Below are 56,345 nucleotides of genomic sequence, written 5' to 3' on the forward strand. Positions count from 1 at the left end.
CCAAAAGTCAGCCTTGAATCTGATTTGCCTCGCGATGGGAATCCCAAGCCGTTAAATTGTCACTACAGCCTAGCCGAATTTTTCCCTCAGCCATTGCTTCGGCAGCGCCGGCACGAAATTGCCGTCGCGCCCCGTCATATCCTCATTGGCGACCAATGCGTTGAGGATCGCCTCCTCGACGCCTTGCACGACCGCGTCGAAGAACGGGTCGATGTCGACGTCCGGGATGAATTCCGCGTGGCCGATGCTGCCCGAGACGCCGAGCGCCGCCTGAGGATTGGCGGTCGAAAAAGCCAGAAAGATGTCGCCCGAACTGTGGTAGCCATAGCCGCCGGTCATGGCGATGCCCAGCGGCACGCGCCGGGCGAGCCGCTTCATCTGATGCGGCAGGAACGGCGCGTCGGTGGCGACGACAGCGATGATCGAGCCCTTTTCGGCGCGCGGCGCTCCCTCGCGGATGGCCGGCTCGACCAGGTCAGCGCCGACTCGCTTGCCGCGAATGGTGAAATTATGCCGCTTGCCGAAATTCGCCTGCACGAACACGCCGAGCGTATAGCGCCTGTCCTGCCATCTCACGAGGCGGGAGGCTGTGCCGGACCCGGCCTTGAAGCCGAAGGCGATCATGCCGGTGCCGCCGCCGACACTGCCTTCCTCGATGGCGCCGCCCGCGGCGCTGTCCAACGCCGCCGTGACATGCTCGACGCTAACATGATGGCCGTTGATGTCGTTGAGGAAGCCGTCATAGGTCTCGGCCGCCACCGGCAGGCCCCAGCCCATGTCAAGCGCGGCCGGCAGCACCTTGTGCATCCAGCGCAGCGTGGCGTCACGCGCGACGCCGCAGGAATGCGTGTTGGTGACGGTGACCGGGAAGTTGAACGCGCCGGTCTCCTCGATGATATGCGTTCCCGTCAGCTCGCCATTGCCGTTCTGGCTGAACACGCCTGCGAACACCGGCGTCGCGAGCTCTTGAACCGGTCTTGGCAGGATCGCGGTGATGCCGGTGCGCACGGGGCCGTTGCCAACCCGAAGCGGCCCGTCGCCTGAAATCAGCGTCGTGTAGCCCACCGACACGCCTGGAACGTCGGTGATGGCGTTGAAACGGCCCGGCGTCCCGTCCAGCGCGCTGCCGAAGGCGCGCAGGCGCGGCTTGCCGGACGGCGTGCGAAGATGCGGATCGTGGCTGCTCATCTCAGAACAACGAGCCCTGATTGCCGGGCTCCTTGGCCTTGGCGGGCGATTTCGCGGCCAGCTTCGGTCGCGCGCCGCCGCTGGTGGCAATGGCCTCGGCGGTGCCGTCGGCGAATTCAAGCTGCAGCGCCGCGCCCGGCGCCAGGTCCTCAACCCGCTTGATCACCGAACCGTCGGCATCCTTGACCAGCGCGAAGCCGCGCGCCAGCACGGCTTTGTGCGACAGCGTCGAAAGCAGCCGGTCGGCCTGGGTCAGCGCCGCGCGCAGCCGGTCCAGCCGCCGCGCCGTTGCCTGATCCTGGCGGCGCGTCAGCGCGGCCAGCGTATCGGCCTGCTGCTTCTGGCGCCGCGCGATCGGCGCCGGCGATAGCCTTGCCGCCGTGCGTTTGAAGCGTGCGCGCCTCTCGCGCACGATGGCGAAGAAGGCGGCGCGGGCACGCGCGATATCGCGACCGGTCAGCGTGCGTGCTTCGTTGAGGCGCCGCGACAGGGTCGCCGGCGTCAGCCTTTGTCGCTCCAGCGTTGCCCGCTTGCGCTCGATATTCACCGTCAGTCCGCGCCCGAGCCGGCTGGTCGCATCGTCGAAACGGCGCCGCGGCAAGGCCAGCAACTGGTCGGGCGAGGGCAGCGCCCGCGCCGCGGCGCGCACCGCCTGGCGCTTGCGCTCCAGATGCCGCGAGGCACAGGCGTTGAGTCGCGCGCCGAGGCTGGCAAGCGTCGCTTCCAGATCCGCCCTGACCGGCACGGCGATCTCGGCCGCACCCGTCGGCGTCGGTGCGCGCATGTCGGCAACGAAGTCGATCAGAGTCGTATCGGTCTCGTGCCCGACGGCGGAGATCACGGGAATCCCGGACGCCGCGACGGCGCGCGCCAGCCCTTCGTCGTTGAAGCCCCAGAGATCTTCCAGGCTGCCACCGCCGCGCGCCACGATCAGGAGATCGGGCTGGCGGATGGGTCCATCCCAGGTCAATGCGTTGAAACCATTGACGGCCGCGGTCACTTCCCGGGCCGTCGTGTCGCCCTGGACTCTCACCGGCCAGACCAGCACATGCAGAGGAAACCGGTCCTTGATGCGATGGATGATGTCGCGGATCACCGAGCCGGTCGGCGAGGTGACGACGCCGATCACGCGTGGCATGAACGGCAGCCGCCGCTTGCGGCCGGCATCGAACAGGCCCTCGGCCTGCAGCCGGCGCTTGCGCTCCTCGAGCAGCGCCATCAGCGCGCCGGCGCCGGCCGGTTCCAGATTGTCGATGACGATCTGGTAGTTGGATTTGCCGGGGTAGGTCGTCAGCTTGCCGCTGGCGATCACCTCCATGCCTTCCTCGGGGCGGAATTTCAGACGTGCCATGGTGGTCTTCCAGACCACGGCATCGATCCGCGCCCGGTCGTCCTTCAACGCGAAGTAGGCGTGGCCGGACGAATGCGGGCCGCGATAGCCGGAAATCTCGCCACGAACCCGCACATTGCCGAAGGCGTCCTCGACAGTGCGCTTCAGCGCGCCGGAAATCTCGCTCACCGTGTATTCGGTGGCGTTGCTGCGTGATTCGGTTGCTGTTTCACTCATCTGGCGATTGGGGAGCGCTTATCGGCCGGCGTCAAGCCGGGACAAACCTCGCTAATATTATAACGTGATTTTAAGCCCGATTTGCTTTGACTGGCGACACGAGAGCCGGCCAGGGACGCGATGAGCGCACGCCACAACAGCAGCCCGTTGACGCACCAGGTCACGCTGACCGTGCTGACGCTTGCCGCTTTCGCCTTGGCCATGGTCGTTGGCTTCGGCTTCTATGCCGCAGCCCAGGCCGACCAGGCTTCGCTCGAACGGCAGAAGATTTTCATCGCCGATGGCCTGAAGGACCAGATTGCCGCGGTTCAGCGCGAGCAGGAAAGCGTGACGGTCTGGGATGATTCCGTAACCAATGTGAGGGCGGGCAACCAGGCCTGGATCGAGGAAAACCTCAGCACCTGGATGTACACCTACTACGGCCACAACCGGGTCTACATCCTCGACGCCGCCAACCATGCGGTCCATGCCATGCGGGAGGGCAAGGTCGTAGAGGCTTCAATCTTCGGCGAGGATCAGCCGGAACTGCAGCCGACCATCGAGAAGCTGCGCCACATGTTGGCTGAGCCAGCGAAGGCCGACGCATCCGGCCAGCCGGCCAAGATGGTCGCGCAGGACCTTGTGTCGCTCCAGGGGAAGCCCGCGATCCTGAGCATCATGCCGCTGGTGCCGAGCACGGATCGCGTCACCCAGGTGGCCGGTACGGAATATCTGCATGTCTCGGCCGAGTTCATCAACGATGCCGTCATCGGCAAGATCGCGGCCAAATATCTGCTCGACGGCGCGCGCCTGGTGCCGTTGTCACAGCCGGCTGGTCCGGCCGCCGTCCCGCTGGTCGATTCGCGCGGCGTCATCCTCGGCTATATCGGCTGGGACCAACTGCGGCCCGGCCTTACCTTGGTGCGCAAAATCGCTCCGGCCCTGGCGATTGCACTGCTCTTGGCCGGCAGCGTCCTGGCCTTCTTGCTGCGGCGGCTTCGACGTGCCTCGGCCGCGCTGCAGACCAGCCAGGACGAGGCGCAATATCTCGCCTTCCACGACACGCTCACCGGCCTCCCCAACCGGGCGCTGTTCGAGGATCGCCTGCGGCGCACGCTGCTGTTCGCCAGCCAGGACGGAGCGCGCGTCGCGCTGCTTTACCTTGATCTCGATCGCTTCAAGCATATCAACGACACGCTCGGTCATCCGGCCGGCGACCAGCTCGTGCGCCAGACGGCGGCGCGGCTCAAGCACACGATCCGCGAAGTCGATACCGTCGCCCGGCTCGGCGGCGACGAGTTCGCCATCATCCTGCTCGATGTTCCCGACGTAAGAAGCGCTGAAGACATCGCCGACAGATTGCTCTTGAAGCTGCGCGAGCCGTTCAGGCTGATCGACGATCAGGTCTTCGTCAGCGCGAGCATCGGCATCGCGCTGTCGTCCGGATCGGATACCGACGCGGACGATCTGCTGCGCAAGGCCGACATCGCGCTTTACGAGGCCAAAAAGAACGGCCGTGGCCGTTACCAGCTGTTTGCCGGCGACATGGACGATCTGCTGCTGCGCAAGCGCAAGGTCGAGGCGGAACTGCGCAAGGCGCTGGATGGCGACGGTGGCATAAAGCTCGCCTATCAGCCTGTCTTCGCGATAGACGGCCACCGGATTCTCGGCGCCGAAGCGCTGATCCGCTGGGGGCATGAGGTGCATGGCGCGCTGCCTGCCGGGCAATTCATCGCCATCGCCGAAGAACGCGGGCTGATCGGCGAGCTCGGCAGATGGGCGCTGACCGAGGCCTGCCGCTTCGCGGTTACGACCGAACTGCCCTGGATCGCCGTCAACATCTCGCCCGTGCAGTTGCGCGATGCCGGCTTCGCCGCGCTGGTTGCATCGGTGCTGAGCGAAACCGGGTTGGACCCGGCCCGGCTGCAACTCGAGACCACCGAGGGCGTGCTGCTGGAGCACAACGACACGATTGCCTCCGTCATCGCAACCCTGCGTGAATCCGGCGTCCGCATCGTTCTGGACGATTTCGGCACCGGCTATTCGTCGCTGAGCTATCTGCGCCGTCAGTCGATCGACAAGCTGAAGATCGACCGCTCCTTCGTGCGTCTGCTCGACGAGGACGAAAGTGCCCGCGCAATCGTCAAGTCGCTGATCGAGCTGGCGCTGGCGCTGAGGGTGGAAGTGACCGCCGAAGGCGTCGAGACGGATGGACAGAAGGCCCTGCTGGTCGGCATGGGCTGCCGGCAGTTGCAAGGTTATCTGCTGTCGCCGCCGCTGGAGCCCGGCCAGTTGCTGGCGCTGCCGGGTGTTTCGGAACCCAACCAGGAACGTTCCGCCGTTCGCGCATAGTTTGCTTGACTCAATTCCCGACGGAAGGCCACGGTGAAGACGCCGGGCCTAACCGCGTCACACTTTTCCTGGAATTGCTCCCGCCTTACCAGCCAGGCATGATCTGGTTTGCCTTGACCCGCTTCATCTTGGCGAAGGCGAGCGCGGCGAAGTCGAAGCTTCCGGCCTCTTCGCTGATCGGCACGGAAATATTGTCGAGGCTCTCGGCAATGTGGCGGGCCAAAGCGTCGACGATCTCCGGCTGCGAGGTCTGGCCGCGCATGATGCCGATGCGGCAGTCCGGCAACTGGCCGAAGCCGTCGGCCTCGCCGAGCACGCGCATGCCTGGCCTGAGCGCGCATTCCGGCAGCACCGAGATGGCGAGGCCGGAAAGCACGGCGGCGGTGATGACCGTGGCCGAAAAGCTCGAAAACAGGATGCGGTAGTCGCGCTTTTGCCGGTCGAGCACGTCGACCGCGGCGCGCCGCCAGATGCAGTTCGGCCGGCCGAAAGCCATCGGCAGGATTTCCTGCTCGTGCGTGGCGTGATTGGCCGAGGTCACCCATAAAAGCGGCTCGCGCCGCACCACTTCCGACTGTCCCCGCGTGTCGTTATGCGTCACCAGCGCCAGGTCGAGATTGCCGCGCTTGATGTGTTCGACCAGGCCCGGCGTCGGCTCGCAGACGACGGTCAGCTCGACACGCGGATTGGAGCGCGAGAAGCGCGCCATGATCTCGGGCAGGAAGCGGTCGGCATAGTCGTCCGGCGTGCCGATGCGGATCGTGCCTTCGAGACGCTGGTCGTCGAAGGCGGCCAAGGTCTCGCGGTTGAGGTAGATCAGCCGCCGCGCATAGGAAAGCAGCCGGTCGCCTTCCTCGGTCAGCTTGTTGGTGCGGCCGTCCTTTTCGAACAGCGGCTTGCCGATCCGCTCCTCCAGCCGCCGCATCTGCATCGACACCGCCGACTGTGTCCGGTGCACCTCTTCGGCCGCGCGGGTAAAGCTGCCGGTGTCGGCGATCGAGATGAAGGTTTGCAACTGATCGAGGTCAAGCGGCGCTTTCATCGGTCCAACCTATCATTGATGTTGATGCTACAGATTAAAAACATTCGTTGGATTAATCAATCGCGCGATGGCAAATTGGCATTGTCCACATGAAAGCATGTGAATGGAAACCCGAACGGCGCTTCTCCCAAGGCGCCGATCGCTTGGTTTCGTCCGCTCGACTCCGCAGGAGAGACTGACATGACCACGATTGAATTCGCTTCCGAGACCCCGCGCATCACCACGCGTCCGGCCGTTGCGACGCGCGTGATCAACGTTCTCGCCAACATCTACGTCGCCTGGAAAAATCGCCGCGCCTTCTATCGCCTGGGTGAGATGTCGGACGCCGAGCTTGCCGATATCGGCCTGACCCGCGCCGACCTTCATGTCGCCATCGGCGTGCCGTTCGGCCGCGATCCGACGGTGAAGCTGCGCACCATCGCCAGCGAGCGCGCCGACACGATCGAGGATCTCGCTCGTCAGGTCGCCTGAACGGCCGCGTTCCCAGGATTTGCGGTCGCGTTGAACCTTTTCAAGGCTCGGCGCGACCAAGGTTCATGCAGGCTCCCACACTCCCTGCCGGTTCCCCGCCGGCCCGCCTGCACATTGCCCGGTTCCTCTTCCAGGACCGGGCATTTTTTTCAGGCTGCGCCTCTCTCTGGAAGGTCTTTCAGGGAATTAGGCGAAAGCCAGTTTTCTCGACGGTCTTGGCACTGATCGGCCAAGTTCATGCGCCGCTTCTATCCAAGCCGCGATAGCATCTTGAACATTCGCGATGGCCTCTTCGGGAGTTTCCCCATCGCTCATGCAACCGGGAAGATCCGGAACATAAGCCGAGAACCCGCCACCGTCCTCAATCGAGAGTGGCGCGATGACGACAGGATATTCAAGCTTGTCCGTCATGCTTTTTTGCCTCGTCGATAAATGCCACGAGTTTTCGAATATATACGGGCTTGATCGGGCGTTTGAAAGGCACCGTCAAAATGTCAGCCATTGCTGAGTGGTAGATTTTGTAATGCGATCCCCCCGATCTCGGCGGCACGCATTGAATGCCGGCCTCGTCACAGACTGCCTTAACATCGCGCATCGACCAGTCGCCACGGGGATTGTGGCGCATTTGTTCGAGTTTCTTGCTCACGGTAGGCGCTCTGGAGGTGTTCGATACCTACCGCCGGTCCATGTCGCGCTTGAACTGGTCAAAGATCGTCCCGACGTTCTTTTCATATTCGTCGCGCTGCTGCGCGCCGGTCTCGAACATCTTGCCGAAAATATCGTCGAACGGGTTTCGCGGCCGGCCGCTCGGATTGGTCTGCGGCTGTTGCGGCGCGCTCTGCTGCGGCTGGCGCTGTTGCGGCTGCGGTGACGGCTGCCCGCCGGGCAGGCCGAAACCGCCGCCGCCCTGGCGCAGCATCTCCTCGAAGATCTTGCCCAGCGGGTTGTCGCCATAGGGGCTTTGCGTCTGTTGGGGCTGCGGCTGCTGCGGCCGGCCTTGCGGCTGCTGCGGCGCACCGCCACCAAACATATCCTGCAGCACCTTGCCGAGCGGGTTCTCGCCATAGGGATTGGGCGCCTGCTGGGGCTGGCTTTGCGGCTGCTGAGCGGCGCCGCCGAACATGTCCTGCAGCACCTTGCCGAGAGGATTCTCGCCGTAGGGATTGGGCGCCGGCTGCGGCGCCTGTCGCGTCTGCGGCGCCGGCGCGACGCCGCTCTGCCGCATCATCTGCTCGATGATCTCGCCGAGCGGATTGCCGCTGCCGCCGAAGCCGCCGGCGGCCTGCATCTGGTTGTTGGTCTGCTTGAACAGGCCGCCCATCATCATCGAGGCCATGGCCGGCAGCATCTGCTGCAGCACCTGCTGGCTCAGCCCCGTCGCCTGCGCTGCCTGGACCGCCACCGCGCGCGACAAGTCTTTCGAGCCGAACAGATGGCCGAGAATGCCGTTGCCCTCATCGATGCCTTGCGGCGAAAAGGCCCGGGTAGCGTCCTCGAAATACTTGGCGTGCTGGCCGCTCGCCATCGCCGTCATGAAGGCGCCCATCCCGTAAGGGTCGGCGGTGTTGCGCTGCAGCCCCTGCGAGAAGGCGGGCAAAAGTGCCTGCACCGCTGCCTGGGTCTGCTGCATCGAAAGCCCATATTGCTGGGCCAGCGCCTGCATGCCGGCGCCGTTCTGGGCTTGGGCAAAAATGTCGAACAGGGAAGGCATAAGGTTTCCTCCGACAATATCCTCGTCGGGGAGCAGCCTATTTCCTTTCTATCATGGATTGAAGCAGCTTTTGCTGACCAACCGCCAGGCGGATGCCCGACGGTTAATAGGCGTACTCCATGAACACCGGCTCGATCGAGCCGCCCCAGCGCGTGTGATAGGCCGACAGCATCTCCTCGGCGCTGGTGGTGCCGCGCGCCACGACTTCGTCCAGCGTGTTGAGGAACGAGGTCTCGTCATAGCCGTCGCGGTTCTTCTTTCCACGGTTCTTCAGGCCGGTGCGCGCGATCGCCAGCACGTCGCGGGCGACGTCGCGCAAGGTGGCGTTGCGGAACGGCGCCGCAATGCCTTGCTCCGGCACGGCGTTGCGCATCGCCAGCGCTTCCTTGTAAGTCCAGCTCGAAGTCAGCGCCTCGGCGGCGTCCAGCGCCTGCTCGTCGTAAAGCAGCCCGACCCAGAAGGCGGGCAGGGCGCAGATGCGCCGCCACGGCCCGCCATCGGCGCCGCGCATTTCGAGGAAGCGCTTCAGCCGCACGTCGGGAAACAAGGTCGACAGATGGTTCGCCCAGTCGCCCATCTCCGGCAATCCATCCGGAACTTCGTCGCGCGCGGCACCCGCCATGAACTGGCGGAAGGTGTAGCGCGTCATATCGTGATACTGGCCGTCGCGGATGACGAAATACATCGGCACGTCGAGCGCCCATTCGACATAGTCGGCGAAACCGAAATCGGGCGAGAAACAGAATTCGAGCATGCCGGAGCGCTGGTTGTCGGTGTCGCGCCAGATGTCGCCGCGCCAGCTCTGCAGCCCGTTCGGCCGGCTCTCGGTGAAGGGCGAATTGGCGAACAGCGCCGTCGACAGCGGCTGCAGCTTCAGCGACACCTGCATCTTGCGGCGCATGTCGGCTTCGCTCTCGAAGTCGAGGTTAACCTGGATCGTGCAGGTGCGGTACATCATGTCGAGGCCCTTGGTGCCGACCTTCGGCATGTAGCGCGTCATGATCTCGTAGCGCGACTTCGGCATTTTCGGCGTCTCGGCCAGCGACCATTTCGGGCTGCCGCCGAGGCCGAGGAAGCGGATGCCCATCGGCTCGGCGATCTCGCGCACCTGCGCCAGATGCGCGTTGCCCTCGCGGCAGGTTTGATGGATCGACTCCAGCGGCGCGCCGGAAAGCTCGAACTGGCCGCCCGGCTCCAGCGAGATCGCGCCCTGTCCGGTCGGCTCGACCAGACCGATGATGCGGCCCGCATCCATGATCGGATCCCAGCCGAGCTTTTGCTGCATGCCCTCGAGGATGGCGCGGATGCCACGCTCGCCGCCATAGGGCACCGGCGCGTTGCCGTCGACATAGAAGGGGAATTTCTCGTGCTCGGTGCCGATGCGCCATTTGTCGCGCGGTTTGTTGCCGGCGGCCAGATAGCCGACCAGTTCGTCGATGCCTTCGATGGGCTGGGTGTCGGTCGTGTCGCGCGCCATGAGGCCCCTCCGAGCGCATTGCCCCGGAAATCGGCACCGACTTCCTCAAGGCGTCCTGCACAGAAACGTAAATGTTACAGCGCCCTTCGTGCGTCGAAAAGCATGCGCGGTGCTGCAGAGGCCGGACGGCCGCCGGCGCTAGATGGACGAAATGTTAGCAGCCGATCAAGCAAAAAATCCTGAGCCAGGCCTCAACAGGATTTGATCACCAGTCGCCGATCGTCGCCTGGATCGCGGCAAGTGCGGCCACCGCCGCCGTGTCGGCGCGCAGGATGCGTGGTCCGAGCGGGATGGCGGTGACGAAAGGCAGCGCCCTCAGCATCTTGCGCTCGTCGTCGGAAAATCCGCCTTCCGGACCGACCAGCAGCGCAAGTTTCTTCTCTTTGACCGCCTGCAAGGCCGGCAGCGGGTTGTTGGTCGAGGCATCCTCGTCGCAGAAGATCAGCCGCCGCTCCTTGTCCCAACTGCCCAGCAGCCGTTCCAGCTTCTCCGCCTCGTGCACCTCCGGCACCGCCAGTATGCCGCATTGCTCGGCCGCCTCGACGACATTGGCGCGCAGCCGGTCGATGCCGGGTTTTGCCACCTGCGTATGCTGGGTGATGACGGGCTGCAGCATGCCGGCGCCCATCTCGACCGCCTTCTGCACGAGGTAGTCGAGCCGACCCTGCTTCAGCGGCGCGAAGCAATAGACGAGATCGGGCAGCGGCGGCTGCGGCCGCTGCAACTCCAGCACCTTCAGCCGGACGGCCTTCTTGGACCTGGCGGCGATCGAAGCCGACCATTCGCCATCGCGACCGTTGAAAAGCAGAACCTCCGCACCCTCGCCGAGCCGCAGCACATGCGCGAGATAATGGCTTTGCTGTTGTCCGGCATCGAATTCGAGGCCCGGCCCGAGATCGTCCGGCACGAACAGCCGCTGCATTTTGTAATTGGCGCGCATGGCCCAAGCAGGTTCCGCAAAAGTGTCCAGCGGTTTTGCGATCAGAACCTGCGAAAAACAAGGGAATCTAAGCAGATATTCGTGGGACATCCCACGAATATCTGCTTAGCAATGGGCGAGGCGGTGGCTTCCGTCAAATATCGGCGGTCGGATGCCAGACCGGCGCAAAACCTTGCCGCAGCACCGCAATGCTGGTCGCCGGCGTCAGCCGACGCAGCAACAAGCCGGCTAGGCGATCGAAGCCAACAGGATCGGCGTAGCCTGCGAACGACCATCGAAGCGCTTTGCCCGAACGCAGCGCATAGGCAGTGTCGCCATCCGCGATCATCGCTCCATCAGGCAAGTCGCCAAGCTCGGATATGATCAGGGCAGGAGGCCGTCCGCCTGAAGCCAGCCGCTCCTTGTGCAGCCGCTTGTCGACCATCGGCGCGCGCGGTTCGGCAATGCCGAAGGCCTCACCGAAGCGGCCGACGAAATCGGTTGCTCGCTCGCGCTGGCAGAAGAAGCAGGGCCGGTGGCCGGCGGCGAAAGCCGTCACCTCGTCGAGGAAGAACAACTCGGTCCATCCGGCTTTTCCGCCCATTTGATCAGCGCCTTGCCGGTTGCGGCCCATCGGCTCGCGCCGAACATTGCGGAATTGGCAGACGCAGATGATCCAGGCCGGCAGCGCCCAGCGCTTCTTCAGCAGCGTTTTCGTCTCGGGGTCGTGGATGATGCCGCGATTGCCGGTGAACAGGCCGCGTTCAGGCACGGCGTGGATGGCGCCGAACGGATCGACCCGGTTCTGCAGTGGCATAGTTTTCTCTCCCGCCGCGCATCTTGGCTGAATTGCCGGCCGCATGATATCGCTCGCCCCAGCGTTTTCATGTCAGCAGGTTTTCGATGCGGGTTTTGGTCGTCCAGAATTTCGACAATGAGGGCCTTGGCCAGATCGGCGCGGCCCTTGTGGAAGCCGGCGCCGATATCGACCTGCGTAAGCCTTATCAGGGCGAAACGCTGCCGCAGGACAGCAGCGAGCACGACGCTATGGTCATGCTTGGCGGCGCCCAGAACGCGCTCGACGACGAGAACTGCCCGTATTTTCCCGCATTGCTCGATCTGACGCGCGACTTCGCCGACAAGGATCGCTCGGTGCTCGGCATCTGCCTCGGCAGCCAGCTTCTGGCGCGCGCCTTCGGCGGCACGAACCAGATCGGCGGCGCCACCGAGTTCGGCTGGCACAAAGTGTCGCTGACGCCGGATGCTAAGTCGGATCCGGTGCTGGGCGCCTTGCCCGAAAGCTTCCCCATTTTCGAATGGCATGACGATACGTTCGGCCTGCCGGAAAACGCCGTGCGGCTGGCCGGCAGCGCGGTCGCCGAAAACCAGGCCTTCCGCCTCGGCCGCGCCGCCTATGGCTTCCAGTTCCATTTCGAGGTGGACAGCCCGATGGCGCGCGATTGGAGCACCTGTTTCGCATCGCTCATCGCCGAGCGCCATCCAGATTGGGCCGGCAAGCTCGATGACGAGATAGCGCGCAACGGGCCCGATGCCGACGCCGCCGGCCTGGCGATAGCCCGCGCCTGGGTGGCGACTATCTAGCAGTTCGAACCCATCGCTGAACGAGGCGTGGCATAATTGGCACGGCTCCGCGCTTCCGCCTGGGGATAATACTCTTCTTCCTTGGTTTGTGTCCGGTCGCTCGCCTAAGAGGGCGCGCTTTGTATCGTCGGTGCAACCGCCATGAACCTTTTGTGTGATCCAGCCGACACACCGGCGATACGGAATCTGCTTAGAAGCGTGAAATCGTCGAAACATTGAGACGCATTTTATCGTTTCAACGCATTGGTAACCGCCTCGTGCCCAGATGCAGAAAGCTTAACCAGAGATGACGTCCGTGAAAGCAGCTCTCCTGTCTTTTGTCATGCTGTCTGCCATCGTGCTCTGCGGCCTGGGCATCTATGCCGCCGACGCAGCGACCAACCACCGCGCCGTCGACGGCTATGGCGTCACCGCCTCGCTCGACTGAGCCTCGATAAAATCGCAAGCACGCCCGCGCCGGTATCGCGCCTAAAGCGTGTTGAGATTCAGGTCAGGCCGGCCTCATCTGAATATCAATGCGCCTTAAAGCGCTTTGCCTTGCACGTCGATGATCTGCTTATCGCCGCCATTGACGGCGAGTGCGCTGAGCGTCCCCGATTTCCAGGCGAGCGTGTCGACATTGACCCGGTTGGCCATCACCTCGGCCTCGGGCACCGGTGTATGTCCGTGCACGATCACTTTAGGGTAAAGTCCCGGGTGGTCATGGAAGGCGTCGCGGATCCAGATCAGGTCCTGCCGGCTTTGACTTTCGAGCGGTACGCCGGGGCGGATGCCTGCATGGCAGAAGAAGAAATCGCCGAAGCTGACCGAGAAAGGCAGTGACCCCAGGAAGTCGACATGGCTGGGCGGCACCGCCTTCAGCAAGGCCATGTGCCCTCGCGCGATGGCCTCCGCCTTGCCGAACCAATGCATGTCCCGTGTGAAATCCACGCCATAGGACTGCGCCGTCTGGACACCGCCATAGTTCATGAACAAGCCGTCCGGCTCGGCATTGGCGAGAAAATCGAGCATGCCGACATCGTGGTTGCCGGCGAGCATGATGTTGCGCGGATCGCGCCTTTGCGCCTCGATCAGGAAATCGATGACGCTTTTCGAATCCGGCCCGCGATCGACATAGTCGCCGAGGTGGATGATGCGCCAGTCGGTGGCGGGCGCATATTCCAGCTGGCTCTCGATGCGCCGATGCATGGCGACGAGCAAATCGTGGCGTCCATGCACGTCGCCAATGGCGTAGAGCCGCATGCCGTCAGGCCCGCGCGCATCGAGATAGTGTATGCCGGTCTCGGTCAAGGGAACGTCTTTTCCGTGTCAATTGTCGCGGACAAGCTAGGAACAATCGGTGAACAAGCGCCTAGCGCCGGAGCTAACCTGCCCTGTCCGCGATGAAGCGCCTGCCGCGCCCCCAGACTAGCGCCGGAGCTGATCCTTGCCCATGTCGGTGACGAGGCGCTTGCCGCACAGCGCCATCGTGACATCCATTTCCTTGCGGATGATCTCGAGCGCCTTGGTGACGCCGTCCTTGCCCATCGCGCCGAGGCCATAGAGGAACGGCCTGCCGATATAGGTGCCCTTGGCGCCGAGGCAGAGCGCCTTGAGCACATCCTGGCCCGAGCGGATGCCGCCATCCATATGCACCTCGATCCTGTCGCCGACCGCATCGGCGATTTCTTCCAGCACCGAGATCGACGAAGCCGCCCCGTCGAGCTGCCGCCCGCCATGGTTGGAGACCACGATCGCGTCCGCTCCGGTCTCGGCCGCCATCAGCGCGTCCTCCTTGTCGAGGATGCCCTTCAGGATCAGCTTGCCGCCCCAGCGCTCCTTGATCCAGGCGACGTCTTTCCAGGAAAGCTGCGGATCGAACTGTTCCGTCGTCCATGACGACAGCGATGAGACGTCGCCGACGCCCTTGGCGTGGCCGACGATGTTGCGGAAGGTGCGGCGTTTGGTGCCGGCGATGCCCAGGCACCAGCGCGGCTTCAAGGCAAGGTCGACGATGTTGGCAAGCGTCATCTTGGGCGGCGCCGAAAGCCCGTTGCGGATATCCTTGTGGCGCTGCCCGAGGATCTGCAGGTCGAGCGTCAGCACCAGCGCCGAGCATTTCGCCGCCTTGGCGCGGTCGATGAGGTTGAGCACGAAGTCCTTGTCGCGCAGCACATAGAGTTGGAACCAGAATGGCTTCTTGGTGACGGAGGCGACATCCTCGATCGAGCAGATGCTCATGGTCGACAGCGTGAACGGCACGCCGAACGCTTCTGCCGCCTGCGCCGCCAACATCTCGCCGTCGGCATGCTGCATGCCGGTCAGGCCGGTCGGGGCCAGCGCCACCGGCATCGCCACCTTCTGCCCGATCATGGTCGATTCCAGCGAACGGTTGCTCATGTCGACCAGCACGCGCTGGCGGAACTTGATCTTACCGAAGTCCTCCTCGTTGGCGCGGTAGGTGCTCTCCGTCCAGGCGCCGGAATCGGCATAGTCGAAGAACATCTTCGGCACCCTGCGGCGCGCCAGGTCCTTGAGGTCGGCGATGGTGAGGATTTCGCTCATGATGGGTCCCCGCTAGGAACGTTTGCGTGTGGGTTCGATATCGCCGGCTTCCGCGCGTTGTCTGAGGCGCAACCTCGATACCCGCTGCCAGTCGCCGCTGCGCTCGGCTTCCGCCATCGAGCGCTCGACATAGGTGATGTGATCCATCGCCGCCTTGCGCGCCGCGATCGGATCGCCGGCCTTGATCGCGGTGTGGATCGCCCGGTGCTGCGCAAGCAGCGCTTCGCGCGCGCCGGGCACGCTGAACACCAGCAGACGGTTCTGGAAAACACCTTCCGACAGCAGCCGGTAGCAGGAGCGCAATGTGTGCAGCAAAATGATGTTGTGCGCGCATTCGCATACCGCGTGGTGGAACTCGACGTCGATTTCCGCTTCGTCGTCGAAATCGCCAGTCCGGTGCGCCTCATCCATGCGCGCCATGATTCGATCGAGCAGCGCCAGATCCTCCGGCGTCGCGCGCCTGGCTGCATATTCGGCTGCCACCGCCTCGATCTCGCGCCGGTATTCGAGATAATCGGTCACTGCCTTGCGATGCGTTGAGATCAGGTCCGTCACCGGCTTGGTGAAGAGCTGGCCGATGACGTCGGCGACATGCGTGCCGCCGCCTGGCCTGGTCGTCAGCAGCCCGCGCCCTTCCAGCGCCTTCAGCGCATCGCGCAGGATCGGCCGCGACACGTCGAACTGGCGCGCCAGTTCGCGTTCGCCGGGCAGCCGGTCGCCGGTGCGCAGCACGCCTTCGAGGATCAGGCTCTCGATCTGCTGCACCACCTCGTCGGCGGTGCGCGAATGCTCGATCCTGGAGAAAATATCGCTCAACGGAGGCGCCTGGGGAATGGAACGGATACCATCCAGATTAAAGCGTCGGTCGGCAACTGGTCAAATTATTTATCCAATTTGATCTGCCTGGTCGCATCGCCCGCCCCGCGCTGCCAACCTCCGCTACGGATATTTGCTGTTTACGCGATACGCCGATTGCCGCAAGACGACTTGGTTGCACGAAAGGTCGAGAACAGGGGGACCAGCCGTGTCGGACGAGACGTCCAACCTCGAATTCCAGCCGCGCACGCAGGGCAGCGTGATGGGCTTTCCGGCGCATGAGGGACGGCCCGGCGCACTGGGCGAGGTTCATGCCCGGCCGCATCCGCTGGTCGACAAGCCGCGGGTGCTGATCCAGCTGTCCTTCATGACCGAGGGCGGTTCGGCCGTCGATCACGCCGTGCTCTCGGAGCTGTCGCGCCGCCTCGGCATCGCGGCACCCGAGCGCCATGCCCGCCACCACGCCATGAAATGGGGCAAGGGCACGCTGCGCTGGGAACGGCATACGGAATTCTCGACCTATCTCTGGGAAGGGCCGTTGGCGGAGAACGGCCGGGGGCAGGAGGATTCGCCCTTCGGCAACGGCTTCTCGCCACCAGGCACGGTGATTTCCGGCATCCGCCTCGAAATCCGCAAATGGACGCAAGTGAGCGAAAAGCTGATCGCCGGCTTCGACCCGACCAGCCTGTGCTATTCGCTGGTCGAGCGGGGTGCCGCCGCCATCATCACCGATTTCCGCCAGGACGGCGACGGCCTCACCCGCATCCTGGTGCTCGACCGCGGCCTGACGCCGGCCAGCACCGGCGCCTTGTCGCAGCGGCTGATCGACATCGAAACCTATCGGACGCTGGCCATGCTGGGCCTGCCGCTGGCACTCACGTTGTCGGGCCGCGCCCGCCGCATCGAGGACCGGCTGGCGACGACGACGCTGGAAATGAAGGCGGTCGAAACCCGCGACAGCCAGACCTTGCTTGCCGACCTCACCGAACTCGCCGCTGAGCTCGAGGCCGACGCCGCGTCCAGCCTTTACCGTTTCGGCGCCAGCCGCGCCTATGACGGCATCGTCACCGAAAGGCTGGAGGCGCTGGATGAGGAGTCGGTGCAAGGTTTTGACACCTGGGCGGGATTCTTGCTGCGGCGCATGGCGCCGGCGATGCGCACCTGCCGTTCGGTCGAGGAGCGCCAGGCCAACCTCTCGCGAAAACTCACCCGCGCCACCACGCTTTTGCGCACCTGGGTCGATGTCGACGTCGAGAAGCAGAACCGCGACCTGCTGGCCTCGATGAACAACCGCGCCCGGCTGCAACTGCGCCTGCAGCAGACCGTCGAAGGCCTGTCCGTCGCCGCCGTCTCCTATTATGTCGTCGGCCTCATCGGCTACGTCGCCAAGGGCGCCTCGGTCTTCGGCCATGCTTTCGCGCCCGAAGTCGTCACCGCCGCATCGGTGCCGGTCGCCATCCTGCTCGTCTGGTGGGGCGTGCGCCGCGTGCGCAAGATGCATTCCGAGCCGGCGAAACATCCTGGCGAGTAGCAGGCGAACATCCTCATTTGCGTGTCTACCCGCAGCGGCAGATTGCCGCTGCGGAAGCTAGGCGATGCGCCCGCGGCCCGATGCGACCAAAGCAGCGTTTGCAACAAAACTGTCAGGCTGGTAAAAGATTTTGACCAGTCAAGCGAGATGACCGATGTCCGGCCTAGCCATGCCCAAGCCAGATGCCGAGACTATGCGCCGCCGCGCCGAGATCGTCGCAGACATGCGCATCATCGTGCCGGGCGAGGGCGTCGTCGACGCGGCCAACGAAATGCGCGCCTTCGAAAGCGACGGCCTCACCGCTTACCGGCAATTGCCGCTGGTCGTGGTGCTGCCGGAGACCGTCGCCCAGGTCTCGCGCGTTCTGAAATACTGCAACGAGCGCAACATCCGCGTCGTGCCGCGCGGTTCCGGCACCTCGCTGTCCGGCGGCGCGCTACCGCTCGAGGACGCGGTGCTTCTGGTGATGAGCCGCTTCAATCGCATCCTGGCGATCGACTATCCCAACCGCGTCGTCGTCGCCCAGCCCGGCGTCACCAATCTCGGCATCACCATCGCCGTCGAGCAGGAGGGCTTTTATTACGCCCCCGATCCATCCTCCCAGATCGCCTGCTCGATCGGCGGCAATGTCGCGGAGAATTCCGGCGGCGTGCACTGCCTGAAATACGGCCTCACCGCCAACAATGTGCTGGGCATCGAGATGGTGCTGATGAACGGCGAGGTGGTGCGGCTCGGCGGCGGCCATCTCGACCAGGAGGGTTATGACCTGCTCGGCGTCATGACCGGCTCCGAAGGCCTGCTCGCCGTCGTCACCGAGGTGACGGTGCGCATCCTGAAGAAGCCCGAGACGGCGCGCGCGCTGCTCATCGGCTTTCCGACCAGCGAAGAGGGCGGCCAATGCGTCGCCGACATCATCGGCGCCGGCATCATCCCCGGCGGCATGGAAATGATGGACCGCCCGGCGATCCATGCGGCCGAAGATTTCGTCCATGCCGGCTATCCATTGGACGTCGAGGCGCTACTCATCGTCGAGCTCGACGGCCCGGGCGTCGAGGTCGACCACCTGATCGGTCTTGTCGAGGCGATCGCCTACAGGAACGGCTCGACCACCTGCCGAATCTCGCAGTCGGAACAGGAGCGGCTGAGTTTCTGGGCCGGCCGCAAGGCCGCCTTCCCGGCGGTCGGCCGCATCTCGCCCGACTATTACTGCATGGACGGCACCATCCCGCGCAAGGAACTGCCGCGCGTGCTCGCCGGCATGCGCGACCTGTCCCAGAAATACGGCCTCGGCGTCGCCAATGTCTTCCACGCCGGCGACGGCAATTTGCACCCGCTGATCCTCTACGATGCCAACGTGCCGGGCGAACTGGACAAGGCCGAGAGCTTCGGCGCCGACATTTTGCGGCTCTGTGTCCAGGTCGGCGGCGTGCTGACCGGCGAGCACGGCGTCGGCGTCGAAAAGCGCGACCTGATGCCGGAAATGTTCAACCAGATCGACCTCGACCAGCAGATGCGCGTCAAATGCGCCTTCGATCCCAAGCACCTGCTCAACCCGGGAAAAGTGTTTCCGCAGCTGCGGCGGTGTGCGGAGCTGGGAAGGATGCATGTGCATCGGGGAGAGGTGGCGTTCCGGGATATTCGGGGGTTTGGATGGCGGCCCGGGACCAAAGTCCCCCGCCCCCGCAAGGGGGGGGAGAGGTGGCCCGGGCGAAGCCCGAGACGGAGAGGGGGACGCCCTCTCAGCCAAGCCGCCGGTCGCCCGAAAAGATCGCTCGTGCGCGCGAGCTGCGCCACGGTGACAATCAGGCGGAAGCAACCCTCTGGAACGAACTGAAGGCGAAGAGGCTGGGCGGATACAAATTCCTTCGCCAAATGCCCATCGGTCCATACTTCGCGGATTTCGCCTGCAGGAACCAAAAGCTGATCGTGGAGCTGGATGGCAGCCAGCACGCTGAAAGCAGCTATGACAGGCGACGTGATGAGTTCATGCGAGGCGAAGGTTTCTCGGTTTTGCGGTTCTGGAATTTTGATGCGTTGAAGAGCACGAGGAGTGTTTGCGAAACGATCCTTGCAGCGTTGGAAGGACGGCTTGCTGAAGACGTGGTTGCTGGCGACCTCAGGTTCGTTTTCGCAGCCAAGAAGACGGGAGACCGCGTTCTATGAAAGCCCCCTCTCCGTCTCGGGCTTCGCCCGAGCCACCTCTCCCCCGCTTTGCGGGGGCGAGGAACCCAAGCTTTTCAATGTCGCGACGTCGGCGGTTGGCGTTTCCTCGCCCGCATGAAATGGGGGAGAGGTGTCCGCGTAGCGGACGGAGAGGGGGTAGCGCTGCCGTATGCGATTGCCCCGGCCTTGCGGGGGCGCGGAAAGGCGCGCGCCCATGACCACCTTCGCCCCCACCACCTCGGCCGAAACCGTCTCCACCGTCCAATGGGCGGCGGCCGAGGAAACGCCGCTCGACATCCTCGGGCACGGCTCCAAGCGCGGCATCGGCCGTCCGCTGCAGACCGAACACACACTCGACCTGTCCAAGCTCACCGGCGTCACCCTCTACGAACCCGCCGAACTGGTTATCTCTGCCAAGGCCGGCACGCCGCTGGCCGAGCTCGAAAAACTGCTCGCCGAAAACGGCCAGCAATTCGCCTTCGAGCCGATGGACTACGCCCCGCTGCTTGGTGGTGAGCCGGGCCAAGGGAGCAAGAACGGAACCATCGGCGGCGTGCTCGCAGCGAACCTGTCCGGTCCCCGCCGTCTCAAGGCTGGCGCCGCGCGCGACCACATCCTTGGCGTCGCCGCCGTCTCCGGCCGCGGCGAGGCCTTCAAGTCGGGCGGCCGTGTGGTGAAGAACGTCACCGGCTACGATCTCTCCAAGCTGATGGCGAACAGCTGGGGCACGCTGGCCGTGCTCACCGACGTCACCTTCAAAGTCCTGCCAGCGGCGGAGACGGAGGTGACGCTCGCCATCCGCGGCCTGCTCGACGATGCCGCCGTCGCCGCCATGGCGCTGGCGCTCGGCTCGAGCGCCGAAGTGTCGAGCGCGGCGCATCTGCCTGAACGCATCGCCGCGCGCGTCGCGGGCGGCAAGCATGGCAGCGATGCAGCAACGTTGCTGCGTGTCGAGGGATTTGGGCCTTCGGTCGTCTATCGTATCGAGGCGCTGCGAAAGCTGCTTGGCAAGGCCGGTCCCCTGGAAGAGATCGCCGGCGAAGCCTCGAAGACGATCTGGCGCGATATCCGCGACTGCAGTCCCTTCGCCGATGGCGGCGCGCGGCCGGTCTGGCGGGTTTCGATGGCGCCGTCGCAGGCGCATCACATGGTGATGGCGCTGCGCATGCAGGCGGCGGTCGATGCCTTCTACGATTGGCAGGGCGGCCTGGTGTGGCTGTCGATGCGCGAGGACGAGCCCGAGGCCGAGCTGCTGCGCGGATTGATCCGCAAACATGGCGGCGGCCACGCGACGCTGGTGCGCGCGTCCGCCCCGCATCGCGCGGCGCTGCCGGTGTTCGAGCCGCAGCCGCCGCATCTGGCCGCGCTGTCGGCGCGGCTCAAGGCCGAGTTCGATCCGAAGAATATCCTCAATCCCGGCCGCATGGCTTAGGACACCGGCAAATGCAGACCAATTTCTCCCTTGCCCAGCTCGCCGATCCGCATGTCGCGGAATCGGAGAAGATCCTGCGCAAATGCGTGCATTGCGGCTTCTGTACCGCCACCTGCCCGACCTACGTCACTTTAGGCAACGAGCTCGATTCCCCGCGCGGCCGCATCTACCTCATCAAGGATATGCTGGAGAACGGCAGGCCGGCCGATAAGGAGATCGTCACCCATATCGACCGCTGCCTGTCCTGCCTGGCCTGCATGACGATATGCCCCTCGGGCGTGAACTATATGCATCTGGTCGACCATGCCCGTGCCCATATCCAGGAGACCTACAAGCGGCCGCTGCTCGACCGGCTGATGCGCGCCATGCTGGCTTTCGTCCTGCCTTATCCCGGCCGCTTCCGCGCCGCGCTGAAGCTGGCCGGGTTCGGCCGTCCGTTCATCGGCCTCTTCGAAAAATTACCCGCACTGAAGCCGGTCGCCGCCATGCTGAAGCTCGCGCCTGCGTCGATCCCACCGGCATCGCCGAAAGCCTCGCCAGGCACGCATCCCGGGCAGGGGACCGAAAAACGCGGTCGCGTCGCGATCCTTACCGGCTGCGCGCAATCCGTCCTCGATCCGGCGATCAACGACACCACCATTTCCTTGCTGACGAGGCTTGGCGTCGAGGTTGTGGTGCCTGAAGGCGAGGGCTGCTGCGGCGCGCTGGTTCACCACATGGGCCGCGAAGAGGCAGCGCTCGCCTCGGCGAGGCAGAACGTCGATGCCTGGACGCGCGCGATCGACCAGGGCGGCCTCGATGCCATCGTCATCACCGCGTCCGGCTGCGGCACCACGATCAAGGACTATGGCTTCATGCTGCGCCTCGATCCGGCTTATGCCGAAAAGGCGGCGCGCGTCTCGGCTCTCGCCAAGGACGTCACTGAGTATCTGGCCGTCCTCGACCTGCCCGAGCCGGTGCGCGAGCCGGGCACGATCGTCGCCTATCACTCCGCCTGCTCGATGCAGCATGGCCAGAAGATCACGCGCCAGCCGAAGGAGCTTCTCGCCAAGGCAGGCTTCGTCGTGCGCGAGCCGCGCGAGGGGCATCTGTGCTGCGGCTCGGCCGGCACCTACAACATCCTGCAGCCCGAAATCTCGGCCAAGCTGCGCGACCGCAAGGTGAAAAACATCGAGGCGACGGGCGCCGAAATCGTCGCCACCGGCAATATCGGCTGCATCACCCAGATCGCGTCCGCCGCCAAGCTGCCGGTGGTGCACACGATAAAACTGCTCGACTGGGCTTATGGCGGCCCGAAGCCGGAAGGCGTCTCCGAGCGAGGGCTTGCCGCGGCGGAATGATCCTCGTCGCCGGCGCCCCCTCATCCGGCCGCTTCGCGGCCACCTTCTCCCCATGGGGGAGAAGAGGTTGACGCCGGCGCTGACAGTCTCCTCTCCCCGCCGGGGAGAGGTCAGCCGAGCGAAGCGGAGGCTGGGTGAGGGGGAGTGCCGCGCTTACTCCGCCGCGAGCTGATCCGCCACGCCGTAGGTCGCGCGGTAAAGCGCGCGCTGGCGGTTGAGCGCCACCATGGTGTTGCGCAGCAGGATCGCGACCGTCAGCGGGCCGACGCCGCCCGGCACCGGCGTGATCCAGGACGCCACTTCCTTGACGCTGTCGGTGTCGACGTCGCCGACGATGCGGGTTTCGCCGTCAGGTCCGATTTCCGAATTGATGCCGATGTCGATGACGGCGGCACCCGGCTTCACCATATCGGCCTTGATCAGGCGCGGCTTGCCGACGGCGACGAACAGCGCGTCGGCGCGCCGCGCATGCGCGGCCAGCGAGCGGGTCATGTGGTGGCACACCGTCACCGTCGCGCCCTCGCTCATCAGCAGGAAGGCGATCGGCTTGCCGACGATCTCGGAATGGCCGACCACGACGACTTCGAGCCCCTTGAGCTCGAGCCCGGTTTCCTTGAGCAACTCGACCGAGGCGGCGGCCGTGCACGGCGCCAGATCGAGCTGGTTGTAGACGATGTTGCCGATCGAGGCCGGATGCATGCCTTCGACGTCCTTCAGCGGATGCACCGCCGCCTGCAGCGTCTTGATCGGGATATGCGCTGGCACCGGCCGCTGGATGATGATGCCGGTGACGCGCGGATCGGCGTTGAGGCCGTGGATCGCGGCTTCCAGTTCGCCGGCGGTGATGTCGGCGGCAAAGCGCCGCTCCTCGAAGCCGATACCGGCAAGGGCGGCCTTGGCGCGCTGGTTGCGCACATAGACATCGACCGCGGCGGTGTCGCCGACGGTGATCGAAACCAGCTTCGGCGGAAAGCCCTCGGCGGCGGCGATCGCCGCGTCCTCGCGCACCGAAGCGATGATGCGCTGGGCGACCGGGCCGCCTTTCAGGTAGCGGCTGTCGTCGATCCGGGTCATGGCTGGCACCTTTTGCCTTCTGGAGCAATTCGAGGACAAGCGCTGAAGCGGCCTTCGGTCAGGAATTGCGTAACAACTGAGATTTGTGCGCTGCAATAGCAGAGCAGCGCCGGGAAATCAGCCCCGAAAGCGAAACCGCCTGCTTTCGGGGCGACTTGCCGCGCTATGCATTCAAATGAAAACTCGAAAACGAAAAAGGCAGCGCGGTTTCCCAGCGCTGCCTTTTCGTGACCGGCCGTATCCCCACACGGCCCGTCCCCCGTAAACCCTTCACCAGTTAAAGCACATCGCGCGGGATCGCACTATGACTTGACTGCAACAGCATGAGACTAAAAGTGCCGCGCCGCCTAACCGGCTGATTCGCTGTGGCTATATCACCTCGACCGTGGTTCCCACATTGACGCGCTCGTAGAGGTCGACAACATCTTCGTTGCGCATGCGGATGCAGCCGGAAGACACCGCGCCGCCGATCGTCCAGGGCTGGTTGGTGCCGTGGATGCGGTATTCGGTGGTGCCGAGATAGAGCGCGCGCGCGCCGAGCGGGTTCTCCATGCCGCCGGCCAGGTAGGTCGGCAGGTAGCGGCCCTTGGCCGCCTCGCGCTTGATCATCTCCGCCGGCGGACGCCAGTCCGGCCACTCGCGTTTGTTGGTGATCTTGTGCGTGCCCGACCATTCGAAGCCCGGCTTGCCGGTGCCGACGCCGTAGCGCCTTGCCTTGCCGTTCTTTTCGATCAGGAAGAGGAAGTTCTGGTGGGTGTCGATGACGATGGTGCCAGGCTTTGCCGGGCCGTCATAGGCGACCTCCTGCGGCAGGTAGATCGGGTTGATCTGCGGCCGCATCACCATGCGCTTGGCCGGCTGCTGCACGGCCGCCGTGCGCTGCTGGTCGGGCCGCGCCTGGAAGAGGCGCTGCAAAGGCTGCTGCGTTGCTTGCCGGGCCGGGCGCACGATGCCAGGTGCGCGGCCAAGCTGCAGCACCCAGGGCGCCGAAAGGTCGGGGCTCACCGTCACCGGCGGCATGTCGGCATAGCGGTCATTGGCGAGCGTGGTCGTGGCGCCGGCGGCAAGAATGGCTACCGCGCCAAGCAGGGAACAAAACGCTGTCTTCATCGGAACGCACCTTGATCGTCGAACTCGTCCGGGGCGGGTGGCCCTCGGTTTCGCGATCCTTGGCGCGCAGCGGCAAGCAAAACATGAATCGGAATGCGTAAAATGCCGCTTTGTCAGTAAACCTTTTGGTGTGGTTACCGGCCGGTTCAGGAATCTGGTAAAGCCACGGTAAAGGCGCGCCGAAGCGCATTAACGAATGGATTTGCTTGAATGGGACAGGAAACTTCCGGCGTTATCGAGGGCCCGGACGGCAAGACGCGCTGCTTCTGGCATGGCAATCTGCCGGACTATCTCCACTACCACGACCATGAATGGGGCCGGCCTGTCACCAATGATCAGCGGCTGTTCGAGAAGATTTGCCTGGAAGGGTTCCAGTCAGGCCTGTCGTGGCTGACCATCCTGCGCAAGCGCGAGAATTTCCGCGAGGCTTTCGCAGGCTTCGACTTCGACAAGGTGGCGGGGTTCACCGACAAGGATGTCGAGCGCCTGCTCGGCAACGCCGGCATCATCCGCCACCGCGGCAAGATCGTCTCGACCATCAACAACGCCAAGCGCGCCCGCGAGATGGTCGATGAGTTCGGTTCCCTGGCCGCCTGGTTCTGGAAGTTCGAGCCCGGTTCGGACGAACGGCCCGAAATCGTCGACCTCGCGCATCTGCGCGCCAACCCGACGACGGCGGTCTCGGTCAGGATCTCCAAGGAATTGAAGAAACGCGGCTGGAGCTTTGTCGGCCCGACGACGGTCTACGCCTTCATGCAGGCCATGGGCCTGGTCAACGACCATCTCGAAGGCTGCTACTGCCGCGCCGAGGTCGAGAAAGAGCGCAAGAAGCTCAAAAGGCCGAAGTAGGCGCTTTTTCTTCCTTCTCCCCTTGTGGGAGAAGGTGGCCGAGCGAAGCTCGGCCGGATGAGGGGTGTTCCAGGGAAAACCAGCGTCTCACTCCGCTGGAGCACCCCTCAACCGTCTCGGCGCTGCGCGCCGATCCACCTTCTCCCACAAGGGGAGAAGGTCAGGTCGCGAAGCTCAAACGCTGCTGGCGCCGGCCAAAAACAGCCCGGCCAGGATCGCCGCCACCGCCGCGAAGGCCGGGTAGATGACCAAAAGTCCGGTCACCAGCGCGTCGCGCGCGCTCGGCGAGGCCGCGGCAACTTCGAACGGCCCGGCCGGCTGCTGCGCCGGCTTCAGCGCCGGAACGCCGGCGGGCCGCAGCCTTGCCGTCTCGCTCTCGATGATCTCTTCAGCCGTCGTCATGGCCCCGAACCCTTTGTTTCGGCGCGCTTTATCGTCCTCGATTGTGTCGGCAGCATGCCGCACCGATGGCGGAATTGTTTCGTTTTGGTGTGGTTTTGTTTCAGCTCTTTCCTTCTCCCCTTGTGGGAGAAGGTGGCCGCGCAGCGGCCGGATGAGGGGTGTTCCAGGGAACGCCGACGTCTCACTCCGCTGGAACACCCCTCATTCGTCTCGGCGTTGCGCGCCGATCCACCTTCTCCCGCAAGGGGAGAAGGGAAAGAGCCAACCCTTGCCGCACCAAGCAGCATCGGTTAGGACACGCGCGCCTTGGAAGTGGGAAATTTCCTATCCATGGCGCGCCACGAAACACTGAGTACCCATCCCATGGCCGACAAATCGGAAAAGACGAAAGCGCGGTTGCCGCGCGGTTTTGCCGACCGCAGCGCCGAAGACATCCGCGCCGTCGAGAAGATGATGGCGACCATCCGCTCGGTTTATGAGCTTTACGGCTTCGAGCCGGTCGACCAGCCGATGATCGAATACACCGATGCTCTGGGCAAATTCCTGCCCGACCAGGACCGGCCGAACGAAGGCGTGTTCTCCTTCCAGGACGACGATGACCAGTGGCTGTCGCTGCGCTACGACCTGACCGCGCCGACGGCGCGTTTCGTCGCCGAGAATTTCGACAAGCTGCCGAAGCCTTACCGCAGCTACCGCTCGGGCTGGGTGTTCCGCAACGAGAAGCCCGGCCCCGGCCGCTTCCGCCAGTTCATGCAGTTCGACGCCGACACCATCGGCACGCCGGGCGTCGCCGCCGATGCTGAGATGGCGATGATGATGGCCGACGTGATGGAAGCGCTCGGCATCAAGCGTGGCGACTACGTCATCCGCGTCAACAACCGCAAGGTGCTCGACGGTGTGCTGGAGGCGATCGGGCTTGGTGGTGACGAGAACGCGGGTCGCCGGCTGACCGTGCTGAGAGCAATCGACAAGCTGGACAAGCTTGGCCCGGAAGGCGTGAAGCTGCTGCTTGGCCCGGGACGCTGGGACGGCGGCAAGGAAGGCGAAGGTGACTTCGCCAAGGGCGCCGGATTGAATGACACGCAGGCCGAAGCGGTTCTGCTCGCAACGGCAAGAAATGGACAGGCTGGCCAGGATTCCGGCGTCAGCGCCAACGCCGTGTATCAGGAAGGCGTTGGCGAACTGGCGACGATTGAAGCCCTCGTCAGGGCGGCAGGCTATGGCGAAGACCGTGTCCTGATGGACCGCTCCGTCGTGCGCGGCCTCGAATACTACACCGGCCCCGTTTTCGAAGCCGAACTGCTGGCGGAAATTCCCAATGACGAAGGCCAGATCGTTCGCTTCGGCTCGGTCGGCGGCGGCGGGCGCTATGACGGGCTGGTCTCGCGCTTCCGCGGCGAGCCGGTGCCGGCGACCGGGTTCTCCATCGGCGTCTCACGGCTCATGACGGCGCTGAAGAACCTCGGCAAGCTGGATACCTCCGATGTCATCGCCCCTGTCGTCGTGCTGGTCATGGACAGGGACACGGAAAGCCTCGGGCGTTACCAGAAGATGGTCGCCGACCTGCGCGCCGCCGGCATCCGCTCCGAAATGTATCTCGGCGGCGCCGGCATGAAGGCGCAGCTGAAATATGCCGACCGCCGCGGCAGCCCCGTCGCCATCATCCAGGGCGGCGACGAGCGCGCCAGGGGCGAGCTGCAGATCAAGGATCTGATCGAAGGCGCGCGGATGTCTGCCGAGATCACCGATAACGCCGAATGGCGCGCCGCAAGGCCGGCGCAGGTGACGGTGGCGGAGAGCGAGCTGGTCGCCGAGGTGAAGAAGATTCTCGCGGCGCAGGCAGCCGATCGCGCGAAAGGTGGCGCTTGAGCCCCCCTCTCTGGCCTGCCGGCCATCTCCCCCTCAAGGGGGGAGATTGGATGTCGCGACGGCTTTCGCCAATTTTCAACGTTGCAGGAGGAGGCGCGGCGCCCGAACTGCCAATCTCCCCCCTTGAGGGGGAGATGTCCGGCAGGACAGAGAGGGGGGCCTCGCGCCCAACCTATCAATGACCACCCGCCCCGCCATCGCCGCCGCCATCGCAAAACTCTTCGCCGCCCGCGATACCCACGCGGTCGAAGTCGCCGTGCTGCAGCCGGCCGATCCGTTCCTCGACATGGCGGGCGAAGACCTGCGCCGTCGCATTTTCCTGACCGAGAGCGAGACCGGCAAGACGCTGTGCCTCAGGCCCGAATTCACCATCCCGGTCTGCCTCGACCACATCGCCAGCCAGGCCGGCACGCCGCGCCGCTATTCTTATCTGGGCGAAGTGTTCCGCCAGCGCCGCGAGGGCGGCAACGAGTTCTTCCAGGCCGGCATCGAGGATCTCGGCGACCGCGACACCGCCGCGGCCGATGCCCGTTCGCTGGCCGATGCGCATGCGCTGCTGTCGCTGGTGCTGCCTGGAAAGGCGCTTGCCATCACGCTTGGCGACCAGACTTTGTTCGAGGCGGTGCTGGCGGCGCTTGGTCTGCCACGCGGCTGGCGCATGCGGCTTGCCCGCGCCTTCGGCTCGGCGCCGATGCTGGAAGCGGCCCTTGCCGATCTCGCCAACCCGCCGCGCAACAGCCAGCTCTCCGGTCCCGTCGCCTTGCTGGTGCTCGACGGCGATGCGGAAAGCCTCGCCGCGCACATTGCCGAAGGCATGGAAGAGGCAGGGCTGCCGGCGTCGTCCGGTCGTGCCCCCGCCGACATTGCGCGCAGGCTGATCGAGAAGGCGCAATTGCGAAGCGTGCGGCTGTCCGACGACGCCTTCTCGGCGCTAAAAGGTTTTCTCGAGATCGACGTCGCGCTCAGCGCCGCGACCGCGGCGCTCGAAAAATTCGCCGCCGATGCCGGCCTGTCGCTGGGACCGGCACTGGAGAATTTCGCCGCGCGAGCCAAAGCGATCGAGGCGCATGGCCTGTCCTCGGCGCAGATCCGTTATGACGCCGCCTTCGGCCGTCCGCTCGATTATTATACCGGCCTCGTCTTCGAGATTGGCGTCCAGGGGGGCGACCGTCCGCTGGTCGGCGGCGGCCGCTACGACCGGCTGCTGACGCTGCTGGGCGCCAAGAAGCCGATTCCCGGTGTCGGCTTCTCGGTCTGGCTCGACCGCATCGAAGCCTTGCGGGAGCCAGCCAAATGATCACGCTGGCGATCCCTTCAAAAGGCCGTCTCAAGGAACAGTCTCTCGAAGTGCTGGCCAAGGCCGGCCTGGCTGTCACCTTGCCGCAGGACGACCGCAAATACCGCGCTCGCATCGACGGTCTCGACAATGTCGAGGTGGCCTTCCTGTCCGCGTCCGAGATCGCCGGCGAGATCGGCCAGGGCGCGGTCGATCTCGGCATCACCGGCGAAGATCTGGTGCGCGAAAACCTTGCGGACTGGGAAGCCCGGGCGGAAATCGTCGCCCGGCTCGGCTTCGGCCATGCCGATGTGGTGGTGGCCGTGCCCGACATCTGGCTCGATGTCGATAGCATGGCCGACCTCGACGACGTCGCCGCCGATTTCCGCCAGCGGCACGGCCGGCGCTTGCGCATCGCCACCAAATACTGGCGGCTGACGCAGCAGTTCTTTTCGCTCAAGCACGGCATCCAGGTCTATCGCATCGTCGAAAGCCTCGGCGCCACCGAAGGCGCCCCGGCCGCCGGCCTGGCGGATGTCATCGTCGACATCACCACCACCGGCTCGACGCTGCGCGCCAACCACCTGAAAGTGCTTGGCGACGGCACGATCCTGAAGTCGCAGGCCTGTCTGGTCGCTTCGAAGAAGCAGCGTGATGCGGCGGACGAGGCACAATTGCGCGACATTGCAGCGAAGATGGGCGCGCTCGTCCTTTAGCCACCTCTACCTTCGGCGGGTTTCCACCGCCTTTGCGGGCTGATAGGCTCGATCCCGGGAGGAGACGGCGATGGCGATCAAACTCGACGAGCTTATGAACGCCACCAATTTGCGCGGCCATCGCGCCAGCGGCACCTTCATGGCCCCGGTGGGCGGTAAGGCGCATGTCTCGGGCGACCGCTCGGTACCCTTGCTCGGCAAGACCATTCCGGAACTGTTCTCCGACACGGTGAGCAAATACGCCACGCTCGACGCCGCTGTTTTCGTCGGTCAGGACAAGCGCTTCACCTGGAGCGAGCTGTCGGACGCGGTCGACGCTTTGGCCGCCGGCCTCCTGGCGCTCGGCCTTGAGAAGGGCGACCGTGTCGGCATCTGGTCGCCGAACCGCTGGGAATGGCTGGTGACGCAGTTCGCCACCGCGCGCATCGGCCTGATCCTGGTCAACATCAACCCGGCCTACCGGCTGACCGAGCTCGAATATGCCCTCAACAAGGTCGGCTGCAAGGCGCTGGTCACCGCCGTCAGCTTCAAGACCTCCGACTATCTCGGCATGATCGGGACGCTGGTGCCGGAACTCGCCAACGCCGAGCCGGGAAGGCTCAAGGCGAAAAAGCTGCCGGCGCTGAAGATCGTCATCCGCATGGGCGACGACAACTCGCCCGGCATGTTCAATTTCGGCGATGTGCTGGCCATGGCTGGCCGCGACGAGCATGACAGCCTCGACCGCATCTCCGAAAGCCTGAAACCCGCCGATGCCATCAATATCCAGTTCACCAGCGGAACGACGGGCGCGCCAAAGGGCGCGACGCTGACCCACGCGAACATCGTCAACAACGGTAATTTCGTCACCTCGGCAATAAAACTCACCGTCGACGACCGGCTCTGCATCCCGGTGCCGCTCTACCATTGCTTCGGCATGTCGATGGGCACGATGGGCTGCGTCACCAAGGGCGCCACCATGGTCTTCCCGGGTGAAGGCTTCGATGCCGGTGCCGCGCTGAAGGCCGTCGCCCAGGAGCGCTGCACCGGCCTCTATGGCGTGCCGACCATGTTCGTAGCCATGCTCGACCATGCCGATTTCGCCAGCTTCGACCTCTCCAGCCTGCGCACCGGCATCATGGCTGGCTCGCCATGCCCGATCGAAGTGATGAAGAAGGTGGTCTCGCTGATGCATATGAGCCAGGTGACCATCGCCTACGGTATGACCGAGACCAGCCCCGTCTCCTTCCAGAGCAGTGTCGACGATCCGCTGGAAAAGCGCGTCTCGACCGTCGGCCGCATCCATCCGCATGTCGAGGTCAAGGCGATCGGCGCCGACGGCGCCACAGTTGCTGTCGGCGAGCCGGGCGAGCTCTGCACGCGCGGCTATTCGGTGATGAAGGGCTATTGGGACGACGCTGAGAAGACCCGCGAGGCAATCGACGCGGACGGCTGGATGCACACCGGCGACCTCGCCACCATCGATGCCGAGGGCTATTGCAACATCGTCGGCCGGGTGAAGGACATGGTCATCCGCGGCGGCGAGAACGTCTATCCGCGCGAGGTCGAGGAATTCCTCTACCGCCATCCCAAGATCAAGGAAGTGCAGGTCTTCGGCATTCCGGACGACAAATATGGCGAGGAGCTCTGCGCCTGGATCGTCTTGAAGCCCGGCCAGATTGCCACCGCCGAGGAGATCAAGGCGTTTTGCGCCGGCCAGATCGCCCACTACAAGATCCCGCGCTACATCCGCTTCCGCACCGAACTGCCGATGACCGTGACCGGCAAGCCCCAGAAATTCCTGATGCGCGAGGCTATGGTCGAGGAACTGGGGCTGGTGGTGCAGAAGACGGCGTAAGAAGGGGCATGTCGATTTTGTCGCAGCGCTGAATGCAGCCAACGTCGCAACCTTGCGGCGTTGCCGGTAGCTGCGGATTGACGTTGTTTGAAGGCGCCGGGCGGCGGCGTTGCCGGCCGGGCGGCGTTTGGGGCTTCAATGACTGGTTTCGCACGGTCGGTAACTTCCTACACGATGCCATTGGCCGCCTTGGCGATGGCCGTCGCGGTCAGAGCCAGCGGCCTTTCGGTGGACGAAGGCTCGCTGAACGTCAGGGTTCTTGTCGGAGCGCTTTCGAGCGCGATCATGTTCATCACCATTTTCGTGGTGCTCGACCACGCCGAGGCGGTTGCCCGGCGCGTAGGGGAGCCATACGGAACATTGGTGCTGACCTTTGCCGTGACGGCAATCGAAGTGTCGATCATCGTTTCCATGATGCTGCATGGAGCGAACAACCCGACATTGGCGCGTGAGTCCGTTTTCTCGACCGTGATGATTACCTCCACCGGCGTTGTCGGCATGTGTCTCGCGCTTGGCGGCTGGCGTCATCGCAAGCAGGCAATCGTTCGGCAGGGGACCAGCGCATATCTGGCTGTTCTGATTGCGCTGACCGTCATGATCCTGATCCTGCCGACCTATACCCAAACCACTGACCCCGGCACGTTTTCGGCGGCTCAGCTTGGTTTTGTAAGCACGCTTTCAGTGGTCCTTTATGCAAGTTTCGTCTTTGCCCAGACCGTCCGGCACCGTGAAGACTTCGTCGAAGGACAGGCACGCGAAGTGCCGATGCGATCTGCCTCTCACGAAAGTGTTTCTGTCGCTGCCCTGCTGCTGTTGAGCGGGCTGATAGGAATTGTCATGCTTGCCGAGCAGGTCGCCGCAAGCGTCGAGGATACGCTCGTGGCTTACCAGGTCTCCCAGGCCGACAGTATTGTGGGGGCGTTGATCGCGGGGCTGGTTCTGATGCCGGAAGCCATTTCGGCGGTTCGCGCCTCGCTCAACAATGAGCTGCAGCGCGGCTTGAACGTGGCGATGGGTTCGGCTTGCGCCACGATCGGCCTGACGATACCGGCGGTCGCGGCCGCCAGCCTGCTGACGGGCAGGGGGCTGACCTTGGGCGTTCCGTCGGCCGATGCGGTCCTTTTGGTCTTGGCGCTCCTGATATGCAACGTAAGCTTCAGCACCGAGAGAACGACATTCCTGACAGGCATGGTCCATATCGTGGTGTTCTTTACCTACGTCTTTCTGACATTTGTGCCGTGACGGCTGGCGATCGGATGCGGTGATAAACCGGGCTGTGGTACAGAGACGGCGTGGATCGGGATTGAAATGCCTTCGCAACGAGTCGGAGGGCGCGATCGCCAGGCACGCGTATTGGATGGGGTTATGGACAACGAGTTCCCGAATTTCGCGGCGCTGAGGGCCGCCAAAACCGAAAACGTCGACTATCGCATCGTCGTGCGGCGCGGCGCGCGAACCGGCAATGCGATTGTCATGGCTCCCCATGGCGGGAAAATCGAACCCCGCACATCCCTGATCACCGAGACGATAGCGGGGCCCGATCTCGATATGTATTGCTTTGAAGGCCTCATGCCGGAAAGCAACCGGGAGCTCCACATAACATCCAGGAACTTCGACGAGGGGACCGCGCTGGACCTGTTGCGGACGAAGTCCACCGTCGTCGCTATCCACGGCCGTCAGGACCGCGACGATCCCTCGACAATCTACATGGGCGGCAAGGACGCCGCGTTGGTTTCAGAAATAGCCTGGCGTCTGCAGGAGGCCGGCTTCGAGACGCAAAAGGATAACCATCCGTTTCCCGGTGTCCAGGATTTGAACATCGTCAACCGAGGTCTGACGGGGAAAGGAGCGCAGCTGGAAATACCTTTCTCGCTGCGCCGTCGAATCGGCAACGAGCCGGACCTTCTGGAAAAATTCTGTGGGGCGGTTCGCAAGGCGATCGATGCATTCGACGCCCGAAATGGCGTTCAATCCTGGGCCGTGTCCTAGAGCCGCATCGCTATTCGAAACGAAGAGACAGAGCGGTTGTGCGAACCGTTCTTGAGAACTGGAGTAGATCCCCATGTCGTCGTGGTCGATGAAGGGTCTGTGGCCGCGGCAAGCGGGGGCGAGTGCTGAGAGTGGCGACGCAACCCCCCGGCCGGCGGAACTGCCCATTCCGCCGTTTGAGATGCGGCAACTGGTCGGCCCGACCGACCCGCAGATGTTCGACAATCCACGCCGCGCGCCTGTCTTTGCCGGCCTGCCGGACGCCGCCTATGACAATGTCTTCGACTTCGGCTCGGGCTGCGGCCGGCTTGCCAGGCAGATGATGCAGCAGTCGCCGCTGCCGGCGAAATACCGGGGTATCGACCTGCACGAAGGCATGGTGAGATGGTGCCAGGAGAATTTGACGCCGGCCAACCCCGATTTCACCTTCGCGCATCACAACATCTTCAATCCCGGCTTCAATCCCGACCCGTCCCTGCCGCGCTTCGCCCCGTTCCCGATCGAGGACGGCGCCGCGACGTTGATGATTGCCTGGTCGGTCTTCACCCACACCACCCAGCGGCAGACCGAGCACTATATCAACGAGACGGCGCGGGTCCTTCATGATCGCGGAACTCTCGTCTCGACCTGGTTCCTGTTCGAGAAGCGGAATTTCCCGATGATGCAGGATTTCCAGAACGCGCTGTATATCAACGAGTTCGACCCGACGAATGCGACCATCTTCGACCGGACCTGGTTGGTGGACTTGCTTGCGAGCGCCGGCCTCCAGGTGACGCTGGCAAAGCCACCGGCGATCAGGGGCTTTCAATGGGTGCTTCACATCCGGAAGAAGGGACAGGGCGAGCCGGTTGAACTCGGCGAAGACCTTGCGCCCTACGGCAAGATGCCGCCGCCGGTTCTCACCCAGGACCCGTCGAAGATCGGACGTTCTTGATCCGTGTAAGAACCGGCGCGGGCTGGCATCAGGCGGAAACGCGGAACCGGATCAGATACCAGAGTGCCTTGATCCCGTCGCGCCAGCCGATTTTCTTGCCCTCGTCATAGGTTCGGCCGTAATAGCTGATGCCGACCTCATAGATGCGCAGGCCGCCGGCGCGCGCGATCTGCGCGCTCATTTGTATCTCGCAGCCGAAATCATCGCAGGTGAGGCTGAGCCGCTCTTTGATGGCGCGGGTGAACATTTTGTAGCAGCATTCGATGTCGGTGAGCGTCTGGTTGTAGAGCAGGTTGAACGTCAGCGAGATGAACCTGTTTGCCACATAGTGGTGGAAGTAGAGGGACCGGTGCGGCCGGCCATAGAAGCGCGAGCCATAGACCACATCGGCCACTTTGCGCCTGGCGATGAGATCGTACATGACCGTCCAGTCGGCGGGATCATATTCGAGATCGGCGTCCTGGATGACGATCACGTCGCCGCTCGCGGCAGCAAGTCCGGTGCGCAGCGCGGCGCCCTTGCCGCTGTTTTTCTGATGGTAGGCCGGTCGAATGATGGTGCTGCCCGACGGCTGGGTCTTGGCGACGACGAGGTCCTGATCATCTGCGATGACGAGGTTATTGTGCGCGTCGACGCTGATGGTGCCGCCCGAACGCGGACCGTCCGGAAAGTTGGCCTGCAACCATTCCCGGGTTCCGTCGGTCGACCCGTCGTCGACGACGATGATTTCCTTGTCGACGCCAGGCAGCGCTTTGCTGACCATGGCGAGCACGCTCGGAAGGGTTGCCACCTCGTTGAAGACCGGGACGATGATCGAAAGCATTGGACGAAGCGGCGCCTGGCTGTTGAGCGGATTATAGTGCCGACAGCGATGCCAGCGTGGCCACGACCGTCACGATGCCTATGATTGCATAAAGCACGCGGTAGCAGCGTTGCAGGGCGACCAGGCTTTCAAAGCTGAGGCCGGCTCGCAGCGCCCGCAACGAGGCCGTGAGATGCAGCGGATAGAGCAGCGCGGCCAGCATCAGCACGCGCGGAACCAAGCCGTAAAACGCAAGGCCGACCAGCAGGACATAGGCCGCCGTAAAGAGCGCCAGGCCGGCAAAGAAACCTTGCGCCTTGCCGAAGGCGACCGCGTTGGTCCGGATCCCGTTGAGCGTGTCGCCCGCGTGGTCGCGGGCCTCATGGGTGAAATGCCCGGCGGTGAAGACGAGCGCGAAGAATAAGCTGACGAGGAGGCCGCGCACGTCGATTGCCGAGAAGGCCGCGTAGCCGAGGAGAAAATGCAGCGCGCCGCCCGAAAGGTGAAGCGCCGAGCTGAAAATCGGCGTGCCCTTGAGGTGGAGGCCGGGCGCCGAATAAAGCGCGCTCAGGCCGGCTATGGCCAGTCCGACGAAGAACGGTGTCTCGCCGACCATCGCGAACAGCAACAGGCTGAGCGCCAGCAGCGAAATCGCGAGATATCCGACCTCGCTTCGCGAAAGGCCTTTTGCGGCAAACGTGCCCGCCGCCCGCTTGGGATCGTTGACGTCGCCGTCGATGCCGGACCAGTCGTTGAACAGAAAGACATGCGCGACTAGGCACAGATTGCCGGCGATGACGAAAGCAACATCCAGCATGTTGTTCATCGTCAGGGCGCCGATCGAAAGCACCGCACCGATCAGCGGTGTGCCCTGAAGCGCGCAGACTTCGTCGAAACGGATGCTCGACAACAGGCGAGGCCACGATCGTATCGATCTGGGACGGATCGCGACTGCCGGTTCGAGCGGTGTCATATCTCTCCACATTTCTGGCCGGGGCCGCTGGGGCGGCACGACAGCGTTGTCTGCCCCGACTGACTGGCGAAGTAAAGCCTCAGCCAGAGCGCATAGCCGAGTTCCTGTGACCAGTAGAATCGCCGGACCGTGGCGCTCAGATCGTTGTGATAGAACAGCGGCGGCGCGCTGTTGAGCAAGGAAAAATCGTTCTCGGCGATCTTGCCGAGAATTTGGGCCGTCTCCAGGCGGCTTTGGCCCGTGGCGTCGCCGTTCTCCGTTTGGCCAAGCAGTTCGGCCGCCCGGATCCAGATATCCTGCCCGGGCACCGTGCTCTGCAGCCGCGATGGCGCAATCCTCAGCTTGCAGCCGGCCTTGCGCAGATCCGCGAGTCGCAAGGCGAGAAGAAGCGGCGCCTTGGCGTAGTAGACCCAGACGTCGTCGTCATCCGCCTTGCGCGCCATCGCTTCGCACAGCGCCCGCGCCGCTGCCGGATCTTGCCCGGCGAGCAGCATATAGACATGCATCTGGATGCCGAAATCGGCCGGGTTCGGATCCTTGCCTGGATCGAGGCATTGGTAGCGCTCACGCGGCGCGAGCCAGGTCCGGTAAAGGCCGTCTGGCCTTTTATACTGGTCGAGGGTGGCCAGCGCCTTCGACAGCAACTCCGTTTGCTTGCCGGGCGCGGCTCGCCAGACCAGAGCCGTGTCGTCGGCATCGGGAGTGATGGCGCAGCCGAGCTTTCCGATCGTCGGCGCGTCGGGCCGGCCGTGGTACCGGACCAGACCGTCGGGCTCGATCTGGTCGCTCAGGTAGCGGCGCACCCGCGCCAGCTGATCCTCCATCCCGGCCTCTTTCGCCACCGGCGTCATGACGTCGAGGATCAAACTGTTCAGATATGTGTTCAGCTCCGGATGCGGCTTGGCGAACTCCAGGCCGCTGGTGAAGGACGTCAGCCAGTAGCCCGGCGCCTGCAGGCGTCCGGCCAAAGCCTGCTCCGCCTCGAGCGCGACATTCATCAGCTGCGCATCCGGCGCCAGGGTGAACCTGCGCTCGATGAGCAGCCGCGGCACGCTGCCGGGCTGCGCGCGGACGCGCGCCGTCAGGACATGCTTGCCAGGTCCCAGTTGATCGGCGGGGAAGGCGATACGCCAGCCCGCTGGATTTGAGCTTCCAAGCGCCTTGACGACGTCGCTGCGCTCGAAAAACGTGACCGCGCCGCCCATCGGTTGGCCATCCACCGACACCGCGACGTCCAGCGGCGTTTTCCTGTCGACGAGCGCCCAGCCGAGGACTTCGACCTGGCGCGCCGCCGCCGCGGTGCTGCCTTCGGGTGCCGGCACCCCGACAACATTGACCTGGTCGACGCTGCCGGCGAGCTCGGCGAAGAGATCCATCGGAGCCGGCGGATGTCTCAGTTCGGCGATGAAGGCGGCGTTGTTGATGTCCCAGGCGGGCCGCATCCTGTCCGGGCCGGCAGCAGCCAGCAGCACGTTGTCGGAGGCGCCGGTGTACCAGAACGCGCCGATGGCCTGGATGCCGATTGCCACGCCGCCGGCCAGCGCGAACACCGCCCGGCCTCTTGATGACAGCGCCGCCAGCACCGGCGGCAGCATCCATATCAGCATCGGAATGAAATCGGTGAGCCAGCGCGGCCCCCACGACACACCCTGCCGCCAGTCGACAAGAGCATAGAGCACCACCTGCACAACGATGGCGCAAAGCATCGCGATGGTGAGGCCGCGCATCTTCGCATCGCGCAGGATCGGCATCAGGAAGAGAGGCACGAACAGCAGAAACGGCGAGAAGACGAAGAGGCCGCGCATCGGGCTGAACAGCAGGCCGGCGATGCCTTCGATCACATTGTCGTTGTAGTCGTGGGATCGATCGACGAGGGCATAGGCGCCGGCGATATTGCCGACGACCTGCAGATTGTAGGCGACGACCAGCACAACCGGGATCAGGCCCGTGATCACGAACAGCGGAATTCTGCGCCCGGCCCACCAGAGGCCATAGAGCCCGAGGCTTGCCGCCAGAACGGCATCGGGTTGGCGGTTCACCGCGATGAGGGCGCAAAAGAAGCCCGCCGTGGCAGCGCGCGCCGGGCTGCATCGCCCGGTGATCAGCAGCATCGTCGCGATGACCAGCAACTCAGCCAGCCCATGCATCCAGAGCGCCTGGCTGCTGATCACCCAGGTCGTCGTGCCGAAGGCGTAGAGCAGGGTGAGAAGCGCGGCAATTCGCGGCGTGCTGCGCCGTCGCAGCAAGAGGTAGAAAAGCGCCACCGATGCGGCCGCGAGCAGCGACGCGCAAAGCTTCTCCATGACCCGCGCGACCCGGTCGAGCAGCAGCGGATTCCAGTTTCTCGCTTCGAGGTATTTGACGACAGGCAGGTAGGCCGGCGCGATCGCCACCGGAACCGCGAGAGGATATTGCGAGACGAAATGACCGTCACGCCCCTTTAAGATCCAATACGCGCTGCTGCCCTTGCCTTGAATCGCCGGTGGTTGGCGGCCCTGCGCGACGACGTCGACGATGGGATCGAGGAGAAGGCTGTGGTTGCGCCAGATCGAGAACGGCAGATAGCGCGCGGCATATGTGTCGCCCGCCGGGATCGACCGCATATTGGCGTTGAAGACAACGAAGGCGGCAAGCCCAAGCAGGATTGCGATGGCGAAATCCCTGAGCGTGCTGCGCTGAGGATCCCCCGGTGATTGTTCTTGCCCCGGCGCACGGGCCGAACGTGCTTCGGTTGGCAATGCCCTGACCCCGTACCGTGCGATGTCGCAGCCGACCTATATCGGCGCGGCTCATATGCTTCAACAGCCGTTTCCATGCATTAACAAAAGACTGTTTGCCGGATCCTTCGCGGACCTGCGGAGCCCGACGGGCGTCGCTGTCGCCAACCTCACCGTCAGTGCCGGCAAGACGAACAAAACAAATTGTTCAAACGGCCTTTATCTGTCTTGCAGCCTGGGCGGTTTGTCGCGAAGTGGAGAGACTATGAGCGACCAGAGCACCACGCGGGCCGGTTTGCCAACGCGCGGCACCTACGATGGCCGGCGCGTGAACCTGTTTGGCGTCGGCCCGCCCCGCACGGCCACCACCAGCCTCGCCATGATGCTGGCCGCGACGGGAAAGGTCTTTGTTCCGGACGGCAAGGAGGTCAACGGCTTCGGCATCACGCCCGAGCTGACGCAAACGCTCTACGATCTGCGTTTCGCCGAGGCGCGCGAAAAGCATCGCTACATTGCCGACTTCTCACCGGTCTATCTGTCGGATGCTGAGGTGCCCTCGCGCATCAAGTCATACAATCCAGACGCCAGGATCATCGCCACGCTGCGCGAACCCGTAGCGCGCATGCTTTCGCAATACGCCCACATGCGGCAGACGAAAGACCCTTCGCTGGATATCGATCTTCGTCTCGACGTGAACGCTTACATCAGGAAAGGCCTGTCCGATCTGCAGGCCGGCCCCTTGGAGCCCTATCGCTGGTATTCCGCGGCGCTGAACATGACGCACTCCTTCTATGGGCGGAATCTCGAACGCTATTTCGCGTGCTTTTCCCGCAAGCGCATCCTGGTTCTGGTCTATGAGGATTTGCTGCAACCTCGCCGGTTGTGGCGAAGAGACCGATGGGAGAGAGGCCTGCGGTCGTTCCTCGGCGTCGCGATCGGCCGGCGGGTATGGGAAAACCAGGTGGCGGATGAGCCGTTGACGGTCGAGCCGGAGCTCAATGCCGAGCTGAGAGCGCTTTTTGCCCCGGAGGTGAAGGCCGCGGGAAAACTGATCGGACGCGACCTGTCGGCCCTTTGGGGGTATTGAGAGGGTGGCCGCGAGCCGGCCGGAAACCAGTCGGGCGACGGTCAAGCTTGCCTTTGGCGCATCGATATGATCTCAGGTCCGGCTTGCACTGCGGACCGCGAGTCAAAGGCGGACTGGGACCTGGAGTTGGTGTGGCAAGGACCGCGTTTTTCACGATCTCGTCCTGGAATTATCTGCACTATGCGCGCGCGCTTGCCTCGTCCCTGGCCGCATATCATCCGGACGTCGCGCGCATAATCGCCGTCGCCGATACAAGGCGCGACGACCTGACCGGCGGCGATTTCCCCGAATTCGACGAATGCGTCTTCTTCGACGATCTCGACCTGCCGGATCGCCGGGCCTTCAGCTTCCGCTACGATGTCATGGAGTTGAACACGGCGATCAAGCCGACAGTGTTTAGCCGGCTGTTTGCCGAGGGATATGATCGGGTCATCTATCTCGATCCCGATATCATAGCCTACCGCCGGTTCGACGAGCTGTTCGATGTTCTCGACGGCGGCGCGTCGTCGGTTCTCACGCCGCACGCGCTGGCACCGAATTTGCATCCGGACAGCCCGAACGATCTGACGTTCATGCAAGCCGGCGTCTACAATCTGGGCTTCATGGCGCTCGCCAACACGCCCGAGACGCTTCGATTGCTGAAGTGGTGGGAAACACGTCTGCGCACCGAATGCGTCTCCAACCGGGTTGCCGACGGCCTTTTCGTCGACCAGAAATTCGTCGACCTCTGGCCGGCCTATTGCCCGGGAACGGCCATTCTGCGCAATCCGGCCTACAATGTGGCGTATTGGAACCTCGACAGCCGCCCTGTCAGACGGCGCGGCGATGCCTATGAGGTCGACGGCGTGGCGCTCGCTTTTTTCCATTTCAGCGGCGTGGTCCCCGGGGACCGGTCGATCCTGTCGAAACACCAGCGACGGTGGAAACCCGGCAGCACCCCTGAACTGCGGGCTCTTTTCGACGACTATCATGATCGTCTCGAGCAATTCGGGCTGCGGCGGTTCTCGAGCATCCCCTACGGCTTCGGAACCTTCAGCAACGGGACCCGCATTCCGGATGTGGCCAGGCGCCATTTTCGCGAGCGGCTGGAACCCTTTTCCGGCGATCCGTTCGCGGATTTGCCCGCCTATCTCAACCGTCCGGCGCAGCTTGATCCGAATCCCGACGGGGTCGTCACGCGATTTGCCCACGCGCTCTGGATGACACGGTCCGATCTACAGACCCATTTCGACTTGCGGGGAAGCCACTCGCAGCTGAGCTACGTGCAGTGGTTCGCTTCCGGGGGTGCCGAGGAGGCGAAAATCCCCGCGGAATTCATACGGCCTGTCGCCAAAAGAATTTCCGATCTCGGGGCACAGGTCAGGAAACGTTCACGCAGCTCGAAGCTCACGGCCGCCGCCGCGCGGTTCGCCTATCGGCTGCTGATGAAAGTTCAGCCCAACATCAGATGGTTCTACCTGCTGATCCCGCCGGCGCGGCGAAAGCGTTTTCTGGATGCCTTGTTCAGGAGCGCCTGGCCCGCCGCCTATGGCGGCGGATCGTTGCCGCTCAGTCATGGCGTCTCGCTCATCGGCTATCCGTTCGCCGAGATCGGCGTTGGCGAGGCCATGCGCTCGCTTGCCCGCTCGATCGAGAGCGCCGACGTCAGCTATGAAGTCGTGAACTTCGACGAGCAGGTGCGTTCCTCGCAGAAGGATCGCGCGCTCGAGGAGCGGCTCACCGAGACGCCGTCGAAAACGGTCAACATCTTTTGCGTCAATGCCGATATGCTGGGGTCGACGGTTCGCGGCGTGGGCAGCGCCGCGCTCCATAACCGCTACAACATCCTGCGTCCGTTCTGGGAACTGCCGCGCATCCATCCGCAATGGATCGACGGCCTCAGGCAGGTCGACGAAATCTGGGCGCCGACGGCCTTCGTGCGGGATGCGTTTGCCGCCGAGACCGATCGTCCGGTGATCCATATGCCGGTGTCGATTTCGGTGCCGTCCGACGTGCAGCCGAACAGGCGCCGCTTCGGCATTCCGAATGAAGCGACCGCTTTTCTGTTCGCGTTCGACTTTTCTTCCTACCCGACCCGCAAGAACCCTCAGGCCGTTTTGGAAGCCTATCTGCGCGCGTTCGGGCAGGACAGGAAGCGCAACGTTTCCCTCCTCATCAAGACGATGGGCCGAAGCGCCGATAAGGTCGAGGTGCTGAATTCCGTGCGGCGCCTGGCGCGGGACGACCGCAGGATCGTCCTGATCGACGATGTCCTGAGCCGGGCCGACATGCACGGCCTCACCGCGTCTTGCGACGTCTTCATCTCCTTGCACCGTTCGGAAGGCTTCGGCCTGGGCATCGCCGAAGCAATGGCCTTGGGCAAGGCGGTCATCGCCACGGATTTCTCGGGCAGCAGGGATTTCGTGAGCGGCGCAACCGGCTTTCCCGTCCCCTACAGGCTGATCGACGTCGAACCGGATCAATATCCGTATTTCGTCGAGGGACAGAAATGGGCCGAACCCGACATCGACGCGGCCGCGCGCATCATGGCCTCGCTTGCCGACGACCGCGACATGGCAAGGGCCGTGGGCAGCGCGGCGAAGTCGTTCATCGAGAATTTTCACAGCCCGCAGGCCGTAGGCCGGATCGCGGACACCAGGCTGAAACAGATCTATGGGCACCGCAATGCGCTGATCGGGCGGTGAGAGCTGCTGTGCCTCACACCCCCAGCACCGCCCCATCCAACCCCCGTATAATCCGCGCCAGCTCCACGCATTCGTCCTGACGCGCCTTGTTGCGGCGCCAGGCCATGCAGATCAGGCGTTGCGGCATCGGTTCCTGGAACGGCACGATTCTCAGGTCCGGCATCACGCCGGCGGCACTTGCCGCCATCTCCGGCACCAGCGTCACGCCCAGCCCATGCGCCACCATCTGCAAGAGCGTCGTCAGGCTGGTCGCGCCGTAGCTTGCCATCGCCACCGGCCGCACATTGCCGCAGACGGCGAGCGCCTGTTCGCGCAGGCAATGGCCTTCCTCCAGCAGCATCAGCCGCTCCAGCGCCGGGCTTTCCGGCGGCACGGGCGGCGAGGCGAAGGCCGGGTCGCCCGACGGCACGGCCAGGAAGAAGCGGTCGGGGAACAGCTCTTGCGCGACGAGGCCCGGATGCTCGAGCGGCAGCGCGGCGATAAACGCGTCGAGCCGGCCGGAGGCCGTGTCCTCGACCAGCGATGCGGTCACTGCCTCGCGCAGTTCGAGCTGCAGGGCGGGGTACCGTTTCTTCAGCTCCGGCAGCACATGCGGCAGGAGATAGGGCGCCACCGTCGGGATGATGCCCAGGCGGAAGCGGCCCTCCATGGCGGGGCGGCCGCGCCGCGCCGTCGTTTCGACGTCACGGATATCGGCGAGGATGCGCTCGATGCGCGGCTGCAAGGCATGCGCTTCGTCGGTCATCCGCACCGTCTTGCCGCCACGTTCGAACAGACGACAGTTCAGTCGTTCCTCCATCTCGGCGATCTGCAAGGACAGTGCCGGCTGGCTGACGCCGGCAAGCCTTGCGGCGCGGCCGAAATGCAGCGTCTGCGCCAGCGCGTCGAAATAGAGCATTTGGCGAACGGTGAGACCAATCATAAGCAAAAATTATCAAAACAAACAGGAAAGGCAATTTGTGTTTATCGGCTAGCCGGCCTAGTCTGGAATCATTCCAGATTGGTGTGGCCTGCTGGCCGCCCCGGAATTCCCGGCAAAAAATCAAACCCCGGCAAGATCGAACCTCGGCAGATTTGGAGACGAAGATGGACGCGAAAACCGACGACAACAGCGCTGGCAAATGCCCGGTCGCGCATGGACATGGCGGCAGGACCAACAAGGACTGGTGGCCGAACCAGCTCGACATTTCCGTTCTGCACCAGCAGTCGAACCTCTCGGACCCGATGGGCGAGGATTTCGACTACGCCAAGGAATTCGCCAGCCTCGACCTCGATGCGGTGGTCAAGGACCTGCATAAGGTGATGACGGATTCGCAGGATTGGTGGCCGGCCGACTTCGGCCATTACGGGCCGCTCTTCATCCGCATGGCCTGGCACAGCGCCGGCACCTATCGCATTGGCGATGGCCGCGGCGGCGCCGGCGCCGGTCAGCAGCGTTTCGCGCCGCTGAACAGCTGGCCGGACAACGCCAACCTCGACAAGGCGCGCCGGCTGCTCTGGCCGGTGAAGCAGAAATACGGCCGAAGGATTTCCTGGGCCGACCTTCTGATCCTCACCGGCAACGTCGCGCTGGAATCGATGGGCTTCAAGACATTCGGTTTTGCCGGCGGCCGCGCCGACGTCTGGGAGCCGGAGCAGGACGTCAACTGGGGTTCCGAAACCAAATGGCTCGCCGACGAGCGCTATTCGGGCGATCGCGAACTGAGCGGCCACCTCGGCGCCGTGCAGATGGGCCTCATCTACGTCAATCCGGAAGGCCCGAACGGCAAGCCGGACCCGATCGCCGCCGCGCGCGACATCCGCGAGACCTTCGGCCGCATGGCGATGAATGACGAGGAGACCGTGGCGCTGATCGCCGGCGGCCACACCTTCGGCAAGACGCATGGCGCTGGTGACGCCTCGCTGGTCGGCGCCGAGCCGGAAGGCGCCGGCATCGAGGCGCAGGGTCTCGGCTGGTCGAGCAAATACGCCTCCGGCATTGCCGGCGACGCCATCACTTCAGGTCTTGAGGTGATCTGGACGACGACGCCGACCAAATGGAGCAACAATTTCTTCGACAACCTGTTCAATTACGAGTGGGAACTGACGAAGAGCCCGGCCGGCGCCCATCAGTGGACGCCGAAGGGCGGCGCCGGCGCAGGCACTGTGCCGGACGCGCACAATGCCTCCAAGCGTCACGCGCCGGCCATGCTCACCACCGACCTCGCGCTGCGCTTCGATCCGGCCTACGAAAAGATCTCGCGCCGTTTCCATGAGCACCCGGCTGAGTTCGCCGACGCCTTCGCCCGCGCCTGGTTCAAGCTCACCCACCGCGACATGGGCCCGGTCGTGCGCTATCTCGGCCCGCTCGTGCCGAAGGAAGAGCTGATCTGGCAGGACCCGATTCCGGCCATCGACCATGAGCTGGTGAGCGATGCCGACATTGCTTCGCTGAAGGCCAAGATCCTGGCTTCCGGTCTCTCGGTCTCCGAGCTGGTCTCGACCGCCTGGGCTTCGGCCTCGACCTTCCGCGGTTCGGACAAGCGTGGCGGCGCCAATGGCGGCCGCATCCGTCTCAGCCCCCAGAAGGACTGGGAGATCAACCAGCCGGCTCAGCTCGCCAAGGTGCTGGCCAAGCTCGAAGCCGTCCAGAAGGAGTTCAACACGGCGCAGAGCGGCGACAAGAAGGTCTCGCTCGCCGATCTCATCGTGCTTGGTGGCGTCGCTGCGATCGAGAAGGCGGCAAAGGACGGCGGCAATGAGGTGAAGGTGCCTTTCACGCCTGGCCGCATGGACGCCTCCGAGCAGCAGACGGATGTCGCCTCCTTCGCTGCACTCGAGCCGAAAGTCGATGGCTTCCGCAATTACAGCAAAGGCAAGCTGCCGATGTCGGTCGAAGCAATGCTGGTCGACCGTGCTCAGCTCCTGACGCTGACGGCGCCAGAAATGACCGTGCTGGTCGGCGGTCTGCGGGTACTCGGCGCCAATGCCGGCGGCTCGAAGCACGGCGTCTTCACCGACAAGCCGGGCACGCTGACCAACGACTTCTTCGTCAATCTGCTCTCGATGGCGACCGTCTGGGATCCGGCGGCCGGCTCCGAGCCGGGGTCGGACGAGGTCTACGAGGCGCGCGACCGCAAGACGAAGCAAGTGAAGTGGACCGGCACCCGCGCCGACCTGATCTTCGGTTCGCACGCCCAGCTGCGCGCGCTCTCCGAGGTCTATGGCTCGGGCGACGCCAAGGCGAAGTTCGTCAAGGATTTCGTCAAGGCCTGGACCAAGGTGATGAACGCCGACCGCTTCGACATCGCGAAATAAGATCGTACCTCCCAAGGAAAAAGGCGCGGGCCATGCCCGCGCCTTTTTTGTTTCAGTCCTTGGAGACCGATCAGTCTTTTTCGAAGATGCCCGCCTTGGCGACGACGCCGGCAATCGCCCCGCCGATCAGCGGCGCCACGATGAACAGCCAGAGCTGGCTGAGCGCGGCGCCGCCCGAAAACAGCGCCGGGCCGATCGAGCGCGCCGGATTGACCGAGGTGCCGGTCACCGGGATCATGGCGAAGTGGATGCCCGCCAGCGTCAGGCCGATGACCAGGCCGGCAAAGGCGGTGGTGTGCTTGGCGTTGGTCACGCCGAGGATCACGGTGACGAAGGTGAAGGTGCCGATCAGCTCCCACAGGAAGGCCGAGCTCGTGCCCCATTTCGCCTCGTCCCAGCCATTGGCGCCGAAGCCGCCGGTGTGGCCGCCGACCTGGCCGGAGACGATGATCCACAGCGCCAGCGAAGCGATGATGGCGCCGATGATCTGCGCGATCCAGTAAGGGACGACATCTTTGGCCGGCATCCGTCCCGCCAGGAACACGCCAAGGGTGACTGCCGGATTGAGATGCGCGCCCGAGATCGGGCCGATCGCATAGGCCGCGGCGATCAGGCCGATGCCGAACGCCAGGCCGATGCCTTCCTGTCCGAGCGGCAGCGCGCCGCCGAAACCGCCCGTGACCACGGAGGCCGTACCGATGAACACCAACAAGAACGTGCCGAGAACTTCTGCCAGATAAGTCTTCATTGCCCTCTCCTCATAGGATCCGCCAGATCGCGCTCGCCGCGCCGCGAATCACTGCCGCAAGAGTATTCCTGCCCGCAAAACTTGGAAAGCTGAGAGGTTAAGTCGACAGGCTTGCTTGTGTATGCCAGTCAAAGACATTAGAAACCTTTCATATTCTGGCCGACTGTTCTTGTTTTCCCGCGGTGCCGCTCGCAATGGAAAAACCGTTTGGGAAAACGGCATGACGCTGAAACGTCGTTTCACCGGCAAGCCGAACAGAACTGTTTCAATCCTGGCCTGAAAGGCTTTAAGAGCGGCTGGAAGCGATTTGTAGGAGCGGCGGAAAACCGGATGCGATTGGGCGGAAGGCTGGCGGCGGCCATAGAGGTTCTGGAAGACATCGGCCGTCGGCATCGGCCGGTGGCCGATGCCTTGCGCGACTGGGGGCTGTCGCATCGCTTTGCCGGCGGCGGCGACCGCGCGGCGATCGGCAACATCGTCTACGACGCGCTGCGCCGCAAACGCTCGGCCGGCTGGCTGTTCGGCGAGGACACGCCGCGCGCCACCGGCTTCGGCGCCCTGTTGCTCGAATGGGGGCAGACGGCGCAGTCGCTCAACGATGCGCTCGACGGCGACAAATTCGCGCCGCCGCTGCTCAGCGCCGCCGAGTTGAAGGCGACGGCCGAGCGTCGGCTTGCCGATGCGCCCGAGGCCGTGCGGGCGGATGTCCCGGACTGGTGCGCGCCGCTGCTCGAGCAGGCCTATGGCGACGCCTGGGTCGCGGAGGGCGCGGCATTGGCTGAGCGCCCGCCGCTGGATCTCAGGGTCAACACGCTCCAGGCGGATCGCGCCAAGGTGCTGGCCGAGCTCGAGGGCACTGGCGCGGCGCCGGCGGCAATCGCGCCGCACGGCATCCGCATCCCACCGATCGACGGCGACGGCCGCCATCCCAATGTGCAAGCCGAGCCCGCCTTCCAGAAAGGCTGGTTCGAAGTGCAGGACGAGGGCTCGCAGCTTGCCGCCGCGCTTGCCGGTGCCGCGCCTGGCATGCAGGTGCTCGACTATTGCGCCGGCGCCGGCGGCAAGACGCTGGCGCTGTCGGCCGAGATGGGCAATACGGGCCAGCTCTTCGCCCATGATGCGGAAAAGGTGCGGCTGGCGCCGATCTTCGAGCGCATCCGCCGCTCGCACAACCGCAATATCCAGGTCGTCAGCAAGCCCGCGGAGCTTGCGCCGCTCAGCCACCATATGGATCTCGTGCTGATCGACGCGCCCTGCACCGGCAGCGGCACCTGGCGGCGGCGGCCCGACGCCAAATGGCGGCTGACCGAGCGGCAGCTCGATGCCCGCAAGGGGGAACAGCAGGCCATCCTCGATACGGCGCAGGCTTACGTCAAACCGGGCGGCCTGCTGGTCTACATCACCTGTTCGGTGTTCGACGCCGAAAACGGCGAGCAGGTCGCGGCGTTCCGCGAGCGTCACAAGGAGTTTGCGCCGGTCGACCACCGCCGGCTTTGGGACAGCCACTTCCCTGGCCGTGAGGCAGCAGCGCGCATTGCCGGCACCGGCGGTATCTCGCTGTCGCCGGCGCTGAGCGGCACCGACGGGTTCTATCTCCATGCCTTGCGCAGGGCCGCTTGAGGGCAGACGTCCTTTGCTGCGCTGCAACATAAAAGATTGCCTGTCCCGCCTGGCTCTGCAATAAGCTTCGCCAGCAAAACGTGAGGCGAAGACCATGGCTGCCAAGATCGTACCCGCTCCCGACTTCGAGGAACGCGTCAGGACGTCTTTTGCGCGGCAAAAAGCCATGGCCAGCATCGGCGCCGAGCTGACGCTGGTGACGCCCGGCATCATCGAGATCGAGATGCCATACTCGGCCTCGCTCACCCAGCAGCATGGTTTCCTGCATGCCGGCGTCATTTCGACCGCTTTGGACTCCGCCTGCGGCTACGCGGCCTTTTCGCTGATGCCGCAGAATTCCAGCGTGCTGACCATCGAATTCAAGGTCAACCTGCTGGCGCCGGGCAGGGGCGAGCGCTTCCTGTTCCGCGGCTCGGTGACCAAGCCCGGCCGCACCATCATCGTCGCCGACGGCCAGGCTTACGCCTTTGCTGCCGATGGCGAGGCCAAACTCATCGCCACCATGACCGGCACGATGATGACGGTGGTCGGCCGCGACGGGATCGAGGGGTGATCCGATGCGTAATGCTGTTCGGATCGGCGGAAAATCCGTCCTCTTCGTCATGGCGGTCGAGGCCGAATACGGCCCGCACCTGAAGAACCTGTTCACGCCGCTGATGACCGGCGTCGGTCCGGTCGAGGCCGGTGTCAGGCTCGGCGCCGAGCTCGCGGCGTTGAAGGCCGAAGGGGCGCTTCCCGACCTCATCGTTTCGCTGGGCTCGGCCGGCAGCCGCAAGCTGGAGCAGGCTGAAATCTACCAGGCTGTGTCGGTGAGCTATCGCGACATCGACGCTTCGCCGCTCGGCTTCGAGAAGGGGGCGACGCCGTTCCTCGACCTGCCGGTGGCAGTGCCGCTGCCCTTCGTCATTCCAGGCATCAAGACCGCCGCGCTCTCGACCGGCGGCGCGATCATTTCCGGCGCCGCCTATGACGCGATCGATGCGGAGATGGTCGATATGGAGACCTTCGCTTGCCTGCGCGCCTGCCAGCTCTTCGGCGTGCCGCTGATCGGCTTGCGCGGCATTTCCGATGGCGCCGCCGATCTGCGCCACGTCGACGACTGGAAAGAGTACCTGCATGTCATCGACGAGAAGCTGGCCGCGGCGATCGGCTTGCTGGAGCAGGCGATCGCTTCCGGCGCGATCAGGCTTGCATAGGCGAAAAGGACGGAAAGCCGCAGCGCTGAACCCATTGCGCCGACTCGTTTCTTTCTCTAAAGGCTCGCCATGACGACGACAGCCAATCACTCCGATACCGTTCTGATTGTCGATTTCGGCAGCCAGTTCACGCAGCTCATCGCCCGCCGCATCCGCGAGGCCGGCGTCTTTTCCGAGATCGTGCCGTTCCAATCGGCCGAAGCGGCCTTCAAGCGCATCAATCCGAAAGCGGTGATCCTGTCGGGCGGCCCGGCCTCGACCACCGACATCGGCAGCCCGCGCGCGCCACAGATCGTCTTTGACGCCGGCGTGCCGGTGCTCGGCATCTGCTACGGCCAGATGGCGCTCTGCGTGCAGATGGGCGGCGTCGCCGAAAGCTCCAACCATCGCGAGTTCGGCCGCGCCTTTGTCGAGATCGAGAAGGAAAGCCCGCTGTTCGAAGGCCTGTGGGCACCCGGCCAGCGCCATCAGGTATGGATGAGCCACGGCGACCGCGTCATCGAACTGCCCCCGGGCTTCAAGGTGCTCGGCAAGTCGGAAAGCTCGCCCTTCGCCATCTTCGGCGATATCGAGCGCAAGATGTACGGCATCATGTTCCACCCTGAAGTGGTGCATACGCCGGATGGCGCCAGGCTGCTCAGGAACTTCGTCCACAACATCGCCGGCATCGAGGGCGACTGGACGATGCGCGCCTATCGCGAGCACGCGGTCGAGACGATCCGCAAGCAGGTCGGCAAAGGCAAGGTGATCTGCGCGCTGTCGGGCGGTGTCGACTCTTCAGTCGCCGCACTGCTGATCCATGAGGCGGTCGGCGACCAGCTGACCTGCATCCTCGTCGACCACGGCCTGATGCGCAAGGACGAGGCCAAGAGCGTGGTGGAGATGTTCCGCCAGCACTACAACCTGCCGCTGATCCTGGTCGACGCGTCCGACCGCTTCATCTCGGCGCTGGAAGGCGAGGCCGATCCGGAGAAGAAGCGCAAGACCATCGGCCGCCTGTTCATCGAAGTGTTCGAGGAAGAGGCGAAGAAACTCGGCGGCGCCGATTTCTTGGCGCAGGGCACGCTTTATCCTGACGTCATCGAAAGCGTCTCCTTCTCCGGCGGTCCCTCGGTGACGATCAAGTCGCACCACAATGTCGGCGGCCTGCCCGAGCGCATGAACATGAAGCTGGTCGAGCCGCTGCGTGAATTGTTCAAGGACGAGGTGAGGGCGCTGGGCAAGGAACTCGGCCTGCCCGAGAGCTTCATCGGCCGCCATCCCTTCCCGGGTCCCGGCCTTGCCATTCGCTGCCCGGGCGGGATCACGCGCGAGAAGCTCGAGATCCTGCGCGAGGCCGACGCCATCTATCTCGACGAGATCCGCAAGGCCGGCCTCTACGACGCCATCTGGCAAGCCTTCGCGGTGCTGCTTCCGGTGCAGACGGTCGGCGTCATGGGCGACGGCCGCACCTATGAATTCGTCTGCGCGCTCCGTGCCGTCACCTCGGTCGACGGCATGACGGCCGACTTCTACCACTACGACATGAACTTCCTCGCCGCCGCAGCCACCCGCATCATCAACGAGGTCAAAGGCATCAACCGCGTCGTCTATGATGTGACGTCGAAGCCGCCGGGGACCATTGAGTGGGAGTGAGGGCAAGCGGCGGCAATAGCGTAGTTTCGGCGGCGATTTGCGCCGCCCTATGAATTGCCTTCGTGTTCATATCCAACTCCTACTCGACCGGCTCCACCAACTTGGACCGGTTTCGGCCTGCCCGTCGCTGCGAACCGATCTCCCTCCTTCGAGATATCGAAGAACACCCGCCTTCCACCCGTCGAAATGAGGGCGATGGTTTGAATTTGGCTGTCAAACACAATCCAGAGTCTTTTAGTCGGACCCTGTCCTAATCGGTCCGATCGAGCAGCATGCTCCAAGGCAGCAGCATATTGGGCGCGTAGCGCAGCACGCCGTGAAACGGGATCGGCGCCGGCGGCGCGAATGGCAGCGGCAGGTCGCGCCCTTCTGTCCCGGCCGCCCAGTCGGCCAGCACCTTGCCCGTGGCCGTGGTCATGGCGATGCCGCGCCCGTTGCAGGCGCGGGCCGCCATCAGACCCGGGCCGAGGTCGATCAGATGCGGCAGGAAATCCGGCTCGACGGCGGCGATCCCCGACCAGCCATATTCGAGCGGCGGCAGGTCGGGCAGCTCCAGGCGCTTCGCCAGCCGCCGCCAGATTGTCCGCGGCACGCGCCTGTCGGCGCCGGCGCTTATCACATGCATACCGCCGCTGATCAGCCGGTTCCGGGCATCGAAGCGGAAGGTGATGAGATTGCGTCTGGTGTCGGAGAAACCCTGGCCTCCAGGCAGCAGGCGCTGGCGCGCATTCGACGGCAGCGGCGCCGTCGCGATCTGAAAAATCTTCAGCGGAAAATAGGTGCGCTGCAGTGTCGGGTTGAGCGCCCCGCCATAGGCGTTGGTGGCGATCAGCACCTTGCCGGCGCGCAGCGAACCCGACGGAGTCGTCAACGTCCAGCCGTCGGAGAAATGGTCGATCGACGTGACGCGCGTGTGCTCGCAAATCCGCGCACCGGCGTTTGCGGCGGCATCGGCCAGTCCGCGCGCGAATGCGACTGGATTGAGCACGCCGCCTGAGCGGTCCATCCAGCCGCCGGCATAGTCGCGCGCGCCGGTCAGCGCCTCGGTCTGCTGGCTGTCCAGCATCACCGCCGGCCTGCCGCGTTCCGCCCATTGCCTGGCGCGGGATCGGATTCTTTCCAGAGCAGCCGACGAGTGCGCCGCTTGTATCCAGCCGTTCTGGACGGCGTCGCAGGCGATGCCATGCCGCTCGATCAGGTTGAAGACGAGGTCGGCGCTGCCTGCGGCGACCCCAATCAGCCGCTCGCCGCGCTCCGCACCGAGATGCGCCACTATGGCGTCCGGATCCATTTTGGCGAAGTTTGGCACGACGAAGCCTGCGTTGCGGCCGGTCGCCCCCCAGGCGATGATTTCGGCTTCGAGGACAGCCACCGAAAGGCCTTTGCCGGCGGCATGCAGCGCGGTCGAAAGGCCGGTAAAGCCGCCGCCGACGATGGCAAGGTCGACATCGAGCCTGCCCTCCAGCGCTGGCCGGGGATGACCATCGCGGCTGACCGCGTGCCACAGCGAAAGCGCTTCCTGCCGCGCCATTGGGTTCAGGGCCCGCTCTCGCCGGCGGTGGCCTTCACCCGCTTGCCGAAGCGCATGCGCCGCGGCCGTTCACCGAACAGGCCGTTCGGCCGGACGAGGAGGATGACGCACAGCATCACGCCGATGGCGACGATTTGCAGTGAAGCGGCTCGCGCCTGTTGTTCCGGCGTGAAGAGCACGCTTGTGAGCGCGCCCGAGCCCGCCCATATCGCCCAGACCATCACGCTGCCCGCAACAGCGCCGGCGTTGCTCCCGGAGCCGCCGACGATCAGCATCACCCAGACCTGGAAGGTGAGGATCGACAGGTAGTTGTCGGGTGCGATGAAGCCGATGAAATGCGCCTGCAGCGCGCCGGCAAGCGCCATGATCGCGCCGCCGACGGCAAAGGCCTGGACACGATAGAAGCGCGCGCTCTTGCCGAGCGAAATCGCGGCGCGTTCGTCTTCGCGCAGGGCTTTCAGGACGCGGCCCCACGGACTGCGTGTCAGATGCTCTAGCGCCAGATATGCGCAGAGCGTCACTGCCGAGACGATGGCCAGGTTGGACAGGTTGAAGAGCAGCGGCGTTTCGGCGAGGTCGCCGAAGGGTCGCGGGATGAAACCGATGCCGAACGGGCCGCCCGTGAGCTTCTGCGCGTTGAGCGCGACCAGCTGCACGACGACCGCAACACCGAAAGTAGTGATTGCCAGATAGTCCGATCTGAGCCGCAAGGTGGCGATGCCGGTCAGCGCGGCGGCAACCCCGCCAACAAACATCGCCCCCAGCCAGCCGATGAGGATCGGCAGGCCGAAGCCGCCCAGCCGGGCGGGGTCGTCAGGGGTGGTGAGCAGCGCCGAGGTGTAGGCTCCGATGGCGACGAAACCGGCGAGGCCGACATTGAACAGACCGGTCAGCCCCCATTGCAGGTTGAGGCCCAGCGTGACCAGCGAGAAGATCAATGCCGTCGTCAGGAAGAAGGCGCCGTAGCCCACCAGATCGATCATCTTTCACGCACCCCGAAGAGCCCGATGGGGCGCACGATCAGCACTGCCATCAGGATGATGAAGGAGACCCCGGCGCGCCATTCAGCGCCGATAAGCTGTACGGCCGCGGCCTCGGCGAGGCCGATGATCAGGCCACCCAGCACCGCGCCCGGAATGCTGCCGATGCCACCCAGTATGGCGGCGGCGAACATAGGCAACAGCATGTCGAAACCCATCAGTGGACGGATCTGAACCAGCACGCCGATCATCACGCCGGCGACGCAGGCCAGTGCTGCGCCGATGACCCAGGTGACGCGCACGACGCTGGCGACGTCGATGCCGGCGATGCGGGCAAGCGCCGGGTTCTGGCTCATCGCCTGCATGGAGCGGCCGGTCTGGGTGCGTGTCGCCACAAGATGCACGCCCAGCACCAGCGCCGCGGTCAGAAGCAGGAGCGCGATCTGATCGGGTGTGATGCGGATGCCGAAGCCGACCGGCATTGCGATCTGGATCGCGCGGCTGAAATAGGTCGGGCGCGAGGTGAAGATGAATTCGAGCAGGCTTCTGAGAGCCATCGAGGCGCCGAAGCTGCCCATCACCACGATGATCGCCTGCTCCTGCTTGCGCAGTCGCGAAAACAGCACCTTGTCGAGCAGCAGCGCAAGCAGGGCCGTAAACGCCACGCCGACGACCAGCGCGACGATGAGCGGCCAGCCGAAGGACAAAGGCGCGATCGGCGCCACCTTGCCGAACATGGTGGCAATGGCGCCGACGACGGCCAAGGTCGCGTAGGTGCCCCAGGCCATGAAATCGCCATGGGCGAAGTTCGAGAAGCGCAGGATGGAATAGGTCAGCGTCACGCCGATGGCGCCAAGCCCGATCATCGAGCCGGTGAGCAGCCCGTCGACGACGAATTGCAGGTTCATGCCGCACCTCCCGTCTGCCGTGCGCTGTCCTTATGCAGCGGCCGCTGGCCGAGATAGAGCTCTGCGACGACCGGGTCGTCCCATAACGTCGAGGCGACCCCCTCGTGCCGCTCCTTGCCCTCGACCAGCACGTATGCGCGATCGCCGATGGCGAGCGCTGCCTTGGCGTTCTGCTCGACCAGCAGGATGGTGACGCCGGACTTGCGGATGGCCGAAAGCATCTCGAACACCATCGACACGAATTTCGGCGACAGTCCGGCAGAGGGCTCGTCGAGCACCAGCACCTTCGGATGGACGATCAGCGCCCGTGCCACCGCGAGCATCTGCCGCTGCCCGCCCGAGAGGTTGCCGGCAAGGGTCCGCCGCTGGCGCAAAAGGTCGGGAAAGGCCGCGTACATTTCTTCGATGCGAGCAGGCGCCTGGCGCCGTTCGAAAATGCCGCAGGCGACCTTCAGATTGTCCTCGACCGTCATCCGTGGAAAGACGTTTTCGGTCTGCGGCACAAAGGCAAGGCCGAGGCGGACCATGGTGTGTGCGGGCGCCGCGGTGATGTCCTTGCCATCGAGCAGCACCTTGCCCCGGCTGATCGGGACAAGGCCGGCGATGGCCTTGATCAGGCTCGATTTGCCGGCGCCGTTAGGGCCGAGTACGACGACGATCTCGCCCTTGTTGACGGTGATCGAGGCGCCGCGCACGATCGGCACGCCAGGCTCGTAGCCGGCCTCGAGATCGCTGACGTCAAGCACGGCTTCGCTCATGCCGCGCCCCCGAGATAGGCCTCGATGACGCGCGGGTCGCGCGCCACCTCGTCGGCGGTGCCCTCGCACAAGAGCTCGCCGCTCGCCATCACCAGCACGCGGTGGCAAAGCCGTGTCACCATGTCGATGTTGTGCTCGATCAACAGGAAGGTGATGCCGCTCTCGTTGATGTCGCGGATGCGGTCGATGATGACCTCGAGCAGGGTGGCGTTGACGCCGGCCGCCGGCTCGTCGAGCAAGATGATCGCCGGATCGGCCATCATCACGCGGGCGAGCTCGAGCAGCTTGCGCTGGCCGCCGGAAAGTACCCGCGCCGGCTCGTGCGCCAGGCGGGTCAGCGAGACGAGCTCCAGCAACTCGGCGGCTTTCTTGGCGGCGGCTTTCTCTTCGGCGGCGACCCGCCACGGCGTGAGGAAATTGGCAAGCAGCCGTTCGCCGGTCTGTCCTTGCGCGGCAAGCATGACGTTCTCGATCAGCGTCAGGTTGGGAAGCGGCCGTGGGATCTGGAACGTGCGGCCGAGGCCACGTCCGATGCGGCGGTGCGCGGCCTCGCCGGAAACGGGCACACCACCCAGATAGATCTCGCCGCCGGATGGCAGGATGCTGCCGGCCAGAAGGTCGAACATCGTCGTCTTGCCCGCGCCGTTCGGACCGATCAGGCCGAGGATCTCGCCAGGGCGGACGTCGAACGAGACATCGTTCACGGCAACGAGCCCGCCGAAGCGCCTGACAACGTTTCTTGCCGCCAGCACCGGCTGCTGGGTCTCAGCCCCATGCCGTTTCACCGTCTCTCCCATCAATCCCTCGGGCCGGAAGCGTTTATCGTTTCTTGATTTTTTTGATATGTGATCACACTTGCTTTGATCACGCTAATCAGCTTTAATTTTCTCCGCAAGCCGAAAACAGGCAGGTCCGCCAAAAAGGGCCGCCAGAAAAATGGGCTGGAGTCGGGAGCACATGCACAAGGCAGCCGTGGAGCGGAACAATGACGTTTTCGCCGCGCAGCTCGCGCCTGTCGGCCGCGAGACCGTTCAGGACCGCGTCTATTCGGAGCTGCGCCGCGCTCTGATTGGCGGCCTGTTCGAGCCAAGCCAGGTGCTGACCATTCGCGGCCTCGCCGACGCGCTGGTCACCTCGACAATGCCGGTGCGCGAGGCGCTCGGACGGCTGATCACGGAAAAGGCGCTGGAAGCATTGCCCAATCGCTCGGTGCGCGTGC

At 64.4% G+C, this 56,345-nt stretch carries 50 protein-coding genes and 1 pseudogene (1 of these 51 running past the window's edge); 25 read left to right on the forward strand and 26 right to left on the reverse strand.

The genetic code is table 11. The features are described 5' to 3' along the window. Window positions 1-69: 69 nt before the first annotated feature. Together KVT37_RS27465 and xseA are read right to left on the reverse strand one after the other, a co-directional pair. Window positions 70-1,188, reverse strand: a complete 1,119-nt coding sequence (locus tag KVT37_RS27465; RefSeq protein WP_217578156.1) for a P1 family peptidase — start codon at window positions 1,186-1,188, stop codon at window positions 70-72. A gap of 1 nt (window position 1,189) precedes the next feature. After that, complete coding sequence (xseA, locus tag KVT37_RS27470; RefSeq protein WP_217578157.1) at window positions 1,190-2,755, reverse strand: exodeoxyribonuclease VII large subunit; 1,566 nt, start codon at window positions 2,753-2,755, stop codon at window positions 1,190-1,192. A 120-nt stretch (window positions 2,756-2,875) separates the two neighbouring features. Between xseA and KVT37_RS27475 the strand changes: the two genes are divergently transcribed. Further along, the gene (locus KVT37_RS27475) at window positions 2,876-5,086 is read left to right on the forward strand and encodes an EAL domain-containing protein (protein ID WP_217578158.1); all 2,211 of its coding nucleotides are present in this window, start codon (window positions 2,876-2,878) and stop codon (window positions 5,084-5,086) included. A gap of 85 nt (window positions 5,087-5,171) precedes the next feature. Here the strand turns inward: KVT37_RS27475 and KVT37_RS27480 are convergent, their stop codons facing one another. After that, the gene (locus KVT37_RS27480; protein ID WP_217578159.1) at window positions 5,172-6,128 is read right to left on the reverse strand and encodes a LysR substrate-binding domain-containing protein; all 957 of its coding nucleotides are present in this window, start codon (window positions 6,126-6,128) and stop codon (window positions 5,172-5,174) included. Between the two features lie 180 nt (window positions 6,129-6,308). Here KVT37_RS27480 and KVT37_RS27485 point away from each other — a divergent pair, with 180 nt between their 5' ends. Next, window positions 6,309-6,599 carry a DUF1127 domain-containing protein gene (locus KVT37_RS27485; RefSeq protein ID WP_217578160.1) on the forward strand — a complete coding sequence of 97 codons (291 nt, stop codon included), beginning with the start codon at window positions 6,309-6,311 and terminating at the stop codon, window positions 6,597-6,599. A 186-nt stretch (window positions 6,600-6,785) separates the two neighbouring features. On the opposite strand, the gene KVT37_RS27490 is transcribed toward KVT37_RS27485, so the two are convergent. The 6 genes from KVT37_RS27490 to KVT37_RS27515 form a co-directional block, all read right to left on the reverse strand. Continuing rightward, window positions 6,786-7,010 carry a type II toxin-antitoxin system HicB family antitoxin gene (locus tag KVT37_RS27490; protein WP_095819825.1) on the reverse strand — a complete coding sequence of 75 codons (225 nt, stop codon included), beginning with the start codon at window positions 7,008-7,010 and terminating at the stop codon, window positions 6,786-6,788. After that, complete coding sequence (locus tag KVT37_RS27495; RefSeq protein ID WP_217578161.1) at window positions 6,994-7,245, reverse strand: type II toxin-antitoxin system HicA family toxin; 252 nt, start codon at window positions 7,243-7,245, stop codon at window positions 6,994-6,996. Before KVT37_RS27495 ends, KVT37_RS27490 begins: the two co-directional genes overlap by 17 nt. Before the next feature lie 27 nt (window positions 7,246-7,272). Then, window positions 7,273-8,310, reverse strand: a complete 1,038-nt coding sequence (locus KVT37_RS27500; protein ID WP_217578162.1) for a DUF937 domain-containing protein — start codon at window positions 8,308-8,310, stop codon at window positions 7,273-7,275. A 103-nt stretch (window positions 8,311-8,413) separates the two neighbouring features. Further along, entirely contained in the window at window positions 8,414-9,787 is a 1,374-nt protein-coding gene (locus KVT37_RS27505) for a glutamate--cysteine ligase (protein WP_217578163.1), read from the reverse strand. Window positions 9,788-9,992: 205 nt separating this feature from the next. Beyond that, window positions 9,993-10,727 carry a 16S rRNA (uracil(1498)-N(3))-methyltransferase gene (locus tag KVT37_RS27510; protein WP_217578164.1) on the reverse strand — a complete coding sequence of 245 codons (735 nt, stop codon included), beginning with the start codon at window positions 10,725-10,727 and terminating at the stop codon, window positions 9,993-9,995. A gap of 133 nt (window positions 10,728-10,860) precedes the next feature. After that, window positions 10,861-11,523: a hypothetical protein gene (locus KVT37_RS27515; protein ID WP_217578165.1), complete on the reverse strand. Its 663-nt coding sequence runs from the start codon at window positions 11,521-11,523 to the stop codon at window positions 10,861-10,863. 86 nt (window positions 11,524-11,609) lie between these two features. Here KVT37_RS27515 and KVT37_RS27520 point away from each other — a divergent pair, with 86 nt between their 5' ends. Further along, a complete protein-coding gene (locus tag KVT37_RS27520; protein ID WP_217578166.1) occupies window positions 11,610-12,308 on the forward strand; it encodes a type 1 glutamine amidotransferase in 699 nt (232 codons plus the stop codon). Between the two features lie 295 nt (window positions 12,309-12,603). After that, on the forward strand, window positions 12,604-12,735 hold the full coding sequence (locus tag KVT37_RS33860) for a hypothetical protein (RefSeq protein WP_263498119.1): 132 nt from the start codon (window positions 12,604-12,606) through the stop codon (window positions 12,733-12,735). Between the two features lie 95 nt (window positions 12,736-12,830). Here the strand turns inward: KVT37_RS33860 and KVT37_RS27525 are convergent, their stop codons facing one another. From KVT37_RS27525 to KVT37_RS27535, 3 genes are all read right to left on the reverse strand, one after another. Continuing rightward, a complete protein-coding gene (locus KVT37_RS27525; protein WP_217578167.1) occupies window positions 12,831-13,598 on the reverse strand; it encodes a metallophosphoesterase family protein in 768 nt (255 codons plus the stop codon). A 117-nt stretch (window positions 13,599-13,715) separates the two neighbouring features. Beyond that, entirely contained in the window at window positions 13,716-14,852 is a 1,137-nt protein-coding gene (locus KVT37_RS27530; RefSeq protein WP_217578168.1) for an alpha-hydroxy acid oxidase, read from the reverse strand. Between the two features lie 12 nt (window positions 14,853-14,864). Beyond that, the gene (locus tag KVT37_RS27535) at window positions 14,865-15,668 is read right to left on the reverse strand and encodes a FadR/GntR family transcriptional regulator (RefSeq protein ID WP_217578169.1); all 804 of its coding nucleotides are present in this window, start codon (window positions 15,666-15,668) and stop codon (window positions 14,865-14,867) included. A 208-nt stretch (window positions 15,669-15,876) separates the two neighbouring features. Here KVT37_RS27535 and KVT37_RS27540 point away from each other — a divergent pair, with 208 nt between their 5' ends. The 5 genes and pseudogenes from KVT37_RS27540 (at window position 15,877) to glcF (ending at window position 22,134) form a co-directional block, all read left to right on the forward strand. Continuing rightward, a complete protein-coding gene (locus tag KVT37_RS27540; protein WP_217578170.1) occupies window positions 15,877-17,199 on the forward strand; it encodes a DUF3422 family protein in 1,323 nt (440 codons plus the stop codon). Window positions 17,200-17,353: 154 nt separating this feature from the next. Continuing rightward, window positions 17,354-18,847, forward strand: a pseudogene (locus KVT37_RS27545) (FAD-linked oxidase C-terminal domain-containing protein); the annotation flags it as partial. A gap of 2 nt (window positions 18,848-18,849) precedes the next feature. Beyond that, entirely contained in the window at window positions 18,850-19,362 is a 513-nt protein-coding gene (locus KVT37_RS27550) for an endonuclease domain-containing protein (protein WP_217578171.1), read from the forward strand. Window positions 19,363-19,576: 214 nt separating this feature from the next. Further along, window positions 19,577-20,794, forward strand: a complete 1,218-nt coding sequence (locus KVT37_RS27555) for an FAD-binding protein (RefSeq protein ID WP_217578172.1) — start codon at window positions 19,577-19,579, stop codon at window positions 20,792-20,794. Between the two features lie 11 nt (window positions 20,795-20,805). Further along, the gene (gene glcF, locus KVT37_RS27560) at window positions 20,806-22,134 is read left to right on the forward strand and encodes a glycolate oxidase subunit GlcF (protein WP_217578173.1); all 1,329 of its coding nucleotides are present in this window, start codon (window positions 20,806-20,808) and stop codon (window positions 22,132-22,134) included. A 153-nt stretch (window positions 22,135-22,287) separates the two neighbouring features. Here glcF and KVT37_RS27565 read toward each other — a convergent pair whose 3' ends face one another. Together KVT37_RS27565 and KVT37_RS27570 are read right to left on the reverse strand one after the other, a co-directional pair. After that, the gene (locus tag KVT37_RS27565; protein ID WP_217578174.1) at window positions 22,288-23,208 is read right to left on the reverse strand and encodes a bifunctional 5,10-methylenetetrahydrofolate dehydrogenase/5,10-methenyltetrahydrofolate cyclohydrolase; all 921 of its coding nucleotides are present in this window, start codon (window positions 23,206-23,208) and stop codon (window positions 22,288-22,290) included. 369 nt (window positions 23,209-23,577) lie between these two features. Continuing rightward, window positions 23,578-24,318, reverse strand: coding sequence for a L,D-transpeptidase (locus tag KVT37_RS27570; RefSeq protein ID WP_217578175.1), 741 nt, complete (start codon window positions 24,316-24,318; stop codon window positions 23,578-23,580). 210 nt (window positions 24,319-24,528) lie between these two features. Here KVT37_RS27570 and KVT37_RS27575 point away from each other — a divergent pair, with 210 nt between their 5' ends. Beyond that, on the forward strand, window positions 24,529-25,167 hold the full coding sequence (locus KVT37_RS27575) for a DNA-3-methyladenine glycosylase I (RefSeq protein ID WP_217578176.1): 639 nt from the start codon (window positions 24,529-24,531) through the stop codon (window positions 25,165-25,167). A gap of 174 nt (window positions 25,168-25,341) precedes the next feature. On the opposite strand, the gene KVT37_RS27580 is transcribed toward KVT37_RS27575, so the two are convergent. Continuing rightward, the gene (locus KVT37_RS27580; protein ID WP_217578177.1) at window positions 25,342-25,569 is read right to left on the reverse strand and encodes a hypothetical protein; all 228 of its coding nucleotides are present in this window, start codon (window positions 25,567-25,569) and stop codon (window positions 25,342-25,344) included. Between the two features lie 363 nt (window positions 25,570-25,932). Between KVT37_RS27580 and hisS the strand changes: the two genes are divergently transcribed. From hisS to KVT37_RS27600, 4 genes are all read left to right on the forward strand, one after another. Further along, window positions 25,933-27,438: a histidine--tRNA ligase gene (gene hisS, locus KVT37_RS27585; RefSeq protein WP_217578218.1), complete on the forward strand. Its 1,506-nt coding sequence runs from the start codon at window positions 25,933-25,935 to the stop codon at window positions 27,436-27,438. Between the two features lie 178 nt (window positions 27,439-27,616). Continuing rightward, window positions 27,617-28,735, forward strand: coding sequence for an ATP phosphoribosyltransferase regulatory subunit (locus KVT37_RS27590; RefSeq protein WP_217578178.1), 1,119 nt, complete (start codon window positions 27,617-27,619; stop codon window positions 28,733-28,735). Beyond that, complete coding sequence (hisG, locus tag KVT37_RS27595) at window positions 28,732-29,430, forward strand: ATP phosphoribosyltransferase (RefSeq protein ID WP_217578179.1); 699 nt, start codon at window positions 28,732-28,734, stop codon at window positions 29,428-29,430. The genes KVT37_RS27590 and hisG overlap by 4 nt, the downstream gene beginning before the upstream one ends. Window positions 29,431-29,500: 70 nt before the next feature. Next, window positions 29,501-31,267, forward strand: a complete 1,767-nt coding sequence (locus KVT37_RS27600; RefSeq protein ID WP_217578180.1) for an AMP-binding protein — start codon at window positions 29,501-29,503, stop codon at window positions 31,265-31,267. Window positions 31,268-31,434: 167 nt separating this feature from the next. On the opposite strand, the gene KVT37_RS33865 is transcribed toward KVT37_RS27600, so the two are convergent. Continuing rightward, entirely contained in the window at window positions 31,435-31,560 is a 126-nt protein-coding gene (locus KVT37_RS33865) for a hypothetical protein (protein WP_306797024.1), read from the reverse strand. On the opposite strand from KVT37_RS33865, the gene KVT37_RS27605 reads away from it, so the two are divergent. The 3 genes from KVT37_RS27605 (at window position 31,553) to KVT37_RS27615 (ending at window position 34,190) form a co-directional block, all read left to right on the forward strand. Continuing rightward, a complete protein-coding gene (locus KVT37_RS27605; protein ID WP_254634304.1) occupies window positions 31,553-32,509 on the forward strand; it encodes a calcium:proton antiporter in 957 nt (318 codons plus the stop codon). The genes KVT37_RS33865 and KVT37_RS27605 overlap by 8 nt on opposite strands. A 123-nt stretch (window positions 32,510-32,632) precedes the next feature. Beyond that, window positions 32,633-33,256, forward strand: a complete 624-nt coding sequence (locus KVT37_RS27610) for a poly-gamma-glutamate hydrolase family protein (RefSeq protein ID WP_217578182.1) — start codon at window positions 32,633-32,635, stop codon at window positions 33,254-33,256. A gap of 73 nt (window positions 33,257-33,329) precedes the next feature. Then, the gene (locus KVT37_RS27615; RefSeq protein ID WP_217578183.1) at window positions 33,330-34,190 is read left to right on the forward strand and encodes a class I SAM-dependent methyltransferase; all 861 of its coding nucleotides are present in this window, start codon (window positions 33,330-33,332) and stop codon (window positions 34,188-34,190) included. 28 nt (window positions 34,191-34,218) lie between these two features. On the opposite strand, the gene KVT37_RS27620 is transcribed toward KVT37_RS27615, so the two are convergent. Genes KVT37_RS27620 through KVT37_RS27630 form a run of 3 tightly spaced genes read right to left on the reverse strand, consistent with a single transcriptional unit; the run spans window position 34,219 to window position 38,703 of the window. Beyond that, a complete protein-coding gene (locus KVT37_RS27620; RefSeq protein WP_217578184.1) occupies window positions 34,219-35,013 on the reverse strand; it encodes a glycosyltransferase family 2 protein in 795 nt (264 codons plus the stop codon). Between the two features lie 31 nt (window positions 35,014-35,044). Then, window positions 35,045-35,902, reverse strand: coding sequence for a UbiA family prenyltransferase (locus KVT37_RS27625; protein ID WP_217578185.1), 858 nt, complete (start codon window positions 35,900-35,902; stop codon window positions 35,045-35,047). Between the two features lie 59 nt (window positions 35,903-35,961). Next, window positions 35,962-38,703, reverse strand: coding sequence for a hypothetical protein (locus KVT37_RS27630; RefSeq protein ID WP_217578186.1), 2,742 nt, complete (start codon window positions 38,701-38,703; stop codon window positions 35,962-35,964). Window positions 38,704-38,725: 22 nt separating this feature from the next. Between KVT37_RS27630 and KVT37_RS27635 the strand changes: the two genes are divergently transcribed. Both KVT37_RS27635 and KVT37_RS33960 read left to right on the forward strand, forming a co-directional pair. Beyond that, entirely contained in the window at window positions 38,726-39,769 is a 1,044-nt protein-coding gene (locus tag KVT37_RS27635) for a sulfotransferase (protein WP_217578187.1), read from the forward strand. Between the two features lie 131 nt (window positions 39,770-39,900). Continuing rightward, entirely contained in the window at window positions 39,901-42,453 is a 2,553-nt protein-coding gene (locus KVT37_RS33960; RefSeq protein WP_217578188.1) for a glycosyltransferase, read from the forward strand. A 13-nt stretch (window positions 42,454-42,466) separates the two neighbouring features. Here KVT37_RS33960 and KVT37_RS27645 read toward each other — a convergent pair whose 3' ends face one another. Continuing rightward, window positions 42,467-43,375 carry a hydrogen peroxide-inducible genes activator gene (locus tag KVT37_RS27645; RefSeq protein ID WP_217578189.1) on the reverse strand — a complete coding sequence of 303 codons (909 nt, stop codon included), beginning with the start codon at window positions 43,373-43,375 and terminating at the stop codon, window positions 42,467-42,469. A gap of 164 nt (window positions 43,376-43,539) precedes the next feature. Here KVT37_RS27645 and katG point away from each other — a divergent pair, with 164 nt between their 5' ends. Continuing rightward, the gene (katG, locus tag KVT37_RS27650; protein ID WP_217578190.1) at window positions 43,540-45,750 is read left to right on the forward strand and encodes a catalase/peroxidase HPI; all 2,211 of its coding nucleotides are present in this window, start codon (window positions 43,540-43,542) and stop codon (window positions 45,748-45,750) included. 70 nt (window positions 45,751-45,820) lie between these two features. Here the strand turns inward: katG and KVT37_RS27655 are convergent, their stop codons facing one another. Beyond that, a complete protein-coding gene (locus tag KVT37_RS27655; protein WP_217578191.1) occupies window positions 45,821-46,498 on the reverse strand; it encodes an MIP family channel protein in 678 nt (225 codons plus the stop codon). Window positions 46,499-46,828: 330 nt separating this feature from the next. Between KVT37_RS27655 and KVT37_RS27660 the strand changes: the two genes are divergently transcribed. The 4 genes from KVT37_RS27660 to guaA all read left to right on the forward strand — a co-directional run bounded on the left by KVT37_RS27660 (window position 46,829) and on the right by guaA (window position 50,949). Then, entirely contained in the window at window positions 46,829-48,118 is a 1,290-nt protein-coding gene (locus KVT37_RS27660) for an RsmB/NOP family class I SAM-dependent RNA methyltransferase (protein ID WP_217578192.1), read from the forward strand. A gap of 94 nt (window positions 48,119-48,212) precedes the next feature. After that, window positions 48,213-48,671, forward strand: a complete 459-nt coding sequence (locus tag KVT37_RS27665; RefSeq protein WP_217578193.1) for a PaaI family thioesterase — start codon at window positions 48,213-48,215, stop codon at window positions 48,669-48,671. Window positions 48,672-48,675: 4 nt separating this feature from the next. Continuing rightward, a complete protein-coding gene (locus tag KVT37_RS27670; RefSeq protein WP_217578194.1) occupies window positions 48,676-49,314 on the forward strand; it encodes a 5'-methylthioadenosine/S-adenosylhomocysteine nucleosidase in 639 nt (212 codons plus the stop codon). Between the two features lie 69 nt (window positions 49,315-49,383). Next, complete coding sequence (gene guaA / locus KVT37_RS27675; RefSeq protein WP_217578195.1) at window positions 49,384-50,949, forward strand: glutamine-hydrolyzing GMP synthase; 1,566 nt, start codon at window positions 49,384-49,386, stop codon at window positions 50,947-50,949. 250 nt (window positions 50,950-51,199) lie between these two features. Here the strand turns inward: guaA and KVT37_RS27680 are convergent, their stop codons facing one another. Genes KVT37_RS27680 through KVT37_RS27700 form a run of 5 tightly spaced genes read right to left on the reverse strand, consistent with a single transcriptional unit; the run spans window position 51,200 to window position 55,923 of the window. Beyond that, complete coding sequence (locus tag KVT37_RS27680; protein WP_217578196.1) at window positions 51,200-52,480, reverse strand: FAD-binding oxidoreductase; 1,281 nt, start codon at window positions 52,478-52,480, stop codon at window positions 51,200-51,202. A 5-nt stretch (window positions 52,481-52,485) separates the two neighbouring features. Beyond that, on the reverse strand, window positions 52,486-53,463 hold the full coding sequence (locus tag KVT37_RS27685; RefSeq protein ID WP_217578197.1) for a branched-chain amino acid ABC transporter permease: 978 nt from the start codon (window positions 53,461-53,463) through the stop codon (window positions 52,486-52,488). Continuing rightward, window positions 53,460-54,368, reverse strand: coding sequence for a branched-chain amino acid ABC transporter permease (locus KVT37_RS27690; RefSeq protein WP_217578198.1), 909 nt, complete (start codon window positions 54,366-54,368; stop codon window positions 53,460-53,462). The genes KVT37_RS27685 and KVT37_RS27690 overlap by 4 nt, the downstream gene beginning before the upstream one ends. Next, window positions 54,365-55,126, reverse strand: coding sequence for an ABC transporter ATP-binding protein (locus tag KVT37_RS27695; protein WP_217578199.1), 762 nt, complete (start codon window positions 55,124-55,126; stop codon window positions 54,365-54,367). The genes KVT37_RS27690 and KVT37_RS27695 overlap by 4 nt, the downstream gene beginning before the upstream one ends. Next, entirely contained in the window at window positions 55,123-55,923 is an 801-nt protein-coding gene (locus KVT37_RS27700) for an ABC transporter ATP-binding protein (protein WP_217578200.1), read from the reverse strand. Before KVT37_RS27700 ends, KVT37_RS27695 begins: the two co-directional genes overlap by 4 nt. A gap of 160 nt (window positions 55,924-56,083) precedes the next feature. On the opposite strand from KVT37_RS27700, the gene KVT37_RS27705 reads away from it, so the two are divergent. Then, a protein-coding gene (locus KVT37_RS27705; protein ID WP_217578201.1) for a GntR family transcriptional regulator crosses the window boundary here: on the forward strand, window positions 56,084-56,345 show its beginning. Its footprint extends 467 nt past the window's final position; 262 of the gene's 729 nt are visible here — the first part of the coding sequence; its start codon is at window positions 56,084-56,086; the stop codon falls past the right edge of the window.

Origin of the sequence: Mesorhizobium sp. GbtcB19, assembly GCF_019091085.1 — a bacterium.
Classification (GTDB): Bacteria; Pseudomonadota; Alphaproteobacteria; order Rhizobiales; family Rhizobiaceae; genus Mesorhizobium.

Excerpts from the sequence above, each read along its gene's own strand:
- KVT37_RS27465 (WP_217578156.1), bottom strand. The coding sequence starts at position 1,188 with ATGAGCAGCCACGATCCGCATCTTCGCACGCCGTCCGGCAAGCCGCGC.
- xseA (WP_217578157.1), bottom strand. The coding sequence starts at position 2,755 with ATGAGTGAAACAGCAACCGAATCACGCAGCAACGCCACCGAATACACG.
- KVT37_RS27475 (WP_217578158.1), top strand. The coding sequence starts at position 2,876 with ATGAGCGCACGCCACAACAGCAGCCCGTTGACGCACCAGGTCACGCTG.
- KVT37_RS27480 (WP_217578159.1), bottom strand. The coding sequence starts at position 6,128 with ATGAAAGCGCCGCTTGACCTCGATCAGTTGCAAACCTTCATCTCGATC.
- KVT37_RS27485 (WP_217578160.1), top strand. The coding sequence starts at position 6,309 with ATGACCACGATTGAATTCGCTTCCGAGACCCCGCGCATCACCACGCGT.
- KVT37_RS27490 (WP_095819825.1), bottom strand. The coding sequence starts at position 7,010 with ATGACGGACAAGCTTGAATATCCTGTCGTCATCGCGCCACTCTCGATT.
- KVT37_RS27500 (WP_217578162.1), bottom strand. The coding sequence starts at position 8,310 with ATGCCTTCCCTGTTCGACATTTTTGCCCAAGCCCAGAACGGCGCCGGC.
- KVT37_RS27505 (WP_217578163.1), bottom strand. The coding sequence starts at position 9,787 with ATGGCGCGCGACACGACCGACACCCAGCCCATCGAAGGCATCGACGAA.
- KVT37_RS27510 (WP_217578164.1), bottom strand. The coding sequence starts at position 10,727 with ATGCGCGCCAATTACAAAATGCAGCGGCTGTTCGTGCCGGACGATCTC.
- KVT37_RS27515 (WP_217578165.1), bottom strand. The coding sequence starts at position 11,523 with ATGCCACTGCAGAACCGGGTCGATCCGTTCGGCGCCATCCACGCCGTG.
- KVT37_RS27520 (WP_217578166.1), top strand. The coding sequence starts at position 11,610 with ATGCGGGTTTTGGTCGTCCAGAATTTCGACAATGAGGGCCTTGGCCAG.
- KVT37_RS27530 (WP_217578168.1), bottom strand. The coding sequence starts at position 14,852 with ATGAGCGAAATCCTCACCATCGCCGACCTCAAGGACCTGGCGCGCCGC.
- KVT37_RS27550 (WP_217578171.1), top strand. The coding sequence starts at position 18,850 with ATGGCGGCCCGGGACCAAAGTCCCCCGCCCCCGCAAGGGGGGGGAGAG.
- KVT37_RS27555 (WP_217578172.1), top strand. The coding sequence starts at position 19,577 with ATGACCACCTTCGCCCCCACCACCTCGGCCGAAACCGTCTCCACCGTC.
- glcF (WP_217578173.1), top strand. The coding sequence starts at position 20,806 with ATGCAGACCAATTTCTCCCTTGCCCAGCTCGCCGATCCGCATGTCGCG.
- KVT37_RS27565 (WP_217578174.1), bottom strand. The coding sequence starts at position 23,208 with ATGACCCGGATCGACGACAGCCGCTACCTGAAAGGCGGCCCGGTCGCC.
- KVT37_RS27570 (WP_217578175.1), bottom strand. The coding sequence starts at position 24,318 with ATGAAGACAGCGTTTTGTTCCCTGCTTGGCGCGGTAGCCATTCTTGCC.
- KVT37_RS27575 (WP_217578176.1), top strand. The coding sequence starts at position 24,529 with ATGGGACAGGAAACTTCCGGCGTTATCGAGGGCCCGGACGGCAAGACG.
- KVT37_RS27580 (WP_217578177.1), bottom strand. The coding sequence starts at position 25,569 with ATGACGACGGCTGAAGAGATCATCGAGAGCGAGACGGCAAGGCTGCGG.
- hisS (WP_217578218.1), top strand. The coding sequence starts at position 25,933 with ATGGCCGACAAATCGGAAAAGACGAAAGCGCGGTTGCCGCGCGGTTTT.
- KVT37_RS27590 (WP_217578178.1), top strand. The coding sequence starts at position 27,617 with ATGACCACCCGCCCCGCCATCGCCGCCGCCATCGCAAAACTCTTCGCC.
- hisG (WP_217578179.1), top strand. The coding sequence starts at position 28,732 with ATGATCACGCTGGCGATCCCTTCAAAAGGCCGTCTCAAGGAACAGTCT.
- KVT37_RS27600 (WP_217578180.1), top strand. The coding sequence starts at position 29,501 with ATGGCGATCAAACTCGACGAGCTTATGAACGCCACCAATTTGCGCGGC.
- KVT37_RS27605 (WP_254634304.1), top strand. The coding sequence starts at position 31,553 with ATGTTCATCACCATTTTCGTGGTGCTCGACCACGCCGAGGCGGTTGCC.
- KVT37_RS33865 (WP_306797024.1), bottom strand. The coding sequence starts at position 31,560 with ATGAACATGATCGCGCTCGAAAGCGCTCCGACAAGAACCCTGACGTTC.
- KVT37_RS27610 (WP_217578182.1), top strand. The coding sequence starts at position 32,633 with ATGGACAACGAGTTCCCGAATTTCGCGGCGCTGAGGGCCGCCAAAACC.
- KVT37_RS27615 (WP_217578183.1), top strand. The coding sequence starts at position 33,330 with ATGTCGTCGTGGTCGATGAAGGGTCTGTGGCCGCGGCAAGCGGGGGCG.
- KVT37_RS27620 (WP_217578184.1), bottom strand. The coding sequence starts at position 35,013 with ATGCTTTCGATCATCGTCCCGGTCTTCAACGAGGTGGCAACCCTTCCG.
- KVT37_RS27635 (WP_217578187.1), top strand. The coding sequence starts at position 38,726 with ATGTCGCAGCCGACCTATATCGGCGCGGCTCATATGCTTCAACAGCCG.
- KVT37_RS27645 (WP_217578189.1), bottom strand. The coding sequence starts at position 43,375 with ATGATTGGTCTCACCGTTCGCCAAATGCTCTATTTCGACGCGCTGGCG.
- katG (WP_217578190.1), top strand. The coding sequence starts at position 43,540 with ATGGACGCGAAAACCGACGACAACAGCGCTGGCAAATGCCCGGTCGCG.
- KVT37_RS27655 (WP_217578191.1), bottom strand. The coding sequence starts at position 46,498 with ATGAAGACTTATCTGGCAGAAGTTCTCGGCACGTTCTTGTTGGTGTTC.
- KVT37_RS27660 (WP_217578192.1), top strand. The coding sequence starts at position 46,829 with ATGCGATTGGGCGGAAGGCTGGCGGCGGCCATAGAGGTTCTGGAAGAC.
- KVT37_RS27665 (WP_217578193.1), top strand. The coding sequence starts at position 48,213 with ATGGCTGCCAAGATCGTACCCGCTCCCGACTTCGAGGAACGCGTCAGG.
- KVT37_RS27670 (WP_217578194.1), top strand. The coding sequence starts at position 48,676 with ATGCGTAATGCTGTTCGGATCGGCGGAAAATCCGTCCTCTTCGTCATG.
- guaA (WP_217578195.1), top strand. The coding sequence starts at position 49,384 with ATGACGACGACAGCCAATCACTCCGATACCGTTCTGATTGTCGATTTC.
- KVT37_RS27680 (WP_217578196.1), bottom strand. The coding sequence starts at position 52,480 with ATGGCGCGGCAGGAAGCGCTTTCGCTGTGGCACGCGGTCAGCCGCGAT.
- KVT37_RS27685 (WP_217578197.1), bottom strand. The coding sequence starts at position 53,463 with ATGATCGATCTGGTGGGCTACGGCGCCTTCTTCCTGACGACGGCATTG.
- KVT37_RS27690 (WP_217578198.1), bottom strand. The coding sequence starts at position 54,368 with ATGAACCTGCAATTCGTCGTCGACGGGCTGCTCACCGGCTCGATGATC.
- KVT37_RS27695 (WP_217578199.1), bottom strand. The coding sequence starts at position 55,126 with ATGAGCGAAGCCGTGCTTGACGTCAGCGATCTCGAGGCCGGCTACGAG.
- KVT37_RS27700 (WP_217578200.1), bottom strand. The coding sequence starts at position 55,923 with ATGGGAGAGACGGTGAAACGGCATGGGGCTGAGACCCAGCAGCCGGTG.